Source organism: Leifsonia sp. PARNA 1/14 (assembly GCF_055720965.1).
The window spans coordinates 607,478-664,191 of the sequence record NZ_JBVQSP010000002.1; the positions used below are offsets into that span (position 1 = coordinate 607,478).

Annotated in this window: 52 protein-coding genes (2 of these 52 running past the window's edge); 36 read left to right on the top strand and 16 right to left on the bottom strand. The window is 71.0% G+C overall.

Annotated elements, in window-relative coordinates; translation table 11 throughout:
- Positions 1-1,468, top strand: the 3' portion of a protein-coding gene (gene araA, locus AC0HS0_RS08050; protein WP_472962998.1) for an L-arabinose isomerase. 50 nt of this gene lie to the left of the window's left edge; 1,468 of the gene's 1,518 nt are visible here — the last part of the coding sequence; its start codon lies beyond the left edge, outside the window; the stop codon is at positions 1,466-1,468.
- A gap of 141 nt (positions 1,469-1,609) precedes the next feature.
- Here the strand turns inward: araA and AC0HS0_RS08055 are convergent, their stop codons facing one another.
- The gene (locus AC0HS0_RS08055) at positions 1,610-2,434 is read right to left on the bottom strand and encodes a MerR family transcriptional regulator (RefSeq protein WP_472962999.1); all 825 of its coding nucleotides are present in this window, start codon (positions 2,432-2,434) and stop codon (positions 1,610-1,612) included.
- A 60-nt stretch (positions 2,435-2,494) separates the two neighbouring features.
- On the opposite strand from AC0HS0_RS08055, the gene AC0HS0_RS08060 reads away from it, so the two are divergent.
- A complete protein-coding gene (locus tag AC0HS0_RS08060; RefSeq protein WP_472963000.1) occupies positions 2,495-3,445 on the top strand; it encodes an alpha/beta hydrolase-fold protein in 951 nt (316 codons plus the stop codon).
- Between the two features lie 115 nt (positions 3,446-3,560).
- Positions 3,561-4,400, top strand: coding sequence for an SDR family oxidoreductase (locus AC0HS0_RS08065; RefSeq protein WP_472963544.1), 840 nt, complete (start codon positions 3,561-3,563; stop codon positions 4,398-4,400).
- Between the two features lie 82 nt (positions 4,401-4,482).
- On the opposite strand, the gene AC0HS0_RS08070 is transcribed toward AC0HS0_RS08065, so the two are convergent.
- The 3 genes from AC0HS0_RS08070 to AC0HS0_RS08080 are packed head-to-tail and all read right to left on the bottom strand — an operon-like array spanning position 4,483 to position 8,621.
- The gene (locus AC0HS0_RS08070; RefSeq protein ID WP_472963002.1) at positions 4,483-6,165 is read right to left on the bottom strand and encodes a phospholipase C; all 1,683 of its coding nucleotides are present in this window, start codon (positions 6,163-6,165) and stop codon (positions 4,483-4,485) included.
- Between the two features lie 48 nt (positions 6,166-6,213).
- Positions 6,214-7,449 carry an iron uptake transporter deferrochelatase/peroxidase subunit gene (gene efeB / locus AC0HS0_RS08075; RefSeq protein ID WP_472963004.1) on the bottom strand — a complete coding sequence of 412 codons (1,236 nt, stop codon included), beginning with the start codon at positions 7,447-7,449 and terminating at the stop codon, positions 6,214-6,216.
- A complete protein-coding gene (locus tag AC0HS0_RS08080; RefSeq protein ID WP_472963005.1) occupies positions 7,446-8,621 on the bottom strand; it encodes an imelysin family protein in 1,176 nt (391 codons plus the stop codon). The genes efeB and AC0HS0_RS08080 overlap by 4 nt, the downstream gene beginning before the upstream one ends.
- A 307-nt stretch (positions 8,622-8,928) precedes the next feature.
- On the opposite strand from AC0HS0_RS08080, the gene AC0HS0_RS08085 reads away from it, so the two are divergent.
- The 14 genes from AC0HS0_RS08085 (at position 8,929) to AC0HS0_RS08150 (ending at position 25,278) form a co-directional block, all read left to right on the top strand.
- A complete protein-coding gene (locus AC0HS0_RS08085; RefSeq protein ID WP_472963006.1) occupies positions 8,929-9,495 on the top strand; it encodes a hypothetical protein in 567 nt (188 codons plus the stop codon).
- Positions 9,496-9,511: 16 nt separating this feature from the next.
- Positions 9,512-10,282 (top strand): lytic transglycosylase domain-containing protein, encoded by a 771-nt coding sequence (locus AC0HS0_RS08090; RefSeq protein WP_472963546.1) that lies wholly within the window; start codon positions 9,512-9,514, stop codon positions 10,280-10,282.
- Complete coding sequence (locus tag AC0HS0_RS08095) at positions 10,279-12,006, top strand: protein kinase domain-containing protein (RefSeq protein WP_472963007.1); 1,728 nt, start codon at positions 10,279-10,281, stop codon at positions 12,004-12,006. Before AC0HS0_RS08090 ends, AC0HS0_RS08095 begins: the two co-directional genes overlap by 4 nt.
- Positions 12,007-12,182: 176 nt before the next feature.
- The gene (gene pstC / locus AC0HS0_RS08100) at positions 12,183-13,226 is read left to right on the top strand and encodes a phosphate ABC transporter permease subunit PstC (protein ID WP_472963008.1); all 1,044 of its coding nucleotides are present in this window, start codon (positions 12,183-12,185) and stop codon (positions 13,224-13,226) included.
- Positions 13,227-13,233: 7 nt separating this feature from the next.
- Positions 13,234-14,538: a phosphate ABC transporter permease PstA gene (gene pstA / locus AC0HS0_RS08105; protein ID WP_472963009.1), complete on the top strand. Its 1,305-nt coding sequence runs from the start codon at positions 13,234-13,236 to the stop codon at positions 14,536-14,538.
- The gene (gene pstS / locus AC0HS0_RS08110) at positions 14,535-16,181 is read left to right on the top strand and encodes a phosphate ABC transporter substrate-binding protein PstS (protein WP_472963010.1); all 1,647 of its coding nucleotides are present in this window, start codon (positions 14,535-14,537) and stop codon (positions 16,179-16,181) included. The genes pstA and pstS overlap by 4 nt, the downstream gene beginning before the upstream one ends.
- A gap of 211 nt (positions 16,182-16,392) precedes the next feature.
- Positions 16,393-18,903: a hypothetical protein gene (locus AC0HS0_RS08115; protein WP_472963011.1), complete on the top strand. Its 2,511-nt coding sequence runs from the start codon at positions 16,393-16,395 to the stop codon at positions 18,901-18,903.
- A gap of 56 nt (positions 18,904-18,959) precedes the next feature.
- Positions 18,960-20,051, top strand: a complete 1,092-nt coding sequence (locus AC0HS0_RS08120; protein ID WP_472963012.1) for a hypothetical protein — start codon at positions 18,960-18,962, stop codon at positions 20,049-20,051.
- Positions 20,052-20,082: 31 nt separating this feature from the next.
- Entirely contained in the window at positions 20,083-21,129 is a 1,047-nt protein-coding gene (locus AC0HS0_RS08125; protein WP_472963013.1) for a hypothetical protein, read from the top strand.
- Between the two features lie 123 nt (positions 21,130-21,252).
- Positions 21,253-22,317, top strand: a complete 1,065-nt coding sequence (locus AC0HS0_RS08130; RefSeq protein ID WP_472963014.1) for a WxL protein peptidoglycan domain-containing protein — start codon at positions 21,253-21,255, stop codon at positions 22,315-22,317.
- Positions 22,310-23,059: a hypothetical protein gene (locus tag AC0HS0_RS08135; protein WP_472963015.1), complete on the top strand. Its 750-nt coding sequence runs from the start codon at positions 22,310-22,312 to the stop codon at positions 23,057-23,059. Before AC0HS0_RS08130 ends, AC0HS0_RS08135 begins: the two co-directional genes overlap by 8 nt.
- 95 nt (positions 23,060-23,154) lie before the next feature.
- Positions 23,155-24,006 carry a sortase gene (locus AC0HS0_RS08140; RefSeq protein WP_472963016.1) on the top strand — a complete coding sequence of 284 codons (852 nt, stop codon included), beginning with the start codon at positions 23,155-23,157 and terminating at the stop codon, positions 24,004-24,006.
- Positions 24,007-24,055: 49 nt separating this feature from the next.
- The gene (locus AC0HS0_RS08145; protein WP_472963018.1) at positions 24,056-24,874 is read left to right on the top strand and encodes a phosphate ABC transporter ATP-binding protein; all 819 of its coding nucleotides are present in this window, start codon (positions 24,056-24,058) and stop codon (positions 24,872-24,874) included.
- A gap of 98 nt (positions 24,875-24,972) precedes the next feature.
- Positions 24,973-25,278 (top strand): hypothetical protein, encoded by a 306-nt coding sequence (locus AC0HS0_RS08150; protein ID WP_472963020.1) that lies wholly within the window; start codon positions 24,973-24,975, stop codon positions 25,276-25,278.
- A gap of 103 nt (positions 25,279-25,381) precedes the next feature.
- Here AC0HS0_RS08150 and AC0HS0_RS08155 read toward each other — a convergent pair whose 3' ends face one another.
- On the bottom strand, positions 25,382-26,389 hold the full coding sequence (locus AC0HS0_RS08155) for a LacI family DNA-binding transcriptional regulator (RefSeq protein ID WP_472963021.1): 1,008 nt from the start codon (positions 26,387-26,389) through the stop codon (positions 25,382-25,384).
- A 186-nt stretch (positions 26,390-26,575) separates the two neighbouring features.
- Between AC0HS0_RS08155 and AC0HS0_RS08160 the strand changes: the two genes are divergently transcribed.
- From AC0HS0_RS08160 to AC0HS0_RS08175, 4 genes are all read left to right on the top strand, one after another.
- A complete protein-coding gene (locus AC0HS0_RS08160; RefSeq protein WP_472963023.1) occupies positions 26,576-27,871 on the top strand; it encodes an ABC transporter substrate-binding protein in 1,296 nt (431 codons plus the stop codon).
- Positions 27,872-27,946: 75 nt separating this feature from the next.
- On the top strand, positions 27,947-28,870 hold the full coding sequence (locus AC0HS0_RS08165; RefSeq protein ID WP_472963024.1) for a carbohydrate ABC transporter permease: 924 nt from the start codon (positions 27,947-27,949) through the stop codon (positions 28,868-28,870).
- Positions 28,867-29,793 carry a carbohydrate ABC transporter permease gene (locus AC0HS0_RS08170; RefSeq protein WP_472963026.1) on the top strand — a complete coding sequence of 309 codons (927 nt, stop codon included), beginning with the start codon at positions 28,867-28,869 and terminating at the stop codon, positions 29,791-29,793. The genes AC0HS0_RS08165 and AC0HS0_RS08170 overlap by 4 nt, the downstream gene beginning before the upstream one ends.
- 2 nt (positions 29,794-29,795) lie before the next feature.
- The gene (locus tag AC0HS0_RS08175) at positions 29,796-31,739 is read left to right on the top strand and encodes a glycoside hydrolase family 127 protein (protein WP_472963028.1); all 1,944 of its coding nucleotides are present in this window, start codon (positions 29,796-29,798) and stop codon (positions 31,737-31,739) included.
- A gap of 72 nt (positions 31,740-31,811) precedes the next feature.
- Here AC0HS0_RS08175 and AC0HS0_RS08180 read toward each other — a convergent pair whose 3' ends face one another.
- Together AC0HS0_RS08180 and AC0HS0_RS08185 are read right to left on the bottom strand one after the other, a co-directional pair.
- On the bottom strand, positions 31,812-32,825 hold the full coding sequence (locus tag AC0HS0_RS08180; RefSeq protein WP_472963030.1) for a LacI family DNA-binding transcriptional regulator: 1,014 nt from the start codon (positions 32,823-32,825) through the stop codon (positions 31,812-31,814).
- 31 nt (positions 32,826-32,856) lie between these two features.
- Complete coding sequence (locus AC0HS0_RS08185) at positions 32,857-33,036, bottom strand: hypothetical protein (RefSeq protein ID WP_472963032.1); 180 nt, start codon at positions 33,034-33,036, stop codon at positions 32,857-32,859.
- 81 nt (positions 33,037-33,117) lie between these two features.
- On the opposite strand from AC0HS0_RS08185, the gene AC0HS0_RS08190 reads away from it, so the two are divergent.
- The 4 genes from AC0HS0_RS08190 to AC0HS0_RS08205 all read left to right on the top strand — a co-directional run bounded on the left by AC0HS0_RS08190 (position 33,118) and on the right by AC0HS0_RS08205 (position 36,482).
- Complete coding sequence (locus AC0HS0_RS08190) at positions 33,118-33,861, top strand: esterase/lipase family protein (protein WP_472963034.1); 744 nt, start codon at positions 33,118-33,120, stop codon at positions 33,859-33,861.
- A 105-nt stretch (positions 33,862-33,966) separates the two neighbouring features.
- On the top strand, positions 33,967-34,353 hold the full coding sequence (locus AC0HS0_RS08195; RefSeq protein WP_472963035.1) for an META domain-containing protein: 387 nt from the start codon (positions 33,967-33,969) through the stop codon (positions 34,351-34,353).
- Positions 34,354-34,378: 25 nt separating this feature from the next.
- Positions 34,379-35,806 carry a glutamate decarboxylase gene (locus tag AC0HS0_RS08200; RefSeq protein ID WP_472963036.1) on the top strand — a complete coding sequence of 476 codons (1,428 nt, stop codon included), beginning with the start codon at positions 34,379-34,381 and terminating at the stop codon, positions 35,804-35,806.
- Between the two features lie 25 nt (positions 35,807-35,831).
- Positions 35,832-36,482 (top strand): hypothetical protein, encoded by a 651-nt coding sequence (locus AC0HS0_RS08205; RefSeq protein ID WP_472963038.1) that lies wholly within the window; start codon positions 35,832-35,834, stop codon positions 36,480-36,482.
- On the opposite strand, the gene AC0HS0_RS08210 is transcribed toward AC0HS0_RS08205, so the two are convergent.
- Entirely contained in the window at positions 36,455-37,360 is a 906-nt protein-coding gene (locus AC0HS0_RS08210; protein WP_472963039.1) for an SDR family oxidoreductase, read from the bottom strand. The two genes, AC0HS0_RS08205 and AC0HS0_RS08210, sit on opposite strands and share 28 nt — an antisense overlap.
- A 125-nt stretch (positions 37,361-37,485) precedes the next feature.
- Between AC0HS0_RS08210 and AC0HS0_RS08215 the strand changes: the two genes are divergently transcribed.
- On the top strand, positions 37,486-38,046 hold the full coding sequence (locus tag AC0HS0_RS08215; RefSeq protein ID WP_472963041.1) for a helix-turn-helix domain-containing protein: 561 nt from the start codon (positions 37,486-37,488) through the stop codon (positions 38,044-38,046).
- Positions 38,047-38,115: 69 nt separating this feature from the next.
- On the opposite strand, the gene AC0HS0_RS08220 is transcribed toward AC0HS0_RS08215, so the two are convergent.
- Positions 38,116-39,108: an aldo/keto reductase gene (locus AC0HS0_RS08220; protein ID WP_472963042.1), complete on the bottom strand. Its 993-nt coding sequence runs from the start codon at positions 39,106-39,108 to the stop codon at positions 38,116-38,118.
- Positions 39,109-39,150: 42 nt separating this feature from the next.
- Here AC0HS0_RS08220 and AC0HS0_RS08225 point away from each other — a divergent pair, with 42 nt between their 5' ends.
- Together AC0HS0_RS08225 and AC0HS0_RS08230 are read left to right on the top strand one after the other, a co-directional pair.
- Entirely contained in the window at positions 39,151-40,290 is a 1,140-nt protein-coding gene (locus AC0HS0_RS08225) for a low temperature requirement protein A (RefSeq protein WP_472963044.1), read from the top strand.
- 14 nt (positions 40,291-40,304) lie between these two features.
- Positions 40,305-41,249, top strand: a complete 945-nt coding sequence (locus AC0HS0_RS08230) for a hypothetical protein (protein WP_472963045.1) — start codon at positions 40,305-40,307, stop codon at positions 41,247-41,249.
- Between the two features lie 15 nt (positions 41,250-41,264).
- Here the strand turns inward: AC0HS0_RS08230 and rimK are convergent, their stop codons facing one another.
- Positions 41,265-42,455, bottom strand: coding sequence for a 30S ribosomal protein S6--L-glutamate ligase (rimK, locus tag AC0HS0_RS08235; protein WP_472963046.1), 1,191 nt, complete (start codon positions 42,453-42,455; stop codon positions 41,265-41,267).
- Between the two features lie 25 nt (positions 42,456-42,480).
- Here rimK and AC0HS0_RS08240 point away from each other — a divergent pair, with 25 nt between their 5' ends.
- Together AC0HS0_RS08240 and AC0HS0_RS08245 are read left to right on the top strand one after the other, a co-directional pair.
- A complete protein-coding gene (locus AC0HS0_RS08240; protein ID WP_472963047.1) occupies positions 42,481-42,957 on the top strand; it encodes an ATP-dependent zinc protease family protein in 477 nt (158 codons plus the stop codon).
- A gap of 3 nt (positions 42,958-42,960) precedes the next feature.
- A complete protein-coding gene (locus AC0HS0_RS08245) occupies positions 42,961-44,364 on the top strand; it encodes an MFS transporter (protein ID WP_472963048.1) in 1,404 nt (467 codons plus the stop codon).
- Positions 44,365-44,700: 336 nt separating this feature from the next.
- Here the strand turns inward: AC0HS0_RS08245 and AC0HS0_RS08250 are convergent, their stop codons facing one another.
- On the bottom strand, positions 44,701-45,279 hold the full coding sequence (locus AC0HS0_RS08250; protein ID WP_472963049.1) for a TetR/AcrR family transcriptional regulator: 579 nt from the start codon (positions 45,277-45,279) through the stop codon (positions 44,701-44,703).
- A 74-nt stretch (positions 45,280-45,353) separates the two neighbouring features.
- Here AC0HS0_RS08250 and AC0HS0_RS08255 point away from each other — a divergent pair, with 74 nt between their 5' ends.
- Complete coding sequence (locus tag AC0HS0_RS08255) at positions 45,354-47,867, top strand: MMPL family transporter (protein ID WP_472963050.1); 2,514 nt, start codon at positions 45,354-45,356, stop codon at positions 47,865-47,867.
- Between the two features lie 5 nt (positions 47,868-47,872).
- Here the strand turns inward: AC0HS0_RS08255 and AC0HS0_RS08260 are convergent, their stop codons facing one another.
- The 3 genes from AC0HS0_RS08260 to AC0HS0_RS08270 all read right to left on the bottom strand — a co-directional run bounded on the left by AC0HS0_RS08260 (position 47,873) and on the right by AC0HS0_RS08270 (position 50,315).
- Positions 47,873-49,396, bottom strand: a complete 1,524-nt coding sequence (locus tag AC0HS0_RS08260) for an ATP-dependent DNA ligase (protein ID WP_472963051.1) — start codon at positions 49,394-49,396, stop codon at positions 47,873-47,875.
- A gap of 39 nt (positions 49,397-49,435) precedes the next feature.
- Entirely contained in the window at positions 49,436-50,044 is a 609-nt protein-coding gene (locus tag AC0HS0_RS08265) for an HdeD family acid-resistance protein (protein ID WP_472963052.1), read from the bottom strand.
- A gap of 97 nt (positions 50,045-50,141) precedes the next feature.
- The gene (locus AC0HS0_RS08270; protein ID WP_472963053.1) at positions 50,142-50,315 is read right to left on the bottom strand and encodes a hypothetical protein; all 174 of its coding nucleotides are present in this window, start codon (positions 50,313-50,315) and stop codon (positions 50,142-50,144) included.
- A gap of 236 nt (positions 50,316-50,551) precedes the next feature.
- On the opposite strand from AC0HS0_RS08270, the gene AC0HS0_RS08275 reads away from it, so the two are divergent.
- Complete coding sequence (locus tag AC0HS0_RS08275; RefSeq protein ID WP_472963054.1) at positions 50,552-51,424, top strand: hypothetical protein; 873 nt, start codon at positions 50,552-50,554, stop codon at positions 51,422-51,424.
- A gap of 140 nt (positions 51,425-51,564) precedes the next feature.
- Positions 51,565-52,098 carry a hypothetical protein gene (locus AC0HS0_RS08280; protein WP_472963055.1) on the top strand — a complete coding sequence of 178 codons (534 nt, stop codon included), beginning with the start codon at positions 51,565-51,567 and terminating at the stop codon, positions 52,096-52,098.
- Positions 52,099-52,209: 111 nt separating this feature from the next.
- On the opposite strand, the gene AC0HS0_RS08285 is transcribed toward AC0HS0_RS08280, so the two are convergent.
- Both AC0HS0_RS08285 and AC0HS0_RS08290 read right to left on the bottom strand, forming a co-directional pair.
- Positions 52,210-52,914, bottom strand: a complete 705-nt coding sequence (locus AC0HS0_RS08285) for a response regulator (RefSeq protein WP_472963056.1) — start codon at positions 52,912-52,914, stop codon at positions 52,210-52,212.
- A complete protein-coding gene (locus AC0HS0_RS08290; protein ID WP_472963058.1) occupies positions 52,911-54,539 on the bottom strand; it encodes a sensor histidine kinase in 1,629 nt (542 codons plus the stop codon). Before AC0HS0_RS08290 ends, AC0HS0_RS08285 begins: the two co-directional genes overlap by 4 nt.
- A gap of 197 nt (positions 54,540-54,736) precedes the next feature.
- Here AC0HS0_RS08290 and AC0HS0_RS08295 point away from each other — a divergent pair, with 197 nt between their 5' ends.
- The 3 genes from AC0HS0_RS08295 to AC0HS0_RS08305 all read left to right on the top strand — a co-directional run.
- On the top strand, positions 54,737-55,594 hold the full coding sequence (locus tag AC0HS0_RS08295; protein ID WP_472963060.1) for an ABC transporter ATP-binding protein: 858 nt from the start codon (positions 54,737-54,739) through the stop codon (positions 55,592-55,594).
- Positions 55,595-55,599: 5 nt separating this feature from the next.
- On the top strand, positions 55,600-56,472 hold the full coding sequence (locus tag AC0HS0_RS08300) for an ABC transporter permease (protein ID WP_472963547.1): 873 nt from the start codon (positions 55,600-55,602) through the stop codon (positions 56,470-56,472).
- An 82-nt stretch (positions 56,473-56,554) separates the two neighbouring features.
- On the top strand, positions 56,555-56,714 hold the beginning of the coding sequence (locus AC0HS0_RS08305; RefSeq protein WP_472963062.1) for an ABC transporter substrate-binding protein. 935 nt of this gene lie beyond the right edge of the window; the window shows 160 of its 1,095 coding nt (coding positions 1-160); its start codon is at positions 56,555-56,557; its stop codon lies beyond the right edge, outside the window.

Genomic DNA, 56,714 nt, shown 5'->3' on the forward strand with positions numbered 1-56,714 from the left:
CGGAAGCCAGCACCTGTACGGCCCCGAGACGCTAGCGCAGGTCGCCGAGCAGTCCCGCACGATCGCCGACCAGCTCGCCGCGTCCTCCGACGTGCCGGTGCGTGTCGTCTGGAAGCCCGTCCTCACCGACTCCGACGCGATCCGCCGTACGGCGCTGGAGGCCAACGCCGACGACGCCGTGATCGGCCTCGTCGCCTGGATGCACACCTTCAGCCCCGCCAAGATGTGGATCGCCGGCCTCGACGCCCTTCAGAAGCCGCTGCTGCACTTCCACACGCAGGCGAACGTCGAGCTGCCCTGGGGTGAGATCGACTTCGACTTCATGAACCTCAACCAGGCCGCGCACGGCGACCGCGAGTTCGGGTACATCCAGACGCGGCTGGGCGTCCCTCGCACGACCGTTGTCGGCCATGTCAGCGACCCGGCCGTGACCTCCCGCATCGGCACCTGGACGCGCGCAGCCGCGGGCTGGGCGGCGACGCGCTCGCTCAAGCTCGCGCGCTTCGGCGACAACATGCGCTTCGTCGCGGTCACCGAGGGCGACAAGACCGAGGCCGAGCTGCGGTTCGGGGTTCAGGTGAACACCTGGGGCGTCAACGAGCTGGCCGACGCCGTCGCCGCGGCGTCCTCCACCGACGTCGACGCTCTGGTGGCCGAGTACGAGGACCTGTACGACGTCGTACCCGAGCTCCGCCGAGGCGGTGACCGTCACCAGTCGCTGCGCGACGGCGCCGCGATCGAGCTGGGGCTGCGCTCGTTCCTCGAGGAGGGCGGCTTCGGCGCCTTCACCACCAGCTTCGAGGACCTCGGCGCGCTGAAGCAGCTCCCCGGCCTGGCCGTGCAGCGCCTCATGGCCGAGGGCTACGGCTTCGGCGCCGAGGGCGACTGGAAGACCGCGATCCTGGTACGCGCCGCGAACATCATGGGGGCGGGCCTCCCGGGCGGTGCGTCGCTCATGGAGGACTACACGTACGACCTGACGCCCGGCGACGAGCGCATCCTCGGCGCACACATGCTCGAGGTCGCGCCCTCGCTCACCTCCGCGAAGCCGACCCTCGAGGTGCACCCGCTCGGCATCGGCGGCAAGGACGACCCGGTGCGGCTGGTCTTCACGGCCGACCCCGGTCCCGCCGTCGTGGTGGCGCTCTCCGACATGCGCGACCGGTTCCGGCTGGTCGCCAACGTCGTGGAGGTCGTGGAGCCGTCGGCCCCGCTGCCCAAGCTCCCGGTCGGTCGCGCCGTGTGGAAGCCGGCTCCGGACTTCCGCACGTCGGCCACTGCGTGGCTGGAGGCCGGCGCGGCCCACCACACCGTGATGAGCACCGCGGTCGGCATCCAGGCGTTCGAGGACTTCGCGCGCATGGCCCGCACCGAGCTGCTGATCATCGACGACGACACCACCCTGCGCGCGTTCTCGCGCGAGCTCGACTGGAACGCCGCCTACTACCGCCTCGCGCGCGGCATCTAGCCGCGCCTCCACTCCCGGCCGCCGGCATGTCATCGGCGTCGGCGGCCGGGTCCCACTTCTCGTCGCGCGCAGGCCGCCGAGACGGCGCATTCTCTGCCGTCTCGGCGGTGTCGTGCCGAATTCGCGCCGTGTCGGCGACCCTCAGGAGGCGCGCTCGACGGGAGCCTGCAGCTCGGTGATCCAGTCGGGGCCGGGGGTGTGGCCGGTGGCCTGCACGTAGACCTCGCGGGTCGGGCCGACGATGCGGTAGCCGTCGTCCACGAGGCGCTCGGTGAGCGCCATCCAGGAGTCGCCGATGCCGGACATGTCGCCGTGGTGGCGCAGGGTCGCCGCGACTGGGACCGCCGGGAGTTCGACGACCTCGTAGCCATCGCCGGGCTGCGGCGGGGTCTCGGCCGGGTACGAGATGTGCACCTCCAGCCGCTCGTCGTCGCGCGCTTCGTACCAGAACACCGAGGGCTCGAGGATCGGCCGGCCCGCGGCCTCCAGCGCCGCATCGAGCGAGCCGATGAGCGGCCCGACCATCGGGCCGACCAGCTCGGGACCCATCCCGGGCGCGGTGCCGCTGACGGCGTAGACGGTGAGCGCCTCCAGGGGGCGGTATTCGACGGGTGTGGACATGGTCTCCGTTCCTTCCAGTATGCGGAGGCGCCGCTCGAGGCGGTCGAGCCGGGTGCGGTCGTCGGCGATCCCCGCCTCCAGCTCGGCGCGGCGTTGCCGCAGCGCCGCCGTGAGGGCGGGGCGCGGGTCGGCCGAGGCGAGCACGGCGGCGATGGCGTCGAGCCCGATCCCGAGCTGGCGCAGCTCGACGATCAGCAGCAGGTCTGCCAGCTGCGTGTCAGAGTAGTGGCGGTAACCGCTGCGCTCGTCGACGCGCGCCGGAAGCAGCAGGCCGATCGCGTCGTAGTGCCGCAGCATCCGGACGCTGATCCTCCCGATCGCGGCGAATTCTCCGATTGTGTACATGATGGTGACCACGCTTCAGCCTGACACGGTGTGAGGGTCAAGCCCCACTAGGGTGAGCGCATGGACGACGCGTCTGCACCGGGACCGCCGACGCCGGAGGCCGCCCCGCCGCGCGGGCGCACCGTCGCCCGCCGCACGCTGATCGGCACGGGCATCGGCGTCGCCGCTCTCGGCCTCCTCGGCGCCGGAGCAGCCGTCGCGGTGGAGGAGCGGATCCTGCCGGGCCGCTCGAAGCTCCATCAGCTGCTCGGGCTGAACGGTGAGCCGGGCCGCATCCCCTCGACGACGCCCGGGCCGGAGGTCTCCGGTTCGTTCGTCTCGGCGGCGCGTCTCGGCACGACGTGCGGGTGGACCGTGAGTTACCCGCCGGGGGCGAAGCCGGGCGACGCCCTCCCCGTGCTGGTCGCACTCCACGGCTACGGCGGCGACCACCGCTCCGCGTTCGGAAGCGGGCTCGGACTCGACCGCTTTCTCGCCCAGGCCGTCGAGCGTGGCTCGCGGCCGTTCGCCGTCGCGTCCGTCGACGGCGGCAACACCTATTGGCACAAGCGATCGACCGGGGAGGACGCGGGCGCGATGGTGACCGACGAGTTCATCCCGGTGCTCGCGCAGGCCGGGCTCGACACGTCGAAGGTCGCGCTCTTCGGGTGGTCGATGGGAGGCTACGGCGCCCTCCACCTCGGCGGCCTGCTCGGCGCCGCCCGGGTCGCGTCGGTCGTGGCCGAGAGCCCCGCGATCTGGCACACCGCAACAGAGGCCGCCCACGGCGCGTTCGACGGCGCAGCCGACTTCGCCGCGAACACGCCGTTCGGCCGCGAGGCCGCGCTGGCCGGTATTCCGCTCCGCGTCGACTGCGGAACCGGCGACGGCTTCTGCCCGAACGCGCAGGACTATGTCGCCGGCCTCCACCCGCACCCCGCCGGAGGCTTCCCTCCCGGCGGCCACAATCTCGACTTCTGGAGGCGCGAGGCTCCCGCCCAGCTCGCCTTCGCCGCGGGCCACTTCGCCTGACCGGCGCGAAGCCGTCGAGACGCCGCGGCGTCCGTAGATTGTCAGTGGACTCGGCGGTTTCTGACCGATCATGGGCGTACTCGGCGCTGGATCGAGTCGGAGGATGGAGGACGTGATGGGGATTGTCGCGGTCACGGGGGTGACGGGGACGGTCGGGCGGCTCGCGGCGGACGCGTTGTCGTACGCGGGGGTGCCGTTCCGGATGCTGGCACGCTCGCCCGAACGGGCTCCGCGGTATCCGAACAGCGAGGTCGTCGCCTGCAGCTACGGCGACGCCGCCTCGGCGCGCGCGGCCCTGGAGGGCGTCGACACCCTCCTCATGGTGTCGGCCGCCGAGAACGCCGAGCGCCTGCGCGAGCACATCACGTTCGTGGACGCCGCGGCGGCCGCGGGCGTTCAGCACATCGTCTACACGTCGTTCTTCGGCGCCGCACCCGACGCGACGTTCACCCTGGCGCGCGACCACTTCGCGACCGAGGAGCGGATCGCCGGCAGCGGCATGACGTACACGTTCCTCCGCGACAACCTGTATCTCGACTTCGTCGAGTTCATGGTGGGGGAGGACGGCGTGATCCGCGGCCCCGCCGATCACGGGCGCGCGGCGATGGTCTCCCGCGCCGATGTCGCCCGCGTCGCCGCGATCGCGGTGCAGCATCCCGAGCAGCATCGCAATGTCGCCTACGACCTCACCGGGCCGGAGGAGCTGACGATGTCGGAGGTCGCCGAGAAGCTGACCGCACACCTCGGCAGGCCGGTGTCGTTCCACGACGAGTCGGTGGAGGAGGCCTACGAGTCCCGCAAGAAATGGGACGCCCCGCAGTGGCAGTACGACGCCTGGGTCTCCACCTACACGGCCATCGCCGCGGGTGAGTTCGCCGGCGTGAGCGGCGACGTCGAGCGCGTCACCGGCCGCCGCCCGCTCTCGCTCGACGAGTACCTCGCCGGGGACCGCTGACGTCGCCAGCACATGACGAGGGGCACGTCGTTGTCACTTTCCGAGCGGAAAAGCGACGACAACGTGCCCCTCGCGAGTGGAGTTACTGCTGGTCGTCGTCGCCCTGGTCGTCGCCCCAGTGGCCGCGGGTCGGGATGACCTGTGTGACGGCTCCGGTGGTCGGGCTCAGCAGCACCTCGCGCTGCTGCGGGTGACGCCAGTCGAACAGCCCGTTCAGCGAACCGGCGCGGCTGTCGAAGGAGGCGTCGCCGATCCGGCCGGTGCTCCAGTTGTCCTCGATGAACTTCAGCGGGCTGGTCTGCTCGATCGCGGTGTGGTCCACCTTGTTCTGAGCGGCCCACGGCGAGACGACGAGGAACGGCAGGCGCTGGCTCGGGCCGCAGCGGTCGGCGTAGCCGCCGGCGACCTTCGAGACGCTGGTGCAGACCGTGGAGTCGACGGCGGCGTCGTGCGAGCCGTTGGTCACGGTCGGCGCGACGTGGTCGTACCAGCCGTCGGAGTCGTCATACGTGACGACGACCGCGGTGCTCGACCACTCCTTCGACTTCTGGAGGGCGTTGATCTCGTTGACGATGAACTTCTGCTCGTCCAGCGGGTCGGAGTAGGCGGCGTGCCCGTCCTGCGCCTCCGGAGCCTTGAGGAACGAGACGGCCGGCAGGTTGTTCGCCGACACCGCCTTGTCGAACGAGGTCAGGTCGTACTGGTGGTTGGCCTGGTCGGTGTGCCCGATGGCCTTGGTCGACGTCGGCGGCAGGTGGTGCGGGTTCGACGTGGACTTGTAGTACGAGAACGGGTTGTGGTGGGGCGAGTAGTCCTTCGGCGTCGCGCCTCCCACGTTCGCGGTGGTCGCGTCGCACTTGGCGTAGCTGCCGGCCTGGCCGTTCCACGCGGTGGTCGGCGTGAAGCCGCCCTGGAACCAGCCCCAGCTGACGCCGCGCGCGTTGAGCAGGTCACCCACGTTCTTGCCGGCCATGCCGACGAGTGCGGAGGTGGCGGTGTGGTCGCTGTCGGAGCAGTCGTCGTAGACCGGGTCGGGGTCGCCGATGACGGTGCCGACGCCGGCGGCGTTCGGCGACTGCACGGCGGTGGAGGTCGGCAGCACGGCCCCGGTCTTGGAGTCGTACGCGGTGCCGCCGTGGGTCTGGCCCGAGATCAGGTTGAGCGCGCCGGGGGTCGACGGGCCGAACCCGGTGTCCCACATGTTGTCGCTCATGGAGTAGTTCTGGGCGTAATTCCAGAGCCCGGTGACGGTGTTGCCGTCGTAGTAGTCCATGACGAGGCCCGGCTGGCCGAAAGCGCCGGTGCAGGTGTCGGTGGAGGTCTTCTGGACGAACATGTCCATCTTGCCGCCGTCGACCGCCGCCTGCTCGGCCGCGTAGCTGTGGTTCTGGTCGCAGGTGAGGGCCTGCGCCGGAGTCAGCCGCGACGGCTTGTACAGGTTGGGGTTGTTCGTGATGGTCCCGCTGGTGACGAGGGTATTCGCCTTCGGGGTGTTCGGGGCGGCGTGGAACGCCGTACCGTCGGTGTTCGCCGCGTTCGGGTAGGTGCCGAAGTAGTGGTCGAAGGAGATGTTCTCGTCGAAGATGACGACGAGGTGCTTGATCGGGGTCTGGGTCTGGTGGGAGTGGTCGGGGCCCCCGTGGCCGGGGAATGCCGACGCGGGAGCGACCGCGAGCACGCCGGCCGCCGTGAGGGTCGCCGCGCCGAGCAGCGCCAGGCCGGCCGAGGCGACCGGGTGGCTACGCAGACGAGAGAGTCTGGACATCCTGCTTCCTTCTTTTCGATGTTCGATGGGTGTTACGGGACCTCCGGCTCACGCGAGCATGCTGCGCCCGAGCCAGTCGGAGGAGTCGCGCGCTCCGGGGAGCGCGAAGTAGTAGCCGCCGCCGAACGGCTGGATGTAGTCGGTCAGCGGTTCGCCGGCCAGGCGCTTCTGCACCGCGACGAACTGGCGGTCGAGGTCCTGGTTGAAGGCGACGAAGACGAGGCCCATGTCGAGGGTCCCGTTGGAGTCGACGCCGCCGTCGTAGTTGTAGGCGCGGCGCAGCAGCCGCTGGTCGGCCGACGCCTTCGTGCGCGGGTTGGCGAGCCGGATGTGCGCGTCGAGCTGGATGACGTCGCCGGTGGGGTCGTTCTCGAAGTGCGGGTCGTCGTGTTCGGCGGAGGCCGTGAGGGGAGCGCCGGTGTCGCGGCGGCGGCCGATCATGTTCTCCTGCTCGTGCAGATTCACGCGGTCCCAGAACTCGACGAGCATCCGGATGACGCGGACGACGTGGTAGCTGCCTCCCGCGGCCCAGGCGGGTTCGCCGGAGCCGCCGCGCGTCCACACGAGCTGCTTCATCAGGGCGGCGTCGCCCGTGTCGGGGTTGCTCGTGCCGTCTTTGAAGCCCATGAGGTTGCGTGGAGTGCCGCTGGGCCGCGGCGGCGAGACGAACCCGTCCTGCCGCCAGCGCACGCCCATCCCGCCGCGGGTGGCGCGGGCGATCTCGCGGACGGCGTGGGCGACCGCGTCACGATCGTCGGCGCAGACCTGGAGGAGGAGGTCGCCGTCGCAGACCTCGCGGCGCAGGGAGTCGTCGGGGAACTCGTCCATCGTGCGCAGCTTCGCGGGCTTGGCGGAGGCCAGGCCGTAGCGTCCGTCGAACAGAGAGGCGCCGACCGAGAGCGTCACGGTCAGCCCGTCGGGGACCACGGTAGGGCCGAGCACGCCCGAGTCGCGCGGAGGTGCGGTCAGTCCGGGGTCGGGAGGCGTGCCTCCCGTGGTCAGGAACCGCGCGCGCTCGGTGATCGTGCGCAGCAGGTCGGCGAGCTCGGCCCGGGAGGCCGCGGTCACGTCGAGCGCGACGAACGCGGCCGACCGCTGCGCCGGGGTGAGGATGCCCTGCTGGTGCTCGCCGTGGAACGCGAGGGCGTCGGCGCCGGCGCGCACTGCGGCTGCGGTCGCCCCGTGCGCGGTTCCCAGCCCGGCCGTCACGCCGCCGGCCGCGGCGACACCGGCCGCCACGCCGGCGCCCGCGTGCAGGAAGTCCCGTCGTCCGATGCCCGTCACGGGTCCCTCCTCGGGTCGCAGATGGCCGCCACAGGAGCGAGCAGCTCGGCGGTCTCGCTCAGCGCGGCGTCGACGCTCTCTCGCTGGGCGGTGGTCAGGGCGGAGAGGCGCGTCCAGGTTCCGTCCGCTGCGCGGAAGCCCTCCACGAGCTTCTGGGTCGTGGCGATCGACTGCTGGGTCGCCTCCAGGTCGGGGTAGCGGGAGGCGAGGATGCCGTGCAGCGGCGCCAGCGCCTGAGTCGCGCCGGTCAGGTTGGCGTCGATCGTGGCGAGCTCGGTCCCCGATCCCGCGTCTGCCGAGCCGGCGAGCACGTCGCGGAGGGCGTCCTCCACGATCTCGTGCGCGCGGAGCCCCATGTCGCCAGGGTCGATCTGCGCGGAGGGGAACGTCGCGATCAGCTGGTCGATGTCGGCGACGAGCTGTTGCGCCGGAGCGACGGCGGCGGAGGCCGCGCCTCCGGTGAAGAGCGGAGCCTCCACGGCGTGGAAGCCCGTCAGCCCGTGGGCGGGGAGCCCGTCGATCGCGTCGCCGATGTCGCCGAAGGCGTCGTAGGCGGCGCCGAGCGTCTCATATGTGGTGTGGGCGCTGAGCCAGTCGCGGCGGGCCGCCGCTAAGTCGCCCTCCTCGGCGTCGGCCGCGACCGCGGCGGCCTGCTGGCGCAGGGCAGGGAGGCGCGAGGCGACCCAGGCGCCGTACGCCTGGGCGGCGGGGATGAGGTCCGTGCGCGTCACCGGCACGATCCCGGGGGTCAGCGCCGACCCCTTGGGCGCCGGGCCCACCGCGACCGTAGGCCCGCGGACCGGATCGGCGTCGGCCGGCAGGCAGATGAACCGGTAGCGCCCGGAGCCGAGCGTGACGCGCGCATGGGCGTGCGCACCGGCTCCGATGCTCTCCAGGTCGAGATAGACCTTCTGCGTGTCGACGGCCTGGAGGTAGACCTCGATGCCCCCGACCGTCGTGTTGCCGACATCGAAGGCGGCGGTGCCTCCCGAGGCCTTGCCTCCCGAGCCCCAGCCGTCGCCGCAGTCGTCCATCCCGGCGGTCACCGCGATCTCGTCCGACGGCGCCGCGCTCACCTGTGCAGGCCGCGTCGCCAGCGCGAGCACGATCACGACGGCGACCACAGCGGCCAGTACGCCGAAGAGCGCCGTGAGTCGGGCGCGCGTTGACATCGGCGGGAGGCCTCCTGGTCGTGGACAGGAGCGAGCCTAGGAGCCACCTGTGCGTTGCTGAACGGGGCTTCACCCGCTGTTCACCAGACCGTCACGGCGACAACCCCGAACGGGGGTGGACCGCTTGGAGAGCCCTGCGAAACGCGCGGCGGACTGATGAGAATGCCCACAGATTGGGGGTCCGACGTACACCTCTCCTTCATCTTCCGGTCGCCCCTCCGTCATCCGCGACTTCCACCTTGTTCTCGACGGTCGACCCCGAGACGCACGCCAGAGCGCCAGCGCCGTCCCCTCCCGAAGGCTGCCCATGTCCGCGACGCCGCGCATCGTGTTCTCGATGTTCCGTTCCAGCTCCGACCCCATGTTCCTGGCGTGGGCCCGGTTCCTCCAGGCGGTGGAGGCCGGCGCGCGACGCTCGGCGACCGTCGCCGCAGTGACGGTCGCACCCGGCGGTCCGTCGCGCCCGCTCGAGACGGTGCGTCGCGCGCAGCCGGTGGCACGCGCGGTGACCGAGTCCGCGCCGTGCGGGGTGTGGCGGGTGCTGGCCTCCAACAACCGTGAACTCGGCCGCAGTGCGCGTGCGTACACCTCGTTCGCGAGCGCCCGCGCGCATGTCACCGCGCTCCGGGCGTCCGTGGACGAACTGGGTGTCGTGGCGGTGAACGGCGAACACGCCGGCATGAGCGGCTGGTACGTCACGCGCAAGGGCCTCCCGGTGATCACCTGCGGGCGCTGGTACGGCGCAGCAGCGTCGGGTGCGACGGCGGCGCTCGCTGCGCTCGACGCTCTGGCACTGGCTGTCGTCGAGGATGGGCCGCGCAGACTGGAGCCGCCGCGGCGTGCGGGTGTGGCGTCGGACGACGTCGTGTGGTGATGCGGTCTCCGTCGTGATGCGGTCGGTCGGGGTCGCCGTCGGCGCCGCCGCGCTCATCGCGGTGGTGGCTGTGACGGCGCTGAGCGCTGCGCCGCCACCCGAGGGGTGGAGCATCGCGCCGACGGCATTCGATCCTGGGGCGAGCGTCGAGGGGGCGAGCGTCGGGGCGGCGCCCGGCGAGTCGCAGGTGCCGGGGCAGGCGACAGCGGTCCCGGCATCGTCGATCGCCGATCGCGTCGACCCGGGCTGGGCCGCCGATGTCGCCCGCCGCTCCGGCATCGCGGCGCGGGCGGTCCGAGCGTACTCCGGAGCGGCGATCGCCCTGGCCGGGGAGCGACCCGGCTGCCGACTCGGCTGGACAACGCTGGCCGGCCTGGCCGCGGTGGAGTCGCACCACGGCACCACGAAGGGATCGACGGTGGGCTCCGACGGTCGCGTGGTGCCCCCGATCTACGGTCCCGAGCTCGACGGCGACATCTACGACGCGGTGGCGGACACCGACGACGGGGCGCTCGACGGCGACCCGTCTGCCGACCGGGCCGTCGGGCCCTTCCAGTTCCTTCCCTCGACCTGGCGCACCTGGGGCGCGGACGGGAACGGGGACGGTGCCGCCGATCCGCAACAGCTCGACGACGCGGCGCTCGCTGCGGGGAGGATGCTGTGCTCGTACGGCGACCTGTCCCGGGTCGACCGCTGGCGCGCGGCGATCTACGGCTACAACCACGTCGACTCCTACGTGGACGCCGTGGCGGCCGCAGCCTACGCGATCGCGGCGGAGACGCGGTGACCGCGGACGGCGACGTGCCCGCGCTGGGCGGCCGCTTCGAGCTGGAGGCGCTGCTCGGCTCCGGCGCGACGGCGACCGTGTTCCGTGCGCGCGACCGGCAGGCCGACCCGGCGCGTCCCGGCAGCGGTCAGGTCGCCGTCAAGGTGCTGCACCCGCAGCTGGCCGGCACGGAGGCGCAGCGCGCGTCCTTCTACGCCGAGGCGCACGCGATGCGGAAGGTCGCGCATCCCGGAGTTCCCGCGGTCGTCGCCACGGGGGAGGACGCGGCGGAAGAGGCCGCAGGAGAGGGCGACGCGGCGGAGGAGCGCGCGTGGATCGCCTCCACCCTGGCCGCGGGCGAGACCCTCGCCGACCGCGTCGAGCGCACCGGTGCCCTGCCCGAACGCGAGGCCTTGGCGTTCGCGGCGGCTCTCCTCGACGTGCTCGTCGCCGTCCATGCGGCGGGGATCGTCCATCGGGACATCGCACCGGGCAACGTGATGATCGGGCCGGAAGGCGAGGTCGCCCTCCTCGACTTCGGGCTCGCCGACGAACCCGACCGACCGGCGACCGGCGACGACGTCCTGCGCTCCTCCCGCTCGAGCGGCGGCGTGGTCGGCAACGTCAACTATCTCTCGCCCGAGCAGGCGCTCGGCGAACCGGTGGACGAACGCGGCGACGTCTACCAGGTGGCGGGCGTGCTGCACTTCGCGCTCACCGCACGGCCGCCCTTCGCGCGCACCAGCGTCGAGCAGACGATGGCGGCGCACGTGAGCGCTCCGCCCAGCGTCCCGTCGGTGCACGACTCGCGGCTCTCGCGCGCGACCGACGATCTCGTGGTGCGCGGGCTGCTGAAGGATCCGTCTGCGCGCTACCCGTCCGCTGCCGCGATGGCGCGGGCCGTCCGGGCCGCACTCGCCGAGCCGGGAGTCGTCTCCGAGCGGACGCGCGTCCTGCCGGTCGGCGGACACACAGAGGTGCTGCCGGTGCGGCGCCGGGGCGTCGCTGTCGCGGGCGTGGCGGGCACGCAGCGACCTCCCGTGGCGCCGGCGACACCCGCTCGCATCCCCGCACCCCGCCCCAGCCGCGCGCGTCCCGGCCGCCTCGCCGCCGGCGTGCTCGCCGTGACGACAGCGGTCGTCGCGACCATCTGGCTCATCGCCTCCAGCGCGACGACCGCTCCGCCCCCGCTCGCGGCGCCGACCGCATCGGAGGCGACAGCGCCGACCGCGGCTCCCGTCGCCTCCACACGCCCCACCGCTGCGACGCACGCACCGGCGCCGCCCGAGTCCGTCACCGTTCCGGAGCTCGCGGGCGCGAGCCGCGCCGACGCCCTGGCCCGGCTCGCGGCCGCCGGCCTGAACGCAGGAGCGGTCCAGGAGCAGGACTCGACGGCGGCCGCGGGGACTGTGCTCTCGTCGAGCCCGGCGGCGGGTGCAGCGACCTCCGCGGGCACAGCGGTGGTCATCGTCGTGGCCTCGGGGTTCACGACCGTCCCGGATGTCGCCGGGCGCGCGGGTGTCGCCGCCGGCGCGGCGCTCTCCGCGGCAGGGTTCACCGTCGCCGAGCGCACGGCGGCCGACGCGACCGTGCCCGACCGCACCGTGCTCGGCACCGAGCCGGGAGCGGGCGCCCGCCTCGCGCTCGGCGCGACCGTCACCGTCGTGCTCAGCACGGCGCCCTCCACGCCGACTCCCACCCCGACTGGTCCGACGGGTACGCCGGCGCCGCCCCGGTCGCCATGAGTGCAACCGCGGTGAGCGCAGCCCGCGCACGCGCCCTCCCCCGCCGTCCCCCGCACGGGGCCCGTCCGGATGCAGCCCCTTCACATCCCCGTCGCCGGGAGTTCACCCGGTGTGTCCACGCTTTTTGCCAGGCGTGTGCGGCCCTGCCGCCGCGCCCGTGACCCGAGGTGACCCGAATGACCAGAACACTCCCCGACACGTCGGCCGCGCGCACGGCGCTGCCCGCCGACGCCGACGCCGAAGGCGGACGCCAGCGCAAGCGCTCCCTGCTCGCGCGGCCCTCCCGCTCCGACTCCGTGTTCCGCTGGGTCAGCTACTCGGCGGGCTCGGTGACGGTCGGGATCATGCTCGCCGTCGGCCTGTTCCTCGCCATCCGCGCGGGGGACGCCCTGAAGGTGACCGGCTTCTCCTTCCTCACCGAGACCCAATGGTCGCCCGAGACCCACAAGTTCGGGATTGCCGCTGTGCTCGCGGGCACGGTCACCATCGCCCTGATCGCGATGGCCGTCGCCATCCCGCTCGCGCTCGGCACCTCGCTGCTCATCTCGGAGATCGCGCCGCCGAAGCTGAAGACGCTGCTGATCAGCCTCGTCGACCTGATGGCCGCCGTCCCGAGCGTCGTCTACGGGCTCTTCGGCCTGTTCTTCCTGCAGGAGAACATCGTCCCGGTGTCCCGGTGGATCTCGTCGCACTTCGGCTGGATCCCGATCTTCGCGGTGACCGACGACAAGGGGCGCCAGCTCACAGAGGCCAGCGCCTTCACCTCCTCCGCCTTCATCGCGGGCCTGGTCGTGGCGCTGATGGTGGTGCCGACCCAGACCTCGGTCATGCGGGAGGCGTTCTCGCAGGCCCCGGCCGGAGAGCGGGAGGGCGCGTACGCACTCGGCTCGACGCGCTGGGGGATGATCCGCTCCGTCGTCCTTCCGTTCGGCCGGGGCGGCATCATCGGCGGCACGATGCTCGGGCTCGGCCGTGCGCTCGGCGAGACCATCGCGGTCTACCTGATCATCTCGCCGACCTTCGACATCAACCTCGAGATCCTCAAGACCGGCTCCAACTCGGTGTCGGCGCTGATCGCCACCCGGTACGGGGAGGCGAGCACGTTCGGCCTGTCGGCGCTGATGGCCGCCGGCCTCGTGCTCTTCCTCATGACCCTCGTCGTCAACTTCACGGCGTCCTCCATCGTGGCGCGGTCGCGCTCCGGGGCGCAGACCAGCTAGGCCCGCCATGACACTGACCGAACTCGAAGACATCACGATCGTCGCCAGGCCCGCGGAGCCGGCGTCGGCGGTCGCCGCGGACGCTCCGGCGGCCTCCGGAGGCACGGAGCTGCCGCCGGAGGATCGCGGCGAGACCGGCCCGCGCCGCGACCTGCGCCGCACCTCCGCGGAGGACCGCTTCAACCTGTGGGGAGCGCTGCTCTCGGCCGCGGCGCTGGCGCTCCTCCTGTTCGGCTGGTTCACGCCGCTGACCGGGCAGGTCGGCTGGGCGATCGTCGCCTACCTGATCTTCATCGGCCTGTACGCGCTTCTCGTTTCGCTGCGTTCGACGCGGGAGGACGTCGCCGACCGCGTGATGACCGTGCTGTTCGTGAGCGCCGGTGTGCTGCTCCTGGCCGCGCTCGTCTTCGTCGTGCTGTTCGCCCTCGCCCGCGGCTGGTCGGCCGTGCAGCACCTGAACTTCTTCACCCAGACGATGAAGTTCGCCGGCCCCCTCGACCCGCTGAGCGACGGCGGCATCCTGCACGCGATCGTCGGCACGCTCATCCAGATCGGCATCGCCCTGGCGATCACGATCCCGCTCGGCATCGCGACCGCGGTGTTCCTCAACGAGGTGGGAGGCCGTTTCGCGCGCTTCGTGCGGACGATCGCGGACGCGATGACCGCCCTCCCGTCGATCGTCGCGGGCCTGTTCGTGTACTCGGCGATCATCGTCTTCGTCACGCACCAGCGTTCGGGGTTCGCGGCGTCGCTCGCGATCAGCGTGATGATGCTGCCGATCATCATCCGGGCGTCGGACGTCGTCCTGCGGCTCGTGGCGCAGAACCTGCGCGAGGCCTCCTACGCGCTCGGCACGACGCGCTGGCGGACGGTCTGGCATGTCGTCCTGCCGACGGCCAGGTCTGGTCTGGTGACGGCCGTCATCCTCGGCACGGCGCGTGGCATCGGCGAGACCTCCCCGGTGCTGCTGACCTCGGGCATCACCGCGGAGATGAACGTCGACCCGTTCAACGGCCCGATGATCTCGCTTCCGCTGCAGGTCTTCGACTTCGTCAAGAGCCCGGAGCCGAACATGATCGCGCGCGGCTTCGGCGCCGCGGCGGTCCTCATCCTGCTCGTGCTCGCCCTGTTCTTCGTCGCGCGGCTGATCGGCGGCAGAGCGGCCGGGCAGCTCTCCGATCGCGGGCGGCGCCGTGCCGCGGCCGCCAGCAGGCGGGACGCCGAACGGATCGCGGCACTGGCGGCGCCTGTCTCTGCGACCCCTGCTTCTCCGACCCCAATCGATCCCCCGACCCCCGAGGACCACTCGTGAGCACCCGCACCTCCCGCACCCGCACCCGCCTCCTCCGCGTGGCGCTCGCCGCGGCCGCCGCCGTGCTGGCGCTCGCCGCCCCGCTCGCGCCGCAGGCGGCTGAGACCGCGCAGGCCGCGGGCTGGACGCCGATCAGCGGTACCGGCTCGACCTGGTCGCAGAACGCGCTCGACCAGTGGCGGCGCAACGTGGCCTCCAACTACGGCATGACCGTCAACTACTCCGGGACCGGCTCCTCCGCCGGCCGCCGCGACTTCATCGCGCGCACCGTCGACTTCGCCGTCAGCGAGATCCCGTTCCAGTCGAAACCCGAGGACGGCTCGGCGCCGGAGGCCCCCACCACCGGCTTCGCGTACATGCCGATCGTGGCGGGCGGCACCTCGTTCATGTACAACCTCAAGATCGGCGGCAAGCGCGTCACCAACCTGCGGCTGAGCGGCGACACGATCAGCAAGATCTTCACCGGTGTGATCACCAACTGGAAGGACCCGCAGATCCAGAAGGACAACCCGGGCCTCGCGATGCCCGACAAGCCGATCGTCCCGGTCGTGCGCTCCGACGGCTCCGGATCGACGGCGCAGTTCACGCTGTGGATGTCGAAGCAGTACTCGAGCCTGTGGAACGCCTTCTGCGGCAAGGTCGGCCGGCCGGTGCCCTGCGGGCTGACCTCGCAGTTCCCGTCGTACGGCAACTTCAAGCTGCAGAGCGGCTCGCTCGGCGTCGCAGGCTATGTGAGCCAGTCCTACGGTGAGGGCGCGATCACCTACGTGGAGTACTCGTACGCGCTCAAGTCGGGCTTCCCGGTCGCCAAGGTGCTCAACTCGGCCGGCTACTACATCGAGCCGACGGCCTCCTCCGTCGCGGTCGCCCTGCTGAAGGCGGCCATCAACAACAACGCCTCCTCGCCCGACTACCTCACTCAGATCCTCGACGGGGTCTACAACAACGCCGACCCGCGCACCTATCCGCTGTCGAGCTACTCGTACATGATCGTGCCGACCCAGGCCGGCGGAATCTTCACGACGGCGAAGGGCAAGACGCTCGGCGCGTTCAGCCATTACATGCTCTGCGAAGGCCAGCAGCAGGCCGCGACCCTCGGCTACTCGCCGTTGCCGATGAACCTCGTGCTCGCCGGGTTCGAGCAGATCAAGCGCATCCCCGGCGCCGACGCCTCGAACGTCGACGTCAACACGTGCCGCAATCCCACCTTCAAACCGGGCGACTCCCCGTCGAACAACCAGCTCGCGCTGACAGCGCCGCAGCCGGCCGCGTGCGACAAGCAGGGGCCGAACCAGTGCACCACCGGCACAGCGGGCGCCAAGGGCACCGAGACGGCGGTGACGGGCTCCGGCTCCGGCGGCAAGGCGTCGGGTGCGGCCGGTGGCAGCGGCGCCGCGACGCAGACCGGTACCGGGGCGACCGACACCGGCACCGGAACCGGATCGGGGACCGACACCTCACTCGGCGACGCCCAGCTGACGAGCGCGAACGCCGCCCGGGCGACGCCGTTCGCGCTCGCCGACGACGGCTGGGGAGGCCAGCAGACCGTCATGTTGATCGCCGGCGCCCTGCTCGTGCTCGCGATCGTCCTGCCGCCTCTGCTCTTCGGCCGCCTGCGCCGCTCCCACGGCTCCGGAGACTGAGTCTCAAGCCCTCGAGGGGCACGTCGTTGTCGCTTTTCGCACTCGAAAGCGACGACGACGTGCCCTTCGTCGTTCGAGGTGCGGGAGGGGGAATCCGGTGGAGAAGGTGCTGGCGGTGGCCCGTTCCCGGTTCGTTCATCCCGACGTCACACTCCGCCCATAGCTTGACGCCCGGCCACCAACGAGGCGGCAGTAAAACCCCTGGAGAGACATGGAATCGAGCGGTCGGCGGGTGGGGCGCGGAACGATCGCGCGCGCCCTCGCGTTCGGCGCCCTGGTGAGCATCGCGGCCACTGCCGCATTCGCCGCAGCCGGGTCGCAGGGAGGCCCCGCGAGCGCCGCCGAGTCGACCGCCGTCACGGTGACCGCGGCACAGCAGGACCCGGACGCGGCGAACGCGCCCTTCCCGGATCTCGCGGTGACCGTCTCCCAGACCTCAGACCTCATCTCGCAGGGCATCACGGTCAGCTGGACCGGCGGCAAGAAGTCGACGCCGCCCAGCGGCAACACGGGAGGCGAGAACTTCCTCCAGATCGCCCAATGCTGGGGAGAGGACCCGCAGAACCCCGGGCACCCCGACCGGACGACCTGCACGTACGGCGCCTTCAACACGCCGGGCGCGCGACGCGACGGCTCCGCGATCGACGGCTCCATCGCACCCCAGGACGAGGACTACACGGCCCCCCGCACCGGAATCTTCTCCCCTCCGTACACGTCCGTCCCGTTCCGAGGGGTCGACGGCACGATCATCGCGTCCGTCGTGGACCACAAGCAGACCGACGACAACGTCAACGTCAACCAATTCTTCAACCCCAACTCCTCCAACGAGGTGCCATGGGCCGGGTCCGGGACCAACGGCCAGGGCTCGGTGAAGTTCGAGGTGCAGACGGCGCTGCAGGCGGACGGACTCGGCTGCGGCATACCCGTCACCTCGGGATCCACCACAGCGCCCCGCTCGTGCTGGCTCGTCATCATCCCGCGCGGCACCGGAGACTCCGGCGAGCAGCACATCACCCAGTCGGGGCTGCGCTGGGACGCCTGGAAGCACAACCTCGCGGTCAAGCTGACGTTCAAGCCTCTCGGAGTGACCTGCTCCATCGGCGCGGCAGAACGTCAGCTGCGCGGCAGCGAGCTGGTCGCCGGCGCCGTCGCCTCCTGGCAACCGGTGCTCTGCACCTCGCAAGGCGGCGCGATCTACACGATGAGCAACAGCGCGGAGTCGGATGCGCTGCAGGCCGCCAACGGCACCGACGCGGCACCGCTCGCCCTCACCTCCCGAGCCTTGTCGACCGGAGACGACGACCAGCTCGAATACGCGCCCGTCGCCATCGGGGGCCTCGCCGTCGCCTTCGCGGTCGATCGATCACCGGTCGCGGACGGCTCCACCCCGCCCGAACAGTTCGACCGCACCGGTCTCTCGTTCGACTCCATGAAGCTGACCCCGCGCCTCATCGCCAAGCTGCTCACCGCCTCCTACCAAGACGCGATCCCGACCTACGTCGATCACGCCGAGCTCGGCGCCAACCCGCGCAATCTGCTCTTCGACCCCGACTTCCTCGCGGTCAACGCCGACAACCCCGACTGGAAGTACCAGGCGGTCGTCGCGCCCTCCATCGCCGACCTCCTCGTGCCGCAGGGCCGCTCCGACGCGGCCTGGCAGCTGTGGAAGTACGTCCTCGCCGACCCCGACGCGCGTGCCTTCCTCGCCGGCTCCACCGACCCGTGGGGCATGAAGGTCAACCCGAACAGCTCGACCACCGCGAAGCTGAACCCGTCCGGCTCGGCGCTCGACCTGCCGCGCGACGACTTCCCGAAGGCCGACCCGATCACCCAGCCGGCCGGCAACTCCGGCGGCGAGGTGAACCTCGTCACGTGGAGGCCGTATACGAACGACCTCGACCAAGCGGCCTACTACACACTGCGCGGCGACGGGCAGACGCTCGGGCTCTGGGACCCGACCTCCGCGCCGCCGAAGTACGGCAAGAGTGTGCGCAACCTGCCCGGCTATCAGAAGGTGCTGGCGCTCACCGACACGAGCTCGGCCGCCAGGTACCAGGTGATCACGGCCAGCCTGCAGAACGCGGCAGGGAAGTTCGTCACACCGACGCAGGCCTCCCTCACAGCCGCAGCCGCCGCCATGACGCCGGTCGCCGGGCAGCCGCAGGTGGTCGAGTACGATCCGGCGGGCGCGGGCGCGAAGTCCGCGGCCGACGCTTACCCGCTCGCGATGCCGGTCTACGCGGCCGGCAACCCCGCGCAGGGCGACGCCGCCACCCGCGCCGACTACGCGGCCTTCATCCGCTACGCGTCCACCACCGGACAGGCGCCTGGCGTGGAGGCCGGCCAGCTGCCTCCCGGCTACGCGCCGATCCCGGCGGCGTGGAAGGCGCAGGCGCTCTCGGCGGCCGCCGCGATCCAGACCGGCGCGACGGCGGAGGTCCCCGGCGGCTCGACCGACGGCGACGCGGGAGGCTCGGGCGGCGACGTCGCCTACGCTTCGGACTCGTCCGCGGGAACCGACGCCGGCATCGTGCCCGCTGACGCCTCCTCCCCGACGGCGCCGACGGCGACGGGAGACCCTGCCGGCAGCCTCAGCGCGGGCAAGACCGCCAAGGACCCCGACACCGGCGGCATCCCCGCGGTGCTGCCCGGCGGACTCGTCGGCGGTATCGCCGCGGCGACCGCCATCCCCCTCTTCGGCCGTCTGCGGAGATTCCCGTGACGGCCGGACCAGCGCGGTCCGCCCGGCTCGCGCCCGACCCGAAAGGAATCACCAGAGTGAAGATCAAGAAGGCAGCGGCCGTCTGTGCCGTCGTGGCCACCGCCGTCACCGGTCTGGTGCTCGCGACCCCCGCGAACGCCGACCCGGTGTCCAACAGCTACGCGCTCGTCGGCTCGGACACCCTCCAGGACGTCAGCAACGCGCTGGCCAACGGAACCAACATCACCGGACCCAGCGTCCGAGTCGTCTCCGACTCCGGCAACATCGGATCGTTCGACGCGTTCGGCTCGCCCGCCATCCAGACCAAGTCGGGCCGCGCCTACTTCGCGCGTCCTGCCGGCTCGGGCGACGGCGTCAAGGCACTCAGCCGCTCGATCGACGGCGGCAACTTCAGCGTCGCCGGCAACACGACCCCGCCGACTTCGATCACCGGCCAGGTCGACATCGCCCGCTCCTCCTCGGGTCCCGGCACCGCGCAGAACGCGTCCGGACCGCTCGCCTACCTCCCGTTCGGCCGCGACGCGGTCTCCTACGCCATCGCACCGAGCACCGGAGCGGGCCTGGAGCAGTTGACCACCTCGCAGCTCACCCAGATCTACAACTGCACCCTCACCACCCTCAACGGCGTGGCGATCAAGCCGGTGCTGCCTCAGAACGGCTCGGGAACCCGCAAGTTCTTCCTCGCCGCTCTGGGCCTCACCCAGGGCGCCGGCTGCGTGACCGACAGCACGTTCGCCGAGAACGACGGCACCGTGCTCACCCAGCCCGGCCAGATCATCCCGTTCTCGGTCGCCAGCTGGGTCGCGCAGAAGAACGGCGCCGCCCAGAACCGCACCGGCACGGCGACCCTCGGCAGCGCCCTCGGCTCCACCGCGCCCTACACCGGCACGACCACCCTGGTTCCGAACGCCACCTACTACAACGACTCGACGTGGGGACGCGACACCTACGTGGTCGTCGAGTTCGCGCGCATCGACTCGTCGAGCGCCAACTACGACGCGGGCCTCGCGGCCATCGTCGACCCGACCAAGGCGAAGAGCCTCACCAACTTCGGCACCAGCGCCGGCTCGTCCGGTGCCGTCAAGTCGAAGTACGGCTTCCTCGCTCCGTCGTCCAACACCCCCATCCGCGCCAACCTCTCGTCCTGATCCACCGACCCGAAACGGAAGTCAGAAGACCATGAAGAAGTCCACCATCGCCGTGCTCGCCTCGGCGGCCGCCATCGCGGCCATCGCGGCCGGTGCGGTCCCGGCGCTCGCCGCGGCCCAGTCCAACGGATCCGACGGGCCGGTGTCGCTCGTCGACAACGACGCTGCGGCGTTCGTCGCCGACGGCACCACCCTGTCCTGGAGCAACGACATCTCCCTGGCGCCGGACACGACCGACCAGTTCGGCGCGTTCCAGTGCTCGCCGGACGCGACCGGCTACCGCACGTTCTGGACCGACCCGGGAACGGAGCACACACCCACCTCGTGGAAGGGCTTCGCCTCCACCGACCTGCCGCTCAACGGCGGCAACACGGTCGTCGGACCGAACACCCGGCCTGCCGCCCAGGGCGGCGCGATGGCCCAGATCAAGTCGTCGGGCGGTACCTACTCCGTCGGCTTCGCCTGCACCAAGAACGTCGGCGCGACTGTGGCCGCCAGCGGCGTCTGGTACTTCACGGCGCACGTCACGGCCGGCACCGGTGCGTACACCTTCGACCCGATGACCTCCGACCCGGGCGGCCCCACCAACCCGCCGGTGGGCACCGGTTCGATCGGCATCGAGGCGACCACGGTCGCCGCTCAGGACGGCACGCTCAGCCTGGTCGTCCCCTCCGGTGCGAAGGCCACCCTCGGCACGGCGGCGCTGGTGAACCAGCTGTCGACGTCCACGGGCGCCCTGCCGCAGTTCCAGGTCTCGGACCTGCGCGTCGTCAGCAAGCCGGGCTGGGACCTCACGGCCTCCACCGCCGACTTCGTCAACGCGGCGGACTCGAGCAAGACCATCGACTCGAAGCAGCTCGGCGTCAAGCCGAAGCTGGTGAACAACCCCGGAGGCGTGGTCGCAGGGACCGAGCACGTCGCCGGTGACGCGGCCGCGTTCAGCGGCTTCGCGTCGGCCGCAGCGGGTGCCGGAACCGGTACGACGAACCTCAGCGCAGACCTGACGCTCGTCGCCCCGGCCAACACCCCCGCCGGCACCTACGACTCGACGATGACGCTGACGCTCGTCTCGAAGTAGCCGTAGGCACCACCAGGGGAGGGGCTGCGGGAAACCGCAGCCCCTCCTCTTTTCGCGTGGCCGGTTAGCAGCTAGTTCATGTCGTCGCAATCGACCGGCCATCCCGATTCGGATCAATGGAGCGTGCTTATCCGACACCCCCTCCGCGCCAGGAGCTCCCGACTCCTCGCCGCGCTCACCGCGGCGGTCCTCGCCACCTTGCTCGGGTCGGCTCCCGCCTTCGCGGACGACACCGACGCCATCTCCGCCGGGCCCGGCGACGACCGCACCCGGCTCAGCTACCAGCTGCAGCCCGGCCAGCACCTCGAGGACGAGTACGTCGTCCGCAACACCGGGACGACCGAGCAGACGATCACCCTGTTCGCCACCGACGCGTTCAACACCGACGACGGCCAGTACGCCCTCCTCGACACGGCGAAGAAGCCGACCGGGGTCGGCACGTGGGTTCTGTTCGACAGCTCGCAGGCCTCCGAGAAGCTGACGCTGCCGCCCGGGCAGCAGAAGACCGTCCCGTTCACGCTCGTCGTACCAGCGGACGCGCGACCGGGCGACCACGCCGGCGGCATCGTCGTCTCCAGCCAGAAGGGCGACGGCCAGATCCTCGTCGACCGCCGGGTCGCGACGCGGCTCTATGTGCGCGTCCCCGGTGACCTCCAGCCCGCGCTGACGATCGCAGATGTCTCGGCCGGCTACCGTCCGACCCTGAACCCGTTCGACGGCAGCACTGCGGTGACCTTCACCGTGCGCAACAGCGGCAACGTCGCCCTCGGCGGCCATCTGGTGGTCGGAGCGAAGGCGCTCTTCGGCATTCCGGCGGGGTCGGTACGGCAGGATCTCCCGGAACTGCTGCCCGGCAACACGCGATCGCTGACCGTGGTCGTTCCGCACGTCGGTCAGGTCGGTTACCTCAATCCGTACGTCGAGCTGCAGCCGACGGTCTCGCCCGACGCGCTCAACCCCGGACCGCTCCGCCTGGTTTCCCGCGACACGCTCGCCTTCGCCATGCCGTGGTGGCTCCTTGCCGCGCTGGTCGTCGCGGGAGGCGTGCTGCTCTATCTCCGCCTCCGTCGCCGCAGTGACGGCAAGCGCGCGGCGGCGTGGATCGCGTACACCGAGGAGGAGGCCCGCCGGAAGGCGAACGACGAGCGCGAGGCCGTGCCGTCGGGCACGGAGGGCGGCAGTGCGTAAGCGCGCTCCGGGCTTCTGGCTGGTCGCCGGCCTCGGCCTCCTGCTCGCCGTCGGCGGGTTCGGCGCCGTCGCGACGCCCGCGTCCGCGGATCAGGGCGACGGCGGCGGGATCGGCATCTCGGTCGACATACCCGGGTCGTCCTCGACTCCCGGCGCCGACGACGGCGCCATCGGAGGCGGCGGCTCGAGCGGCGACGGCCAGAGCGTCCCCTCCGACGCCCCCTCCGATGTTGCGGGAGCCGGTTCGTCTCCGACACCGACCGGCCCGGCGACGACGGGAGGCTCGAACGGCCCGCTGAACGTGGGCGGCCTGAGCGCGCGCTTCGTGCCCGACCTGAACCCGGCTCACGGATCGATCATCGCCACGATCGCCGTGCACAACGGATCGTCGGAGGCCTTCGCGCCGAAGGTCCGGTTCACGCTGACGAACTCGTTCGGCACGACCATCGCCGATTCCGGGACGGTCGCGGGGCCGACGATCCAGCCGGGTCGGACCACACAGGTGACCCAACGCCTCGACGGGGTCGGACAGTGGACCTTCGTCACCGCGCACGCGACGATCACCCCGCCGTCGCAGCTCGACGGGCACGCGATGAAGCCCGTGCTGCGGGACACGCTCGTGTTCGCCTTCCCCTGGGTGGGCGCGGTGTCGGTCGTGCTGATGGCCGGCGCGGCGGCGATCGTCCTGGTCGTGCGCGGTTCGCTCGGTCTCGGTCTGGCGGCCGCGGGAGCCGGCGCGTGAGCGAGGACGTCCAGACCCGGCCGCCCCGGCCCCCGAAGCCCCCGCGGCCGCCGAAGCCTCCACGCCGCCCTCCGGCACCGCCGCGGGAGCCCATCGTGCTCACGTCGGCCCAGAAGACCGCGCGCGGCGTCGCCCTCCTCGCCGCGATCGTGCTGATCGCGTTCGCGGCGAACATCCTGCTGCTCAGCCACGTGCACCACCTGGTCGGCCAGCAGGTCGCCGGCAACAGCTTCCGGGAACAGCTCGCCGCCGCGACGGCGCCGGTCAGCGAGGGCGACGTCGACGGCGTGCTCCTGGCGGACGGTGTGCCCGTAGCGGTTCTCGCGATCCCGTCCATCGGCCTGAACGAGGTGGTCCTCGAGGGCTCGTCGTCGGGCGTCACGGCGAACGGCCCGGGCCACCGCCGCGACACGGTGCTGCCGGGCCAGGCGGGCACGAGCGTGATCCTCGGCCGCGCGGCGGCGTACGGGGGCCCCTTCTCCGGCATCCAGGGCCTGGCCCCCGGTGCCCGGATCGTCGCGATCACCGGGCAGGGCAAGAGCGTCTACCGGGTGATCGGCGTGCGCTACGCCGGCGACCCCGATCTCCCCGCCGTGCGCTCGACCGAGGGGAGGCTGACGCTGGAGACCGCACGTGGGCTCCCCTACGTGCCGACGGGTGTGGTGCGCGTCGACGCCGAGCTGATCTCCAAGGCGAAGGACGCCGGCGCCCGCCAGACCACCGCGAAGACCCTCCCGCTCGCCGACCGCGAGCTCGCGAGCGACCCGAGCACCGCCTGGCTGCTCGTGTTCGCGCTGCAGGCCCTGGTGGCCGCGCTGCTGCTCGGCGCCCGAGCACTGCACCGCTTCGGCGCGCAGCGCACCTGGATCGTGTTCGCGCCCGTGCTGCTCGCCACCGGCATCATCGCCGCCGATCAGGTGTCGCGGCTGCTGCCCAACCTCCTCTGACCGTCCCGCCCCGCCGGCCCCCGGCCCCGTCGTCCCGAAAGAAGTCCCGATGTCCGTCACCGCCCCGCTCGCCCCGCCATCGCCGACTCCCGCGCTCGCCGGGCTGGACGCCCGCAGCATCTCGGCCTGGTTCGGCGACCACCTCGTGCTCGACCGGGTGTCTCTGTCGATGAACGCCGGCGAGATCACCGCCCTCATCGGCCCGTCCGGCTGCGGCAAGTCGACCTTCCTGCGCATCCTCAACCGGATGCACGAACTCATCCCGTCGGCGTCGCTCGCCGGTGAGGTGCTGCTCGACGGCGAGGACATCTACGACCGCGGTCGCCGCCTGGTCGATGCGCGCAAGAGCATCGGGATGGTGTTCCAGAAGCCGAACCCGTTCCCGGCGATGTCCATCTACAACAACGTCGTCGCCGGCTTGAAGCTGACCGGGATGCGCGCCACACGCGACGAGAAGGACGCCCTGGTCGAGAGCTGCCTGACCCGCGCCGGCCTCTGGAACGAGGTCAAGGACCGCCTGCGCTCGCCCGGTGGAGGTCTGTCTGGAGGGCAGCAGCAGCGCCTCTGCATCGCCCGCTCGCTGGCGGTGCGCCCGCGTGTGCTGCTCATGGACGAGCCCTGCTCCGCCCTGGATCCGACCTCGACCCGGGTGATCGAGGAGACCATGCTCGAGCTGGTCTCGGAGGTCACCATCGTCATCGTCACGCACAACATGCAGCAAGCCCAGCGGGTCTCCGACCGGTGCGCCTTCTTCCTCGCCGGCGCGGGCCGGCCCGGCGCCATCGTGGAGTACGGCGATACGGACGCGATGTTCGGCGACCCCCTGGATCCGCGCACGTTCGACTATGTCAACGGCCGCTTCGGCTGACCCGAAACCCCTTGTCTACTCGACAAGTGCGGATTCCGGAGTACGGTGCGTTTTTTGGGTCCTTCTAAAGAGAGCGCGTCCATGAGACGATGCCCATTATGAAGGATTCTCACGGTATTGATGTCGCTGAGCCCGCCTCTGCTCACGGCCCCGGTCGTGCGCCTGCGGGAATCCCCCTGACCATCCGTCTGGGCGAGCGCGAGTTCGCCGCGCTGGTGCGAATCGCCCGCCACCGCGAGACCACGGCGGCCGAACTCGTCGAGCAGCTCGTCCTGCACGCTCTCAGCCGGGCAGACGTGCCGCCTCCCGCCGAGTCGCACCCCGCCCGCAAGCACACCACCTATGAGGAGGCCACCGCAGGCTTCCGCGCCGACGGCGGCGTGCACACCCCGCCAGACATGTAGCAGTCCTTCGCCGCGGCCACAGCATCTCCGCGAAGGGCACGTCGTTGTCGCTTTCGTGCCCCGAAAGCGACAGCAACGTGCCCCTCGGTGGTCGAGGGGTGCGCTAGAGGTGCGGGATCGTCGACCCGCGGATGACGAGCCGCACGGGGAGGCGCTCGGTGCCGCCCTCGAGAGGGCGACCGTCGATCGCGTCGAAGAGGCGGCGGGCTGCCAGCCGGCCGAGTTCCTCGAGGTTGTTGTCGACGCTGGTCAGCTCGGGCCGAGAGTTCGTCGCGAGCACCTGCCAGTTGTCGTAGCCGATCACGGCGACATCCTCGGGCACGCGCCGGCCGAGGTCGCGTAGCGCGTCGATCACGCCGCGGGCGATCTGGTCGGAGCCCGCGACGATGCCGTCGATGTCGGGATGGCGGCGCAGCAGCATCGTTGCTGCGTCGCGCCCCCAGCCCTCGGTCCAGCTCGAGAACAACGTCTCGCCCACCTGCTCCAGCCCGGCGTCAGCGATCGCCGCGGCGAAGCCCACGGCGCGGTCCTGCGCCGCCGCGTACGCGGGGTCGCCGGTGATGTGCGCGATGCGCGTCCGCCCGCAGGCGACCAGGTGCTCCACCGCCATCCGTCCCCCGCTCAGGTTGTCCGGAGTGAGCGAATGATCCGCGGGGTCGTCGGAGGGGGAGTACGCGTAGACGACCGGAACCGGCACATCGTGGCCGAGCGACGGCCGCGGGTCGGTCTGGCGTCCCACGACGATGATGCCGTCGACGCGGCGGTTGATCAGCGCGTTCAGGTGGTACTGCTCGCGGATGGTGTCGCCGCGCGCGTCGCACAGGAAGACATTGACCTGGCCGGCGCCGAACGCGTCCTCCGCTCCCATCAGGATCGGGATGACGAACCGGCCCTCCAGGTCGCTGGTGAGCAGGCCGACCGTCCCCGTCCTCCCGGCGGTGAGGCTCTGCGCGAGCGCGTTCGGAGTGAATCCGACCTGCTCGGCCGCCGCGATCACCCGGGCGCGCGTGCCGGCCGCGACATCGGCGCGGCCGTTGATCGCCTTGGAGGCTGTGGCGATGGACACGCCGGCCGCGCGGGCGACGTCGCTGAGCGTCGGGGGGTTCGCCATCCTCGCCTCCAGGTTTTCGGACTTTTCGGAAACATACACCATCAAAAGGCTTGACAGACAAGAGGGGCACCGGATTTACTTGCCAAAACAATCCGAAACCCATTTCGGTGAGTTTCACAGAAGATCACCTCACCAGCCGATGACGCACCACTCCCCGCACCCTCGAAGATGAGCACAGGAGATGCAATGACGAAATTCCACCCCCGCACGCGACGCATCGTCGCTGCGGCCGTCGCGGGAGCGCTGGCGATCGCGCTCGCCGCCTGTTCCGGAGGCACCGGCAACGGCTCATCCGGAACCCAGACGATCAGCAAGAACGGCACCGACGACGGCTCCAAGCTGACGCTCTGGACCCGCGCCCCTCTCGAGAAGCAGGCCAAGCTCCTCGTCGCGGCCTACAACAAGAGCCACAAGAACCAGGTCGAGCTGACGGTCGTGCCGAACGACGACTACGTGGCCAAGGTGGGCGCAGCAGCAGGCTCGGGAGGCCTCCCCGACCTGTTCGCGGCCGACATCGTCTACGTGCCGAACTGGGTCAAGCAGGGGCTGTTCCAAGACATCAGCTCCCAGATCAACGGGCTTTCGTACAAGGACACCATCAACAAGGGCCACCTGAAGGCGGGCACCGCCGACGGAAAGGAGCACGTCCTCCCGTTCGTGCTCGACCTGTCGATGCTGTTCTGGAACAAGGAGCTCTTCACAGAGGCCGGCCTCGACCCGGACAAGGCGCCGGCCAACCTCGAGGAGTACGCCGCCGACGCCAAGAAGATCCAGGCGCTCAACAAGCCGGGCGTCTACGGCACGGCCACCGGCCTCAACTGCGGCGGCTGCCTGGTCTTCACCTGGTTCCCGACGGTCTGGGCAGACGGCAAGCAGGTGATGAACGCGGACGGCACCAAGTCCCTCCTCGACAGCAGCACCGCCAAGGACGTCTACAGCACCTGGCAGGACCTCTGGAAGTCGGGCGCCGTCCTGCCGTCGTCGAAGGACGAGGCCGGCCCCACCTGGACCGCCGGGTTCACCGAGGGCAAGGTCGGGCTCATGTTCTACCCGGCGACGCTGCTCTCGTCGACGCCGTTCGATGCCGGTGTCGCCGGCATCCCCGGCCCGAAGGGCGGAGCCTCCACCTTCGTCGGCGGTGACGGCATCGGCATCTCGAAGGACTCCAAGAAGTCCGCGCAGGCGTGGAACTTCCTCAGCTGGATGATGTCGGAGGATGCGCAGGTCGGCGTGCTGGCCAAGGACGGCGACGTCGTCTCGCGCTCCGATCTCGCGAACAACGAGTACGCGCAGAAGGATCCGCGTGTCGTGACGATCAACAAGGTCGCCGGTGAGGGCGAGACCCCGTTCTCGCTCAACTTCCAGGAGGCGTTCAACGCCACCAACAGCCCCTGGCTGTCGATGGTGCGCAACGCCGTGCTCGGCGACGGCTCGTCGGTCGACTCCGACAACAAGCAGATCACCTCCGTCCTCTCGCAGTGACGGACCGGGGCGGGCGCTCGTGCTGCGCGCCCGCCCCTTCTCCTTCCGCAGCCACGCCCGACGAAAGGCTCTCCCATGACCGCGAGCGCACCGGCCGCCACGAGGCGCAGTGCGGCGCCCCGAGCGCGCAGGAGGCGATCCTCCGGCCGCTGGCTCGGCTGGCTCTACGCCTCCCCGACGGCTCTGTTCGTCCTGTTCCTGTTCCTGATCCCTCTGCTGCTCGTGCTGCAGATGTCGGCGTCGAATTGGCCGCTGCTCGGTGGCAACCAGGGCTGGAACTTCCCCCAGAACTACGTGAAGGCCGTGAGCAACCGGTTCTTCACCGACTCGGTGATCTTCACCATCACCTACACCGTCGTCACGACGGTGATCCTCCTCGCGCTGGCCCTCGGTCTCGCCCTGCTGGTTCAGGAGTCGACGCGCTTGAAGGGCTTCCTGCGCACCGCGATCCTGGTGCCGAGCGCCCTGGGACTGGCTTCGGCCTCCCTGCTGTTCTACGTGCTCTACTCGCCGATCGCCGGGCCTTTCGCCGACCTGATGCAGCAGTGGGGGTTCACGTTCCTCGGCACCCCGGCGGGCGCGCTCTGGTCGACGGTCTTCCTCATCGTCTGGAGGTACGCCGGCTTCTACATGCTGCTCATGCTGGTGGGCCTGCAGGGCATCCCGGACGAGGTCTACGAGGCCGCGCGCATCGACGGCGCGAGCCGGTGGCAGACCTTCCGCGGCGTCACCCTGCCGCTGCTGCGGCCGACGCTCGCGCTGACCACCGTGCTCTGCGTCACCGGGTCGCTGCTCGCCTTCGAGCAGTTCTACATCCTGACCAAGGGCGGCCCGGACAACAGCACGATCACGGTCGTGCAGCTCATCTACAGCGTCGCCTTCCAGGGGCCGAACAACCTCGGCGTCGCCGGAGCCCTCTCGGTCATCGTGCTGATCGCCCTGATCATCGTGAACATCGCCCAGATCCGGGCCTTCGGCGAGAAGGAGGGTGCCGTATGACCGCGCACGCCGAGGTGACAGGCACCGACGTGACCGATCGCGCCGTCGAGCGCGTCGCCCCGACCTCCCCGAGCCGTCCGGCCGGGCGGAGGCCCGGTTCGCGCATCGCCGGAGTCGCCACGCGCACGCCCTACTGGGTGCTGACCGGCGGCCTCGCGCTGATCTTCCTGTACCCGCTGATCTGGACGGCCGTGTCCTCCATCGCCCCGCGGCCCGGCACCAGCCAGGTGCACGGCTGGGGCCTCGGCAACTACGCCTCGCTGGCGAACTACCAGGCCGGCATCTGGGTCTACATCGGCAACTCGCTGTTCGTGTCGCTGCTGACCGTGGCACTGACGCTGGTCGTCTCGCTGTTCGGCGGCTACGCGTTCGCGCGGTTCCGCTTCCCGGGCCGCAACCTGCTGTTCATGGCGACGCTGGCGATCCTGATGGTGCCGTACGCGACCCTCCTGATCCCGCTGTACGTGCTGCTCAACCTGGTGGGGCTGTCCAACTCGCTGGTCGGGGTGGCGCTGGTCCTGACCATGTTCCAGCTGCCGTTCGCGACCTTCATGATGCGCATCTCGTTCGAAGCGGTGCCACGCGAGATGGATGAGGCGGCGATGGTCGACGGCTGCTCGACGTTCGGCTCGCTGTGGCGCGTGCTGCTGCCCGCGGTGAAGCCCGGCCTGATCACCGTCGGGCTGTTCGCCTTCCTGGCCGCGTGGAACGACTTCATCGCCCCGCTCATCCTCATCAACGACTCCAACAAGATGACCCTGCCGCTGGCGATCTCCAACCTCCGCGGGCAGGTGCAGGGCGTCGTCGACTACGGGGCCACCGAGGCCGGCGTCGTCGTGCTCGCCGTGCCCTGCATCCTGCTCTTCCTGATCCTGCAACGACACTACGTGCGCGGCTTCCTGTCCGGCGCCTTCAAGGGATGATGATGTCAACTCCTCAGACAAGCACTGTGACCGACACCACCCGCGCCCTCGGCCTCCCGCTCGCGCCCGCCGTGCCCTCCACGGGACGGCTGCGTCCGCTGGGTCTCTGTGAGTCGCGCATCACCGGCGGATACTGGGCCGAGCGCCAGCGTGTCAACGCCACCGCGACGCTCGACCACATCGAGCACTGGCTCGAACGCGAGGGCTGGCTGCCCAACTTCGATCTCGCCGCCGCCGGCGCACTGCCGGAGGGCCGACGCGGGCGGGAGTTCTCCGACTCGGAGGTCTACAAGTTCTTGGAGGCTGTCGCCTGGCAGCTGGGACGCGAGGACGACGCCGAGCTCGAGGCGCGCTTCCGCCGGGTGGTCTCCCGGGTCGCCGGCGCGCAGGAGGCCGATGGCTACCTGAACACGAACTTCGGCCGTGCGGGTCAGGGTGCGCGCTGGTCGGACCTCGAATGGGGCCACGAGCTCTACTGCGGCGGGCACCTGTTCCAGGCGGCTGTGGCGCGGGCACGCACGCGTCCCGGCGCCGACGACGGCCTCCTCGCCGTGGCGACGCGCTTCGCCGACCTGATCTGCGAGGTCTTCGGGGCCGACGGGATTCCTTCCGTGTGCGGTCACGCCGAGGTCGAGACGGCCCTGGTCGAGCTCGGGCGCGTGACCGGGGAGGCCCGCTACATCGAGCAGGGGCGCCTGTTCGTCGAGCGCAGGGGCACCGGCGTGCTCCGGGACATCGAGTGGGGTCGCTCGTACTACCAGGACGATATGCCGGTGCGGGAGGCCGAGGTGCTGCGCGGGCACGCCGTGCGCGCCAACTACCTCTCGTCGGGCGCCGTGGACGTCGCGATCGAGACGGGCGACGACGAGCTGCTCGACGCGCTGGCGCGGCAGTGGGCCGAGACCGTCGCCCGGCGTACCTACATCACGGGAGGCCAGGGCTCGCACCACCAGGACGAGGCCTTCGGCGACGACTTCGAACTGCCGCCGGACCGCGCCTATTCGGAGACCTGCGCGAGCATCGCCTCGGTGCAGTTCAGCTGGCGGCTGCTGCTGGCACGCGGCGGGAGCGCCTACGCCGACCTCGTGGAACGGACCCTGTTCAACGTGGTCGCGACGTCGCCGTCGGCCGACGGCACCACGTTCTACTACGCGAACACGCTGCACCGGCGCACGCCGGGGGAGCCTGCCGACCCCGACACCGTGTCGCCGCGCGCCGAGGCGTCGTTGCGGGCGCCCTGGTTCGAGGTGTCGTGCTGCCCACCCAACGTGGCGCGCACACTCGCGAGCCTCGACGCCTACCTGGCGACGGCCTCCGACGACGGCGTGCAGGTGCAGCAGTTCGCGCCCTCGCGCATCGCGACCACGCTGGCGAACGGCGAGGAGGTCGAACTGGTCGTCTCCACCGCCTACCCCGCCGACGGGCGTGTGGAGGTCGTCGTCGGCCGGGATGCGCGCGAGCCGTGGACGCTCGCCTTGCGCGTTCCGGACTGGGCCTCCGGAGCCCGCCTCACGGTGGCGGGCGAGACCACGGAGGTGACGCCCGGCTACGCGGAGGTCCGCCGGGCCTTCCGCGCAGGCGAGACCGTCGTGCTCGATCTGCCGGTGGCGCCGCGCTTCGTGCGGGCCGACCCGCGCATCGACGCGGTGCGTGGCACCGTCGCGGTGCAGCGCGGCCCGGTGGTGCACGCGCTCGAGTCCGTCGACCTCCCGGACGGCTGGGGCGACGTCGCCGACGTGGTCGTCGACACCGCGGTGCCGCCGCGGAACGACGACGGCACGGTGCTCGTGAGGTTGCGCAGGCGTCCCGTCGCTGAGTCCGCCTGGCCCTACGGCGCACCCGGCGCCGACGGCGCCGCCGAGACCGCCGACGTTCCCCTCGTCGCCTACCACGACTGGGCCGAGCGCGGCCCATCCACCATGCGCATCTGGATCCCCGAGACCTGAAGAGGTCGAGATTTGCGGCAAATGTTGCGCTAGAAGCACTTTTTCGCGACATTTGCCGCAAATCTCGTGCCTTCAGGCGGTGGGGATGGTGGACGCGCGGGGGACCAGCCGGCCGCGCACCTCGTGGTTGCCCGTCGGCGAGCCGCCCTCGATCGCCTCGACGAGGAGGCGCGCGGACAGGCGTCCGACCTCCTGGAGGTTCATGTCGATCGTGGTGAGCGGAGGCCGCGCGTGCGCGGCCAGCTGCTCCCAGTTGTCGTGGCCCATGACCGCGATGTCGTCGGGAACCGCTCGACCGAGCTCATGGAGCACATCGAGCACTCCGCGGGCGATCTGGTCGGATCCGCACAGCACTGCGTCGAGGTCGGGGAATCGTCTGAGCACCGCGTGGGCCGCTCCGCGCCCCCACACCTCGCTCCACGCGCCGTAGAGGGCCTCCCCGCCGAGCAGCTCGAGCCCCGCACGCCGCAGAGCCTCCGTCGCGCCCCGCACGCGGTCGCGCGCGGCGTGATAGCCGACGTCTCCCGAAATGTAGGCGATCCGCGACCTGCCGCACGCGACGAGATGCTCGGCGGCCAGCGCCCCGGCCTGGATGTTGTCGGGCACCACCGACACGTCCTCCGGATGCGTGGAGGGCGAGTAGGCGTAGACGACCGGAACGGGCAGCTCCCGCCCGATGGTCGCACGGGGGTTCGCGGTGTCGCCCAGCACGATGATGCCGTCGACCCTGCGCGAGAGCAGCGCACGCAGGTGGTGCTGCTCGCGGATCGCATCACCGCGGGCGTCGCAGAGGAAGACCGACATGCTGCCGGCGCCGAATGCGTCCTCCGCACCCATCAGTACCGGGATGGAGAAGCGGCCGTCGAGGTCGCTCGTGATGAGCCCGACTGTGCCCGTCCGCCCGGCGAACAGCCCCTGGGCCAGCGTGTTGGGCGAGAAGTGCAGCTCCTCGGCCGCGCGCTGCACCCGCTCCCGGGTCTCGGCGCGCACGTGCTGGCGGCCGTTCAGCGCCTTGGAGGCCGTCGCGAGCGAGACGCCCGCACGGGCGGCGATGTCCTTGAGCGTCGCCGGCCGCCGATCCGTCATCCGCCCATCGTAACGGCGTCCGCCCGACGCGCTACTGGCGCTCGGAGTGCCCCAGTACGTGCACCGGGATGCCGAACGAGAGCGCGACGCAGAGGATCCCGGCGAAGAAGACCAGCCCCTCCCATGCGGGCAGAGTGTCGGCCAGGCCGAGCAGGAAGAGACCCACCAGGAAGAGCAGGAAACAGAGGATGAATGCGATCACGTCGCCCATGCGGCAACTATCCACCTCGCTCCCTGGCTTGGCAAGAGCGCACGGCTTGGCAAGAGCGCCCGCACGCGCGATGCTGTGCTGGTGGAGCAGCGAACGGTGGAGAGGCGTCCCGCCCGGATGCGCGGCCTCCACCTGCTGCGTCGTTTCGGTGTACTGCTCGCCGACTGGGAGTACGTCCTCCGGCACCAGCTGCGCGCGGCGTTCGACCGCGGCGAGCCCGCCGCGCTCGTCGACGACAGCGGAACCGGCGAACCCGTCGTGCTGCTGCCGGGCATCTACGAGACCTGGCGGTTCCTTCACCCGCTGGCCCGCCGCCTCCACGCCGCCGGGCACCCCGTGCACGTCGTGTCCGCCCTCGGCGACAACCGGATGTCGCTCGAGCAGGCCGCCGATCGGGTGCAGCGCCACCTGCTCGAGAACCACCTGGGCGACGTGACGATCGTCGCGCACAGCAAGGGCGGGCTCGTGGCGAGCACGCTGCTCGGCCGGCCGGAGGTCGCCGCCCGAATCCGCCGCGTGGTCGCGATCTCGACTCCGTTCTCCGGGTCGGTGCTCGCGCACTGGATCCCGATCCCCGCCGTCTACGCGCTGCGGCCCTCCGGCCCCGAGTTCGCCCGACTGGCCGTCGCCGACGTCGACGTCTCGCGCATCGTGTCGATCTGGGGCTGGTTCGACCCGCACATCCCGGGAGGCTGCGCCTTGCCGGGCGCGCGCAACATCCGGGTTCCGGTCGGCGGCCACTTCCGCATCCTGGGCAGTCCTCGCGTGCTCGCGCTGGTGGACGACCTCACCGACGACGCCGCCGCGGACGTCTCCGGCGGCTGAGCGGCCTTCGGCGGACCCTGTTGCGCATTCGCCGCGCACCGCTATCCTCGGCCTCGTGAAGGCCGGTCCGCCCCGCGCGGCGGACAGCGGACGGGGAGGGCGACCATGACGCGAACGATCCGGAGGGCGCCCGCTGGCCTGCTCGCCGCGTGCGCGGCCAGCGCGGCCGTCGTCGGCCTCCTCGCCGGCTGCGCCGGGACCCCGAGCGGTGCTGCGCTGGTCGGCACCTGGGGCTCGACCGCCGCGAAGCAACCGAATCTCACGATCGAGAACGATGGTGCGTTCTCCGGCACCGACGGCTGCAACCGGCTCACCGGCCGGGGCTCGATCGACGGCGACAGCATCACGTTCGGTCCCATCGCGAGCACGATGATGGCGTGCACCGGGGTCGACGAGTGGCTGGGCAAGGCCGCGACCGGAACGGCCAAGGGAAACACCATGGTCGTCTACGACATCAGTGGAAACCAGATCGGAACGCTTCCCAAGAAGTGATCCGCGGCACCGGAAGGGGGCGCGCATGGCGCCGCTCGAGTCAGACATCCCATCGGCGAGCGTGGACACCCGCCTCGCTCCCGCCTACACCGGGCGGCTCTCGCGCAAGAGCCCGCCGAGCGTGCTGCCCGACGAGGCGACCGACCCGGCGTCCACCTACCGTCTGATCCACGACGAGTTGCTGCTCGACGGCAGTTCGCGACTCAACCTCGCGACGTTCGTCACGACGTGGATGGATCCGGAGGCCGAGATCCTGATGGCCGAGGCGTTCGACAAGAACATGATCGACAAAGACGAGTACCCGGCGACCGCCGCGATGGAGCGCCGCTGCGTCTCGATCGTCGCCGACCTCTTCCACGCCGAACCGGGGGAGCCGACGGGAGCCGCGACGATCGGCTCCAGCGAGGCCGTGATGCTGGGGGGTCTCGCGCTCAAGTGGCGCTGGCGTGCGCGCCGCGCCGGGCCGACCGGGGGCACCGAGCCCGCAGGCGTTCCCAACCTGGTGCTCGGCGCGAACGTCCAGGTGGTGTGGGAGAAGTTCTGCCGCTACTTCGAGGTCGAACCGCGTTACCTCCCGGTTGCGAAAGGCCGCTACGTCATCACGCCGGAACAGGTGGTCGATGCGGTGGACGAGAACACCATCGGCGTCGTGGGCATCCTCGGCACGACCTACACGGGTGAGCTGGAGCCGATCACCGAGATCTGCGCGGCCCTCGACGCGCTGGCGGCCTCGGGAGGCCCCGACGTCCCGGTGCACGTCGACGCTGCGAGCGGTGGCTTCGTGGTGCCGTTCCTGCACCCCGAGCTGGAGTGGGACTTCCGCCTGCCGCGAGTGGTCTCGATCAACGTCAGCGGCCACAAGTACGGGCTCACCTATCCGGGCATCGGGTTCGTGGTGTGGAGGTCACCGGAGCAGCTTCCGGAGGACCTCGTCTTCCGCGTGAACTACCTCGGCGGAGACATGCCGACGTTCACGCTGAACTTCTCGCGGCCGGGCAATCAGATCGTCGGCCAGTACTACAACTTCGTGCGGCTGGGCCGGTCGGGGTTCACCGCGATCATGGAGGCGCTGCGCGATACCGCACTGCTGATATCGACGGGTCTCGCCGAAGACCCCGCCATCGACATCATCACCGACGGCTCAGCCATCCCGGTGCTCGCGTTCGCGCTGAAGGACGGCACGCCTTACACCGTCTTCCAGGTGTCGCATGAGCTGCGCGCCCGGGGCTGGCAGGTGCCGGCGTACACGATGCCGGCCGACGCGACGGACGTCGCGGTGTTGCGGGTCGTCGTGCGTGACGGCTTCAACGCCGATCTCGCGGCCGACCTCGTGCGCGACGTGCGGGCGGTCTGCGCCGAGCTCGGTGAGCAGGCGCAGAAGGCCGGAACCCAGACCGAGGCGGGGGCGAAGGCGACGGAGTCCGCACGCACCAAGGCGCACTTCGCGCACTGAGCGCTCGGCGCGTGAGCGGGACGCAGTGAGCGGAGCCGGCGTGAACGGCGAAGGAGGCGCCTGGGAGCGGAACAGGGTTCTGCTCTCGGACGCCTCCTTCGCCATCGGCTCCGCGTGCTTCGCGTTCGCCGCCCTGCCGTCGATCGCCGCCGCGATCGGGGCGATCGCGACGAACGTCGTGTTCGTGGTCGGGTCGATCTTCTTCACCCTCGGCGCCGGGCTGGCGCTCGGCCTCCCGAACCGCAGCTCGTCCGTCATCCAGTTCGTCGGCACGCTGTTCTTCAACGCGAGCACGTCGCTCGCGCTCGCGCTGGCCGTGCCGGCCGGAGCCGCCGGCAACAGCGGCTGGCGCCCAGACGTCTACGGCTCGATCTGCTTCCTGGTGTCGAGCGTGCTCGCGGTGATGGCGCTCGCGCGCCAGCGCGCCGACCGACGAGACAGCGCGGGAGGCTGGCTCAATCTGGCCGGGTCGGTGCTGTTCGGCTTCGCGGCCGTCGGGGCGTTCGAGCTGCCCGGCACCGATGCCCTCCTCAGCCCGTTCTGGACCGGCGTCGGGACGGTGGGCGGGGCCGTGTGCTTCCTGGCGGCCGCGCTCCTCGGCCTCCTGCCGACCACGACCGAGATTCGAGCCCGCGACCGAGGTCGGAGTCAGCGCGCGGGAACCGCGTCGAAATAGGCGCCCGACGCGACGTCCTCGAGCAGTGTCGGGCCACTGGGCGTCCATCCGTAGCGCTCGCGTGTGATGGCGCTGGAGGCCGGGACGTCCATGCTGAAGAACCGGCCGATCCAGCCGAAGTGCTCGTCCACATCCTCCGGCGCGATCGATGCGACGGGGAGGCCGAGACCGGCTCCGATCGCCTCGGCGATCTCGCGCGTCGGGATGCCCTCCTCGCCCACGGCGTGCACGCGCGCCGCGGGGGTCGCCTGCTCGAGCGCGAGGCGCACGAGGCGCGCCGCGTCGAGCCGATGCACGGCCGGCCAGCGGTTGCTGCCGTCATCGGCGTAGCCGGCGACGCCCTTCTCACGGGCGACCCGCACCAGCTCGGCGCTGAAGCCGTGGTCACCGTGGCCGTGAACCGTCGGCGAGAACCGCAGTGCTACGGGTCGGACGCCGCGATCGGCGTACTCGAACGCGAACGCCTCGCCGCCTCCGCGTGGCGCATCGGCGCCGACGAAGGGCGACGGGACGTCCTCGGTCAGCAACTCGCCCGGTCGCGCCACGATGCCCGACGCGAAGAGGAAGGGCCGGTCGGAGCCGGCGAGCTCGTCGCCGATCGTGGCGACGACCGCGCGCTCGGTGCGGCCGGCCCCGGCGTAGTCGGAGAAGTCGTGCTTGAAGCCGAGGTGGATGACGGCGTCGACTGCCGCGGCGCCCGACCGGATGCTCTCCAGGTCGTCGAGCGAGCCGGGCACCGGGGTGGCGCCGGCTGCGCGGATGCGCTCGGCGGAGGCGTCGGAGCGGGCGAGGCCGGTCACCTCGTGGCCGGCGGAGAGCAGTTCGGGAAGGACGGCGGATGCGATCCAGCCGGATGCTCCGGTGACGAAGACGCGCATGGGAATGACCTCCAGAGTCGGTGGTGTTCGCGTTGATGTCAGTGACTGTCGTCAGTGACTGGCATCACGATAGCACCGATGTCAGCAACTGTCATCAGGAGTCGCGCAACCGCTACACTGGCGGCGTGGGACGCTGGACACCGGACGCGCGCGGCCGCCTCGAAAAGGCGGCCATCGAGCTGTACGCCGAGCGCGGCTACGAGGGCACGACCGTCGCCGATATCGCCGAGCGCGCCGGGGTCACCGAGCGCACCTTCTTCCGGCACTACGCCGACAAGCGCGAGGTGCTTTTCGCGGGATCATCCGCGATGCAGGAGGCCGTGCTCGCGGCGATCGCGGCCGCACCGGCCGACGCGCCGCCGTTCGCGGTGGCGGCCGATGGGATGCGCGCCGCCGCCGCGCTCATCGACAGCCGGGGTGCGGACTTTCCGCGCCGGCGCTCGGCGGTCATCGCAGCGAACCCGAGCCTCCAGGAGCGTGAGCTGCTCAAGCTGGCATCGCTCGCCACGGCGAGCGGCGAGGCGCTGCGTGCGCGCGGCGTCGCCGAGCCGGCAGCGAGCCTGGCGGGTCAGGCCGCGGTCGGCGCGTTCCACGTGGGCTTCGCCCAGTGGATCGCCGGGCCCCCCGACGCGACCCTCACCTCCCACGTCGAGCAGGCGCTGCGCACCCTCCCGACCCTCGCCTGAGAACGATCCGTCCCGACACGCCGCAAGGACGGAGGTCGTGACGGCGTGTCGGGACCGATCGTTCGAGGCCTACGCGAGCGCGGCGTCGATCGCGGCGAGTTCGCCGTCGGTGAGGGCGGGAGCGCGGAGGGCGCCGAGGTTCTGCTCGAGCTGCCCGACGCTGCTCGCGCCGATGATGGCGGACACGACGACCGGTTCGCGCAGCACCCACTGCAGCGCCAGCTGTGCGAGGCTCTGCCCGCGCGCGGCGGCGATCTCGTTGAGCACGCGCACCTTCGTCAGCACGTCGTCCGTCAGGTCCGACCCGTGCAGGAACACGCTCGTGACCGCGCGCGAGCCCTCCGGCACACCGTTCAGGTAGCGGTCGGTGAGCATGCCCTGGGCGAGCGGCGAGTACACGATCGCGGCTGCGCCGGCGGCCTCCACCGCGTCGAGCACACCCTCCTCCGGAGTGCGGTCGAACATCGAGTAGCGCGGCTGGTGCAGCAGCAGCGGCGTTCCCGCATCCCTGAGCAGCGCAGCGGCCGCCTCCGTCTGCTCCGCGTCGTAGTTGGACACACCGGTGTAGAGCGCTTTGCCCTGGGCGACGGCCGTCGTCAGCGCCCCCATCGACTCCTCGAGCGGCGTCTCGGAGTCGGGACGGTGGTGGTAGAAGACGTCGACGTAGTCGAGCCCGAGCCTCGTGAGGCTCTGGTCGAGCGACGACAGCAGCGACTTGCGCGAGCCCCATTCGCCGTACGGGCCGGGCCACATCAGATAACCGGCTTTGGTGGATACGACGATTTCATCGCGATACGGCTTGAGGTCGGTCGCCAGGATGCGGCCGAAGAACTCCTCGGCGGCGCCGGGAGGCGGCCCGTAGTTGTTGGCGAGGTCGAAGTGCGTCACGCCGAGGTCGAACGCGCGCAGCACGATCGCGCGCTGGGTGTCGAAGGCGCGAGCGGTGCCGAAGTTCTGCCAGAGGCCGAGCGAGAGCGGAGGCAGCCGGAGGCCGCTGCGTCCGGCGCGACGGTAGGGCATGGAGTCGTAGCGGGCGGGATCGGCGACGAAATCAGAGGGCATGGCGACCAGCCTAGGGCGTGCCCCCGGCACTACCGTTGGCGTGTGAGCGAGGCGTCGGGAGGCCGGATCGCGCGAGTGGCGTCGCGCGTGTCCACGATCGAGCTGCTGTTCGACCTGGTCTTCGTCTTCACGATCGGACAGCTGACCGCCGTGATCGTGCAGCACCCGGGAGCGGAGTCCGTACTGCGTGCCGCGGCGATCCTCGCCGTGGTCTGGTGGATGTACGACGCGTTCGCGTGGCTCACCAACCAGACCGTGCCCGACACCGTGCCCGTGCGGTTGCTGCTGATCGCCGCGATGGCGGCGTTCCTCGTGCTGTCGCTCGCGATCCCCGACGTCTTCACGGGATCGGGCGTGGTCTTCGGCGTCGCCTATCTGGCGGTGGTCGTCATCCATGCCGGTCTCTTCATCGCGCGGGGAGGAAGCGGATCGGCTCGTGTAATGCTGCACGTCGGCCCGCTCAACGCCGTCGCGGCGTTGCTGCTGATCGCCTCGGGGTTCGCGACCGGCTGGCTGGAATGGCTGCTCTTCCTCGCACCGCTGGCGCTCTTCGTCGTCTCGGGCCTGCTGGCCAGAGCCGATCCCTTCACACTCGGAGCATCGCACTTCGTCGAACGTCACGGCCTGCTGATGATCATCGCCTTCGGCGAGTCCATCGTTTCGGTCGGCGCAGGCCTGACGGCGTCGGGTCTCGGCCCGCAGGTGATTCTCGGCGCCGTGGCGACCGTCGCCATGGTGGCGGCGCTCTGGTGGTGCTACTTCTCGGGCGACGACGAGCGCGCGGAGCGGTCGTTCGGATCGCTTTCGACCCGCGGCGGCACGACGCTCGCTCTCACGGCGTACTATCTCGCCCATCTCGTGATGCTGTTCGGGCTCGTCGGGGTCGCGGCCGGCCTCCACCTCGGCCTGGAGGACGCGTTCGCACCGGCGTCCACCGCGGCATCGTGGCTGCTCGCCGGCGGAGTCGCCGTCTATCTCCTGGGAGACGCCGAGTACCGCCGCGAGCTGCGGCTCGGGCCGTGGACGTTCCGGTTCGCCGGCGCGGCCGCGAGCCTGGGCGTCGGTCTGCTCGCCGCGTGGCTGCTGCCGATGACGGCTGGAGGCCTCCCGGCCCTCGCGGTCATCGGCGCGCTTCTCGCCGTCGTCGTCGTGATGCTGATCGCCGAGCGTCGGCGCCGCTGAGTACCATGCCTGCCATGGACACCATCGAGTGGCTCCTCGACTCCGATCCGAGCATCCGCTGGCAGGTGCTGCGCGACCTCGCCGGGGCGTCCGACGAGACCGTCGCCGCCGAGCGCGACCGCGTCGCCACCGAAGGCTGGGGCGCGCACCTGCTCGGCTTGCAGGGCCCCGACGGCAACTGGGACGGCGGGGTCTACCGGCCCGGCTGGGCGCAGGAGGACCGGCCGTTCTTCGACGCCTGGACCGCGACGCATTTCGTCCTCCAGCAGCTGATCGCCTTCGGGATCGACCCGCAGCATCCCCGTGCCCTGGAGGCCGTCTCCCACGTGCGCGATCACGTCCGCTGGGATCACGCGGGTGAACCGTACTTCGACGGTGAGACCGAGCCGTGCATCAACGGGATGGTGCTCGCGGCCGCCGCCTACTTCGGGCAGGACGGTTCCGCGGTCGCCTCCACACTCGCCGGCGGCCGGCTCGACGACGGCGCCTGGAACTGCTGGGCCGAGTACGGCGCACGCGTCTCGTCCTTCCACTCGACGATCTGCGCCGTCGAAGGGCTGGCCGCGTGGGTCGCGACCGGCCGCGCGGACGCGGACTCTGCGGAGGCGCTCCGGACCGGCGAGGAGTACCTCCTGGCCCGCGGCCTGTTCCGCCGGCTGAGCACCGGCGCGGTCGCCGACCCGCGGCTGACTCTGCTGAGCAGTCCCGTGCGCTGGTTCCACGACATCCTGCGCGGGCTGGAGCACTTCCGCAGCGTCGACCGCCGCGACCCGCGACTCCGGGAGGCCGTGGAGCTCCTGCGGTCGAAGGCCGACGCCGACGGCCGCTGGAACCTCGAGAACCGGCACGAGGGCCCCACCTGGAACGACTTCGGCGACAACGAGGGCATGCCCAGCCGCTGGGTCACGCTGCGTGCCCTGCGGGTGCTGCGCTGGTGGGACGCCGCGCCCCCGGAGTGACGGCGCCCGCGAAGGTCACGCCTCGACCAGCGGCTCCTTCGGCAGCCGGCGCACCTTCGAGCGGCGCCTGCGGCGGTCCGGGATCATCGACCGCATCTCCTCCAGCTTGCCGAAGCAGAGCAGGCGGTCACCGGCCTGCAGCTCGACGCCGCTGCGCGGGTTCGGTATGACGGTCGCGCCGCGGTGCAGGGTCAGCACCGTGATGTCGCGGTCCCACAGGCCCGACTCCTTGATCGTCTTGCCCACCAGGTCGGCGTTGCCGTGCACGAGCAGCTCGGCGACGCCGTACCCGCGGGAGACGCTCAACCGCTGGCGCACGTCGATCTCGGGGAAGGCGACCTGGTTGTCGATGAAGTCGATGATCGCGCCGGCGACGTCGAGCCCGGTCGCGCGCTCGATGCCCTCCAGCCCGGGGGAGGAGTTGACCTCCATCACCAGCGGCCCGTCGCGGCCTTCGAGCATGTCGACGCCGGCGACGCGGAGGCCCATGATCTGCGCCGATCGCACCGCGGCCTCCTCGTACTCGGGCGTCAGCTCCACCTTCTCGACGGTGCCGCCGCGGTGGACGTTGGAGCGGAACTCGTCGCCGCTCGCGACCCGGCGCATCGCCGCGACGACGCGGTCGCCGACGACGAGGGCACGGATGTCGCGACCACGGCTCTCGGAGATGAAGCTCTGGATGAGGACGTTCTGCTTGGTGGAGTGCAGGGTCTCGACGATCGACTCGGCGATCTTGGCCTCCGGGGCGAGGATCACGCCGATGCCCTGGGTGCCCTCCAGCAGCTTGATGACGACCGGCGCGCCGCCCACCTGCTCGATCGCCATGCGCACGTCGGCGCGGCTGTTCACGAACGTGGTCGCGGGCATGCCGATGTTGTGGCGGGAGAGGATCTGGTTGGCGCGCAGTTTGTCGCGCGAGTTGGTGATCCCGTTGGCCGTGTTGGGGGTGTAGACGTCCATCTGCTCGAACTGCCGCACGACCGCGGTGCCGTAGTACGTGATCGAGTTGCCGATGCGCGGCAGCACCGCGTCGTAGTCCGACAGCAGGCGACCCCGGTACTGCAGGTCGGGCTCGTCCCCGGAGAGGTCGATCGCGAACCGCAGGGTGTTGAGGACCTTGACGGTGTGACCGCGGTCGCGGGCCGCCGCGCGCAGGCGCTGGGTCGAGTACGCGTGCGGAGCGCGAGAGAGGATGGCGAGCTTCATCGATGGATCCTGCAAAGATAGGGGGATGGCCGGTGACCTCCATTCAAACACCCTGGTGGTGGGGTGGCGTGAATGGGCGAGCCTGCCCAGCATCGGCATTCCGTGGATCAAAGTCAAGGTCGACACCGGAGCGCGCAGCTCGGCCCTGCACGCGTTCGATCTGGAGGAGCTTTCCGGCGACCGCGTGCGCTTCACGGTGCACCCCTGGCAGGACGCCGACACCGATGCCACGGTCGTCGAGCGGCCCATCCACGATCGCCGTGTCGTGCGCAGCTCCTCCGGCCACACGGAGGAGCGGATCGTGGTGCTGCTCGAGCTCTCGCTGGGCAAGCACACCGTGCTCGCCGAGACCACGCTGAGCAATCGCGACCAGATGGGGTTCCGGATGCTCGTCGGCCGGGAGGCGCTCCGCCAGGGCTTCGTCGTCGACCCCGGTCGCTCGTTCCTCGCGGGGCGGGCCCCGCGGGAGGTGCGCCGCCGCAACCGCGGGCGCTCGGTGTAGCGGGTGAGCCGCACCGCCGTCTCGTTCAGCCGCGGGCTCGCGCTGCTGGTCGCCGCGACTTTCTTCATGGAGAACCTCGACGGCACCATCATCCAGACCGCCGCGCCGACGATGGCGCGCGAGTTCGGCGTGGCGCCCGCGGACGTGAGCGTCGCCATGGTCGCCTACCTGCTGGCCGTCGCCGCAGGCATCCCGGCCACCGGCTGGCTGTCGCGGCGATTGGGCATCCGTCCCGTGCTGATCACGGCTATCGTCGTCTTCACCGTGGCGTCCCTGCTGTGCGCGTTCGCGCCCTCCCTGACGCTGCTGACCGTCGCGCGGGTGCTGCAGGGCATCGGCGGCGCGCTCATGGTCCCGGTCGGCAGGCTCGCGGTGCTGCGCGACATCGACCCGGTCGACCTGCTCGACGCGATCGCGTACCTCACCTGGCCCGCGCTGATCGCACCGGTGATCGCGCCGGCGCTCGGCGGCATCCTCTCCGACACGGTCGGCTGGCGCTGGATCTTCCTGATCAACCTCCCGCTCGGCATCGCGGCGTTCGTCGCCGGGCTCGTGCTGGTGCCGAAGACGGAGCGCGAACCGAGCCTCCGCTTCGACGGCCGCGGCTACGCGGCGATCGCGCTCGCCCTGGTGCTGCTGACGGCGGGCGCCGAGGGGCTGAGCGCCGAGGACGGCCGGCTGCAGCTCGCCGGCGGGGCGGCGATCCTCGTCGCGATCGCGATCGGGTGGGTCGCCATCACCTCGTCGCGCGGCAGGGAGCACGCGCTCTTCGACTGGAGCGTGCTGCGCCTCCACTCTTTCCGCGCGGGCAACATCAGCGGCGGCGTCTACCGCATGATCATCACCGGCGCGCCGTTCCTGTTCACGCTGCTGTTCCAGCTCGCCTACGGCTGGAGCGCGACGGTCGCGGGTCTCACCGTCATCGCGATCTTCGTCGGCAACCTGGCGATCAAGCCGTTCACCACCCCGCTGATCCGGAGGTTCGGCTTCCGCACCGTGCTGATCTGGTCGAACCTGCTCGGGATGCTGGTGCTGGCCGCCTTCGTCGGTATCGGCCCGGCCGCGCCGCTTCCGGTGCTGCTCGTGCTGCTGGTGGCGAGCGGTGTGTTCCGGTCGATCGGCTTCAGCGCCTACAACACGCTGCAGTTCGCCGACGTGGAGGCCACCGACACGAACAACGCGAACACCCTGGCCTCCGCGGTGCAGCAGGTCGCGACAGCGCTGGGACTGGCGGTCGTGGCGGTATTCGTGCGCGCCTCCACCACGGTGTCGGAGGGGGTCACCGGCTCACCGCTGCCCGGCTACCACTGGGCGTTCGCGCTCGCCGCGGCGCTGCTGCTGATCCCGCTGGCCGGCGCGTTCCTGCTCCCGCACGACGCGGGCGCCCGCGCGACCGCCCGCCGCTGACGCCCTCCCGACCGTCGAGGGGCGCGTAAACGCCCCTAAAACGGCCGGATAAGGGCGTTTACGTGCCCCTCGAGATGCTCAGGGGTCGACTCAGCGGAGGCGGTCCTCTTCTTCGCGTTCGAGGCGCTCCTTCTCTGCGTCCTTCGCCTCCTGCTCCTTCTGGATCTCCTCTTCGCGAGGCGTCTTGTTCGTCACGTCGCTCCTCCGTCCCGTCGGCCCGTACCCGCACCCTACGCCGCCGCATCCACGCCGGACAGACCGCCGAAGGGCACGTCGTTGTCACTTTTCACGCTCGAAAGTGACAACAACGTGCCCCTCGGCAAGCGGAAGCGCAGCTCAGGCCGGGCGCGGGCCGAGCGTCAGGTCGACGAGGCGCTCGGGGAGGTCCGGGTCGGCCGGGGTACGCGCCAGCGCGCGCAGCATGATCGCGCCGATGAGCGCTTCGCTGACCTCGTCGACGGGGAGGTCGGCCCGCACCTCGCCGGAGTCGCGGGCGGCGCGCAGCCGCGGCGCGAACAGCCGGGGGTCGGCGAGCGACTCGCGCAGCCGCTGCGCGACCTCCGCGTTCTCGGAGGCCGCCGCGATCAGCGAACGGAACAGGCCCTCTCCGGCCGGGCTGTCGAGCACGCCCTCCACTGCCGCGAGCCACGCGATCAGGTCGGCACGCAGGTCGCCGGTGTCGGGCACGGCGAAGCGCTCGGGCAGCAGCATCCCCTCGAGGAGGCAGTCGGCGATGAGGGCGCTCTTGCCCGGCCACCACCGGTAGACGGTCTGCTTGCCGACGCCGGCGCGTGCGGCGATGCCCTCGATGCTGAGGTGGTCGTAGCCGCGCTCGGCGAAGAGCGCGGCCGTCGCCTCGAGGATCGCGACGCGCGCGGCTTCACTGCGCACTGCTCCCCGTCGACCTTCCGGCATGCTCACAGCCTACATACATTCAACGAGACGGACCGTTGCGTATTCTTTTCGGCGGGACGTCGAAAGGACCGCACATGGCCGAACTGCTCTACCGCCTCGGGAAGTTCTCGGCGCGCCGCGCCTGGACGGTCATCGTCGCCTGGCTGGTCGTTCTCGGCATCGCGGTGGGAGGCTTCGTCGTCGGCTTCAAGGGCCTGACGTCCTCCTTCGACATCCCCGGCACCGCCGCCGGCGCCGTGGTCGACGAGCTCACGCACAAGCTGCCCGACTACGCAGGCGCTTCGGGCACGGTCGTGTTCCGCACCGACGACGGGTCGGCGCTCGACGACACGCAGAAGAAGGCCATCAGCTCCCTCATCGCCGACGCCGACGGCCTCCCTGATGTCTCCGGAGTGATCGATCCGTTCGCGACCGAGGCCGAGCGCGCCGCGCAGCAGACCAAGGTCACTGAGGGGCAGTCCCAGCTCACGGCCGGCCAGGGGCAGCTCGACGCGGCGAAGGCGCAGCTGACTTCGGGTCAGCAGCAGCTCGACGCCGCGAAGGCGCAGTTGCAGGCCGCCCCCGCGGGGAGCATGCCGGCCCAGCAGGTGGCCGCCGCGCAGGCCCAGCTCGCAGCGCAGCAGAAGACGATCGACGACGGCGTCGCTCAGCTCACCGCCCAGCAGACGCAGCTCACCGCGCAGCAGAAGCAGCTCGACCAGGGCGCCGAACTGCTGACACTCTCGAAGGACATCCGCATGGTGTCCTCCGACGGCTCGACGGCGCTGGTGAACGTCGCCTTCACGAAGCCGCGGCTCGAGCTGTCCGAGACGTCCAAGCAGGCCGTCATCGACCACTTCGAGTCGACGAAGGTGCAGGGCGTCACCGTCGCGTTCTCGACCGACATCGCGCAGGGCGTGCCGCAGATCGTCGGAGTGGGCGAAGCGGTCGGCGTCGTCTTCGCGGCGATCGTGCTCATCGTGGTGCTCGGCTCGGTCATCGCCGCCGCCCTGCCGATCGTCACCGCGCTCTTCGGCGTCGCGGTCGCCGCCCTCGGCTCGCTGGCGTTCTCCGGCGTTGTCGACATGGCCTCCGTGACCCCGGTGCTCGCGATCATGCTCGGCCTCGCGGTCGGGATCGACTATTCGCTGTTCATCGTCAACCGACACCGCAAGCAGCTGCTGGAGGGCGCGGAGCCGCGGGAGTCCATCGGTCTCGCCAACGGCACCTCCGGCAACGCCGTCGTCTTCGCGGGCACCACCGTGGTCGTGGCCCTGCTGGCGCTCAACGTCACCGGCGTGCCGTTCCTCGGTCTCATGGGCACGGTCGGCGCCATCGCGGTCGTGCTGGCGGTGCTGATCGCCGTCACGCTCACTCCCGCGATCCTCGGCCTCCTGAAGCTGCGTGTGCTGGGCCGCCGTGCTCGCGCACGCGTCGGTCGGGTGCACCACGACGACACCACGGCCAAGCCGATGAAGACCTGGCGCGCGGTGGTCACGGCGGTGGGCGCCGCGGTCGCACTGCTGATCGTCGCGATGCCTGCGCTCTCGATGCGCGTCGGCCTGCCCGACGGCTCCTCCGAGCCGGTCGGCTCGACCACCTACGAGGCGTTCACGGTCACCGAGAAGGCCTTCGGCGCCGGCACGACCGGCCCGCTGCTCGTCACCGCGACCGCGAAGGACGCCGTCGCGAAGGACGACGTGACCTCCGTGCAGCTCGACGTCGCACGCACCCTCGCCGACCAGAAGGACGTCGTCGCCGTCGCGCCGATCGCCGTCTCCGACGACCGCACGCTGTTCGCATTCCAGGTCGTGCCGGAGGAGGGACCGAACAGCGTCTCGACCGAGAACCTCGTGAACGCGCTGCGCGGCCTCGACGCCGTCGACGGGAAGTACCAGCTGGGCGTCTCCGGCCAGACGGCGATCAACCTCGACATCTCGGCGAATCTGGCCTCGGTGCTGCCGCTCTACCTGACGGTGGTGGTCGGCCTGTCGCTGCTCATCATGATCCTGGTGTTCCGCTCGATCCTGGTGCCGCTGATCGCGACGGGAGGCTTCATCCTCTCGCTGTTCGCGACCTACGGCGCGATCACCGCGCTGTTCCAGTGGGGCTGGGGCGCCGACGCGCTCGGCATCCACACCGGCCCGATCCTGAGCTTCCTGCCGGTCATCCTGGTCGGCATCCTGTTCGGCCTCGCGATGGATTACCAGCTGTTCCTGGCCTCCGGGATGCGGGAGGCCTATGTGCACGGCGCCTCCGCCCGCCTCGCCGTGGTGAAGGGGCTGCGGGCCGGGCGTTCGGTCGTCATCGCCGCGGGGCTCATCATGATCTCCGTCTTCGGCGGCTTCATCTTCAGCGAGTCGACCATGATCCGCTCGATCGGCTTCGGTCTCGCCTTCGGCGTGCTCGTCGACGCGTTCGTGGTGCGAATGCTGCTCATGCCCGCGCTGATGCACCTCCTGGGTCGTTCGGCCTGGTGGCTGCCGAGGTGGCTCGACCGCATCATGCCGAACGTCGACGTGGAGGGCGCGGCCCTGGAGCGCCGGCACCACGTGGAGGCGGCGGCCGAGGAGGCGACCGACCCTGCGGGCGAGCCGGCGCGGGTGTAGCGCCCCTACTCGCGCAGCAGGGAGCGGAGGGTCGTGATCGTGTCGGCCTCCGCGGCCTCCTTGTCGTCGCGGTAGCGCTTGACGCGCGCGAACCTCAGGGCGATGCCGCCGGGGTAGCGGGATGACCGCTGCACGCCGTCGATCGCGATCTCGACCACGGTGGTCGGGGCGACCCAGACGGTTCCCGCCGTGCGGCGCACCTCGATCCGCTGGAACTCCTCCGTCTGCCACCGCAGCAGCTCGTCGGTGAGCCCTTTGAACGTCTTGCCGACCATCACGAAGCCTCCGGGCTCGCCGAAGGCTCCCTCGGAGTCGCGCGCGCCGAGGTGGAGGTTGGACAGCAGCCCGCGCCGGCGTCCCGATCCCCATTCGCAGGCGAGCACGACCAGGTCGTAGGTGAGCACCGGTTTGACCTTGATCCAGCTCGACCCGCGCCGCCCTGCGGCGTAGGGCGAGTCGATCGCTTTGACGACGACGCCCTCCTGGCCGGCCGCGAGCGCCTCGCGCGAGACCCGCTCGGCGGTCTCGGGGTCGTCGGTGACCTCGCCGGGGATCCGGTATTCGCCGGCCACCCGCTCCAGTTCGTGGCGCCGCACCGAGAGCGGCTCGTCGAGCAGGTCGCGGCCGTCGACGTGGAGGATGTCGAAGAACCAGGGGTGGAGGGTGGCCTCGCGAGCCGCCTCTGCGCCGAAGCGACTCATGGTCTCCTGGAAGGGCCGTGGCCCGCCGTCCTCGTCGAGGGACAGGGTCTCGCCGTCGAGGATGATGTCGCGCGCGGGCAGCCGGCGCACGATCTCGACCACCTCGGGCACGCGGTGCGTGATGTCGGCGAGGTTGCGGGTGAAGACGCGCACGCTGTCGCCGGAGCGGTGCACCTGGATGCGCGCACCGTCGAGCTTGTACTCGACCGAGGCCGGTCCGGTGGTCTCGAGCGCCGCGGAGGCCGAGGGGGCGGTGGCCGCGAGCATCGGCAGAACCGGCCGGCCGACCTCCAGCCCGACGGCGTCGAGCTCTTCTGCTGTGCCGGTCAGCGCGATGACCGCGGTCTCGCCGAGGTCGCCCGTGAGCATGGCAGCGCGCCGGACGCTCGCACCGGGCCGATCGGCGGCCCGCGCCACCGCATCGATCAGCACCCCCTCCAGCGCGCCCGTTCGCATCTCGCCGAGGAGCACGCGGGCCAGGAGATCCTGCTCGCCGGCTGTCGCGCGCGCAGCGAAGTCGCGCAGCGCCGCACTGCGGTCACTCGCCGAGCCGGCGCCGCCGAGCGCCGCCAGCTCTTCGAGCAGGGCGTCGAGATCGAGGACGGTGAGCGTCGGCTCGTCGGCCGGCTCTCCCATCACCGCCGAGACCCCGCGCCAGCCCACGCCGACGCGACCCTGCCTCGGCTTGCCGACCAGGAATCCGACCGCCGGGGCGATCTCGTGCGGCGCCAGCTCGCCGAGGAGGCCCGCGAGCGCGTCGACCTTGGCCAGCCGCGAGCGCGTGGCCGCGACCGTATCGAGAGTGGTGACTACCGTGTCGAGGAGCACATCCTCAGTGTTCCACCGACGTCCGACTCGCGCCGAGGCTCACGCCGCCGAGGCCTTCGCCCCGCGCCCGAACGTGATCGCGCGCACGATCTGCACGATCCCGAGCACGATCAGGCTGATGCCGACCAGGATGAACAGCACCACGATCCCCCACCCCGGGCTGAACAGCAGCACGATGCCGGCGATGATGCTCAGGATGCCGAAGAAGATCGACCAGCCGCGCGAGGGCGAGTCGCCGAGCTGGGCCAGCGCGACGGCGCCCTCCACGATCCACGCGATGCCGACCAGGATGCCGATGAACACGGCGAGGAAGGCGGTCGTGCCCTGGAGGTTCGCGAACGCCACGACCGCGGCGATCACGAGCAGCACCCCGAAGACGATGTCGAGTGCGCGGGCGCCTCCGCCGATGCCTTTGGCGAATATCCCGATGCCGAGGTAGGCGATGCCGGAGACGAGCAGCGAGATCGCGATCAGCACCGTCAGCCCGACCGCAGCGGTCTTGGGCCAGAAGACGATGATGATGCCGATGATGAGCGCGACGGCCCCGCTGATCCCGAGCGCGACGCGGACACTGTTGATGACCGCGGGCGTCAGGTCTCTGCCGTTGAGCGAGAACGACGCGAAAGCGGATGGCTGAGAAGTGGACATCGCAGGACCCTTCTGGTGGAGCGGACGGACGTGTTCGGACGCTATCGCCAGCCGGAGCGGCGTGTCTAGGGCCCTCGTACCCTGCGCTTGACGGGAGTCAGTAGTCCTCGCGGCCTTCGTTGAGGACCGAGAGCGTGTCCTGGTCGGCCGCCCACTCGTGCAGTGCGCGTTCGAGTTGTCTGCGGGTCCATTCGTGCGAGACGCCGTCGGCCTCGCCGAGCTGGGCGAGGCGGTCGAGGCGTGCGGCCGCGGGTCCTTCGAGATCGTCCATGATTCGTGCCTCCTGGCGACGATCCTGACCCTGCGGAGGCGGGTGGCGCAAGAGCGCAAACCGACCGTTCCGATCGGCCGGTACCGCGATGCGCGCGACACCGCAAGTGCTCTTCGCGACCTCGAAGAGGGTACGGACGGGAGGTCCAGAACAGTCCCGTACCGTCGCCGGATGCCCGCGGTCGGAACAGGCCGGCACCCCCGCCGGCCCTGTCGCGGGCGACGGAAAGGATCCACGTGAAGAACACCATCCAGAACACCTCCGCATCCAGCACCTCCACGCGCACCGCCTTCGGCGCCCGGCGCTTCGTGATCGGCGCCGCCTCGGTCGTGGCGGCGGGAGCCCTCATCGGCGTGGGGGCGCAGGGAGCCTTCGCGGCGACCGGCGACACCGGTGCGGCCGGCTCCGGCTCGACGTCGGCCTCCGCCTCGACCCCGTTCGGAGGCGCGACGGCGGGAGGCTCCGCCTCGTTCGGCGGCTGGACGCACGGCTTCTCGCCGGCCGGTCAGGCCCACGCGCTCTTCAACGGCCACATTGACGGCGGGAAGGCGCAGCAACTCGCCAAGCGGATCGTCGCCGACGGCGCGGTCTTCTCGCTGCTCCCGGACAGCCTCCAGGGCGACCTGAAGTCCCTCGCCGGCGCGTCCGCCCACGACCGCACCGCCGACGCGAAGAAGATCGTGTCGACGGCGCTCTCGGGAGGCTACGGCAGCGCCATCCAGAAGCTCGCGACCCAGCTCAAGGGCAGCGAGGCGCGCGACGGCCAGGACGGCGACGCTCACGGGGGCCTCGACCTCGAGGGCCTCGATGTGAAGGGCCTCCTCCAGGGGCTCCGCAGCGGCGACCTTCTGAGCTCCGGCTCGGGCGCGGCGTCGCAACTCGGTGCCGACGCGGCGGGCATCGCCTCCACCGTGACGGGTGACAGCCAGCTCGCGTCGAAGCTCCCGGACTCGCTGCGCAACGACCTGTCGCAGCTCGCCTCGGCGCCCGCGGCAGCTCGCACGGCGGACGTGCAGAAGATCGCGACCACGGCGCTCTCGGGCGGCTACGGTGCGCAGATCCAGCAGGTCGCCGATCAGGTCGAGCAGACGGTCACCGCGGCGCACTGACGTACGCGCGGCCGGCGCGCCCTCACGTCCCTCCCGCGGCACACCCGCGTGCAGGGAGGACGTGGGGGCGCGTCCGCGTGCGGCGGGAATCCGTCGAGAGAGGGATGCCCGCGAGCCCCGCGCGGGCGCATGATTCCTGCATGTGGCTCCGGAGGATCATCGTCGCGGTGGCGGCCTACGCGCTCTTCGCGGGCGGGCTCGCGACGCTCTACGTCGTCGTGCAGCAGGACGGGCGCAGCGCGGTGGAGGATGCTCCGCGCTCGCTCCTGTCCGAGGGAGCGGCGGCCGTGACCGCGTCGCCCTCCCGCCGGTTCGATCTCGAGCAGTACCGCGGCACCTTCTGGGTGCGATACGACGCCGCGGGCACGCCGGTGGCGGGCGACGCCGTTCTGCACGGGTCGCTGGCGCAGGTGCCGTTCGGTGTGCTGCAGAACGCCCGGGCGGCCGGCGAGGACGCCGTCAGCTGGGAGCCGCAGCCGGGCCTCCGGTTCGCGATCGTGGCGCAGCCGTTCGGCACGGGCTCGATCGTTGCGGGGCAGTCGCTGCACCGCACCGAGCAGCGCATCCAACGCACCGGCCTCTACATCGGGCTCGCGCTGGCGGCGGGGTTCGTCGTCGTCGCGATCGCGGTCGCCGCCGATGCCCTCGTCGTTCAGCGGCGCTTGACGCCGTAGCGGTGCTCCGGCCACCCCGACCGGACACTCGTGACGAATCGTGAGATTCGTGTCACGAATGTCGGGATTCGTGACGAATGTGCAGCGTTCTTGAACGCACGCCCTCGTCGCTCAGCGGCGCTTGACGCCGTAGCGGTGCTCCGGACGGCCGGTCGCGCCGTAGCGGAGCTCCAGCTTGAGCACGTCGCTCTGCTCCAGCTGGGTGAGGGCGCGCTGCGCCGTGGTGCGGCTGATCCCGATCGCGGTCGCCACATCGTTGGCCGATAGGCTGCCGTCGCTGGCCGCGACCGCGTCGTAGACCGACTGGAGGGTCGGCGCGAGCCGCCGCAGGGCGTCCGCCTGGGCCGGCGTGCCGGGGCGCAGGAGGTCGAAGATCCGGTCGATGTCGTGCTGCGTCGCCTCTGCGGGGAACCCGTTCAGATCGTCGTACGCCCGACGGAACGCGGTGAGCCGCTCCGCCAGCTGCGCGAAGCCGAACGGCTTCACCAGGTAGTGCAGGGCGCCGAGCTGCACGGCCTGCTTGACGGTCGCGACGTCGTTGGCGGCCGAGATGACGATGACCGCTGGCGCCGACGGCTCCGCGAGCAGCTGCCGCACGACCTGGAGGCCGTCGCCGTCGGGCAGATAGATGTCCATGAGCACGAGGTCGGGATGCAGCTCGCCCGCGAGGCGCAGCGCTTCGGCGGCGCTGTGCGCCTGCCCGGCCACCCGGAATCCGGGCACGGCCCCCACGAACCCGACGTGCACCGAGGCGACCCGGTAGTCGTCGTCGACCACGAGCACGCTGAGCGACGGGGAGGATGCGCTGTCGCTCATCGAGCACCTCCTGCCGACCCCGAGGCGGCAGGGGCGACGACCGCACCAGCCCGCGGCAGCACCACCGTGAAGACCGCGCCCGGGCCTCCCGACACGGTCACGCTGCCGCCCAGCTTGGTCGCCGTGGAGTGCACGAGCGACAGCCCGAGGCCGCTGTGCCGCACGAGCGAGCCGCGCTTGGTCGAGTAGCCGCTCTCGAAGATCCGCGGCAGCTCCGCGCTCGGCACGCCCGGCCCGTTGTCGGCGACGCGCACGGTGACCGACTCCGGCGTCTCCACGACGCTCACGACGGCGCGTCGCGGCGCCGGAGCGCCCGCGAGCGCGTCGAACGCGTTGTCGATCAGGTTGCCGAGCACGGTCGTGAGCGCCTGCACCCGCTCCGGCGCCTCCCCGAGGTCGGTGTCGGGCGCGATCACGAGGTCGATGCCGCGTTCGTTCGCCTCGGCCGCCTTGCCGAGCAGCAGCCCGACGATCATCGGCGAGCCGATGTGCGACCGCAGCGTGGCATCGAGATCGGCCGTGGTGCCGCGGATCTCGTTGAGGTACTCGAGCGCCTCCTGCGTCCTCCCGAGCTCCAGGAGTCCGGAGACCGCATGCATGCGGTTGGAGAACTCGTGCTGCTGCGCGCGAATCGATTCGCTGAAGCTGCGCTCGCCGTCGAGCTCCCGGGTGAGGCCGGTGAGCTCCGTGCGGTCCTGGAGGGTGAACACGGCGCCGTGCTGCCGCCCGCCGATCGTGACGGGCATCCGGTTGATGACCAGGATGTGGTCGTCGGTGATCGCGATGGCGTCCTTGACCTCCGTCGTGCCGGTGAGCGTGTCGCGGATCGGGCCTGCGACGAGCACGTCCTCCAGCAGGCGGCCGCGCGCGCCCTCCGGGAGGCGCAGCAGCCGCTGGGCCTCGTCGTTGACGACGGTGATGCGGCCGGCCGGGTCGATCGCGATGACGCCCTCCCGGATGCCGTGGAGGGTGGCCTCCCGCTCCTGCAGCAGCCGCGCGATCTCGTCGAGCTCCAGACCGAAAGTGCGTCGCTTCAGGAGGCTTGCGAGCGCGAACGAGGCGAGCGCGCCGATGGCGAGCGCGAGCACGAACCAGGCGCCGTACGCGGGCAGCTCGGAGAGCAGCTCGCTCGCTACCGAGCTCTCGCGGATGCCGACCGACACCTCCCCGACGATGCGGTCGGAGTCCGGCGCGAACAGCGGGACGCGCGCATTGGCGTTGAGGCCGGTCGCGCCCTGATCGGTGCCCAGGTGCACCTTCCCGTCGGCGGCGACCAGCGGCTCCTCCACCTTCTTGCCGATCAGTGCCGCGTCGGGATGCGAGTGCCGCACGCGGTCCCTGTCGATCACGACGACGTAGGCCGCGCCCGTTCTGTTGGCGGTCTGCGAGGCGAGGTTCTGCACGGTGGTGTCGCAGCCGCTCCCGCCGGTCGTCATGCAGCTCTGGATATCGGGGATGCCGGCGAAGGTCTGGGCGATGGCGGCGGCCCGCGCCTGGTAATCGGCATCGAGGTTGGCGCGCGCGGTCTGGGCCAGGAGCAGGAAGCCGATCAGCATCGAGGCGGCCAGGATCGCCAGCTGAGCCAGCAGTATCTGGCTCGAGAGTCGTCTGATCCGTCGTCGCATCACCCGAGATTGTGTCACCTGCGGCTGGTGGTCGCATGCGCGCAGAACGCCCAAAAGCTGCGACAACGCACACAACCGGACGAATCGCCCTCAAGCGAGACAGAACCCCGACGCCCGACGAGCATCGATCTCCACAGGCACCGCGCCCCGAACCACCGGCCGGGCCTGCAACGACAGAGACAGAGAGGTCTTGGCTCATGGGTGAACACCGACCCCGCAGCGCCCCCGGCGCCGCCCCCGCGGCGGATGAGGCGGCGCGCATCGACATCGTCGGACTGACGAAACGCTTCCTGACGCCGAAAGGCGACACCTTCACCGCGATCCGCGACGTGACGCTCACGGTCGAGCCCGGCCAGTTCTGCGCCATCGTCGGCCCGACCGGCTGCGGCAAGTCGACCACGCTCGCACAGGTCTCGGGCCTCGAACGGCCCAGCGCCGGCTCCGTGAGCGTCGGCGGGCGCATCGTCGACGGGATCACGAGCGGGGTGAGCTACATGTTCCAGGCCGACTCGCTCTTCCCGTGGAAGACCGTCCTCGCCAACGTGATGGTCGGCCCGATCCTCCTCGGCACGCCGAAGAAGGAGGCCACCGCCCTCGCGCTGGACTGGCTGCGCCGCGTCGGCCTCGCCGGGTTCGAGGACCGCTACCCGCACCAGCTCTCCGGCGGCATGCGCAAGCGCGTCGCGATGGCGGCGGCGCTCATCAACAATCCGCGCATCCTGCTCATGGACGAGCCGTTCGGTGCGCTCGACGTGCAGACCAAGGCGATCATGCAGACCGAGTTGCTCACTCTGTGGGAGGAGTTGCGGCCCTCCGTGCTCTTCATCACGCACGACCTCGACGAGGCCGTGGCGCTCTCCGATCGCGTGGTGATCATGACCAGCAGCCCGGGGACGGTCAAGGACGTCTTCGACATCGACCTCCCGCGGCCGCGCGGTGACGTGCAGGAGATCCGGCACGAGCAGCGGTTCATCGAACTGCAGGGGCGCATCTGGGAGTCCCTCCGCGACGAAGTGACCCGGGCGTACCAGCAGACGGCAGGAGCGGCGGCGTGACCACCATGACCATTGCAGAGAACCTCACCCCCACCACCGCCGAGCGGGAGATCGAGCTCAAGGCCTCCGCCCGACGCACGCACCGCCGCCGCACCGCCTGGGTGTGGGCCGGGCGTGCCGCCGTCGCCGTCGTCGTGCTCGGCGGCTGGCAGTGGTTCACCTCCGCCGGCTGGATCGACAAGTTCTTCTACGGCCAGCCGTCCGGCATCTGGGACAGCCTCGTGCATCTGTTCACGCAGGGCACCGCGTTCGGCACCATCTGGGAGAACCTCTGGATCACCGTCCAGGAGGCCTTCCTCGGCTTCCTGCTCGGCACCGTGCTGGGCGTCGTCTTCGGCATCCTGCTCGGCTCCAACCGGTACCTCGCGTCGGTGTTCGGCCCCTACATCAAGGTCGTCAACTCCATCCCGCGCATCGTGCTCGGCTCGATCTTCATCGTCGCCTTCGGGCTGGGGGTCTTCCCCAAGGTGCTGCTCGCTGCCGTGCTCGTCTTCTTCGTCGTCTTCTTCAACGCCTTCCAGGGCGTGCGGGAGGTCGACCAGAACCTGATCGCGAACGTGCGCGTGCTCGGCGCCTCGCCGTTCCAGGTCGCGCGGCATGTGACCATCCCGTCGGCCATGACGTGGATCATCGCGAGCCTCCACACGGCGTTCGGCTTCGCCATCATCGGCGCGCTGGTCGCCGAGGTGCTCGGCGCCCAGCACGGTGTCGGCCTGATCATCAGCCAGGCGCAGGGCAACTTCGATCCGAACACGGTGTTCGCCTGCATGGTGATCGTCGCCGTCGTCACGCTCGTGGCCGAGTACCTCATCACCCTGCTCGAGAAGTCCCTTCTCAAGTGGCGCCCGCCGAGCCGCTCCGAGGCCCAGGCGATCTAGGCAGCGGCCCCGCCGTTCCACCCCTGTCCTGCAACGAAGCAGAACGCCGGCCCGTCCGGCACGACGAAAGGAAACACATCCCATGAAGAAGCGCAGCATCGCAGTCATCGCGGCGGCGGGCGTCGTGGCCCTCGGCCTCGCGGCCTGCAGCGGTGGAGGCGGCGGCACCGCGGCTGCCGGCGGCAGCAGCTCCGGCCCGATGCCGACCGTCAAGATGATGGTCGGCGGCATCGACAAGCAGA

Coding starts and splice junctions, on each gene's coding strand:
- AC0HS0_RS08055 (WP_472962999.1), bottom strand. CDS start 2,434: ATGTACACAATCGGAGAATTCGCCGCGATCGGGAGGATCAGCGTCCGG.
- AC0HS0_RS08060 (WP_472963000.1), top strand. CDS start 2,495: ATGGACGACGCGTCTGCACCGGGACCGCCGACGCCGGAGGCCGCCCCG.
- AC0HS0_RS08065 (WP_472963544.1), top strand. CDS start 3,561: ATGGGGATTGTCGCGGTCACGGGGGTGACGGGGACGGTCGGGCGGCTC.
- AC0HS0_RS08070 (WP_472963002.1), bottom strand. CDS start 6,165: ATGTCCAGACTCTCTCGTCTGCGTAGCCACCCGGTCGCCTCGGCCGGC.
- AC0HS0_RS08080 (WP_472963005.1), bottom strand. CDS start 8,621: ATGTCAACGCGCGCCCGACTCACGGCGCTCTTCGGCGTACTGGCCGCT.
- AC0HS0_RS08085 (WP_472963006.1), top strand. CDS start 8,929: ATGTCCGCGACGCCGCGCATCGTGTTCTCGATGTTCCGTTCCAGCTCC.
- AC0HS0_RS08090 (WP_472963546.1), top strand. CDS start 9,512: ATGCGGTCGGTCGGGGTCGCCGTCGGCGCCGCCGCGCTCATCGCGGTG.
- pstC (WP_472963008.1), top strand. CDS start 12,183: ATGACCAGAACACTCCCCGACACGTCGGCCGCGCGCACGGCGCTGCCC.
- pstA (WP_472963009.1), top strand. CDS start 13,234: ATGACACTGACCGAACTCGAAGACATCACGATCGTCGCCAGGCCCGCG.
- AC0HS0_RS08115 (WP_472963011.1), top strand. CDS start 16,393: ATGGAATCGAGCGGTCGGCGGGTGGGGCGCGGAACGATCGCGCGCGCC.
- AC0HS0_RS08125 (WP_472963013.1), top strand. CDS start 20,083: ATGAAGAAGTCCACCATCGCCGTGCTCGCCTCGGCGGCCGCCATCGCG.
- AC0HS0_RS08145 (WP_472963018.1), top strand. CDS start 24,056: ATGTCCGTCACCGCCCCGCTCGCCCCGCCATCGCCGACTCCCGCGCTC.
- AC0HS0_RS08150 (WP_472963020.1), top strand. CDS start 24,973: ATGAAGGATTCTCACGGTATTGATGTCGCTGAGCCCGCCTCTGCTCAC.
- AC0HS0_RS08155 (WP_472963021.1), bottom strand. CDS start 26,389: ATGGCGAACCCCCCGACGCTCAGCGACGTCGCCCGCGCGGCCGGCGTG.
- AC0HS0_RS08160 (WP_472963023.1), top strand. CDS start 26,576: ATGACGAAATTCCACCCCCGCACGCGACGCATCGTCGCTGCGGCCGTC.
- AC0HS0_RS08165 (WP_472963024.1), top strand. CDS start 27,947: ATGACCGCGAGCGCACCGGCCGCCACGAGGCGCAGTGCGGCGCCCCGA.
- AC0HS0_RS08170 (WP_472963026.1), top strand. CDS start 28,867: ATGACCGCGCACGCCGAGGTGACAGGCACCGACGTGACCGATCGCGCC.
- AC0HS0_RS08175 (WP_472963028.1), top strand. CDS start 29,796: ATGTCAACTCCTCAGACAAGCACTGTGACCGACACCACCCGCGCCCTC.
- AC0HS0_RS08180 (WP_472963030.1), bottom strand. CDS start 32,825: ATGACGGATCGGCGGCCGGCGACGCTCAAGGACATCGCCGCCCGTGCG.
- AC0HS0_RS08185 (WP_472963032.1), bottom strand. CDS start 33,036: ATGGGCGACGTGATCGCATTCATCCTCTGTTTCCTGCTCTTCCTGGTG.
- AC0HS0_RS08195 (WP_472963035.1), top strand. CDS start 33,967: ATGACGCGAACGATCCGGAGGGCGCCCGCTGGCCTGCTCGCCGCGTGC.
- AC0HS0_RS08200 (WP_472963036.1), top strand. CDS start 34,379: ATGGCGCCGCTCGAGTCAGACATCCCATCGGCGAGCGTGGACACCCGC.
- AC0HS0_RS08210 (WP_472963039.1), bottom strand. CDS start 37,360: ATGCGCGTCTTCGTCACCGGAGCATCCGGCTGGATCGCATCCGCCGTC.
- AC0HS0_RS08220 (WP_472963042.1), bottom strand. CDS start 39,108: ATGCCCTCTGATTTCGTCGCCGATCCCGCCCGCTACGACTCCATGCCC.
- AC0HS0_RS08230 (WP_472963045.1), top strand. CDS start 40,305: ATGGACACCATCGAGTGGCTCCTCGACTCCGATCCGAGCATCCGCTGG.
- rimK (WP_472963046.1), bottom strand. CDS start 42,455: ATGAAGCTCGCCATCCTCTCTCGCGCTCCGCACGCGTACTCGACCCAG.
- AC0HS0_RS08240 (WP_472963047.1), top strand. CDS start 42,481: ATGGCCGGTGACCTCCATTCAAACACCCTGGTGGTGGGGTGGCGTGAA.
- AC0HS0_RS08250 (WP_472963049.1), bottom strand. CDS start 45,279: ATGCCGGAAGGTCGACGGGGAGCAGTGCGCAGTGAAGCCGCGCGCGTC.
- AC0HS0_RS08255 (WP_472963050.1), top strand. CDS start 45,354: ATGGCCGAACTGCTCTACCGCCTCGGGAAGTTCTCGGCGCGCCGCGCC.
- AC0HS0_RS08265 (WP_472963052.1), bottom strand. CDS start 50,044: ATGTCCACTTCTCAGCCATCCGCTTTCGCGTCGTTCTCGCTCAACGGC.
- AC0HS0_RS08270 (WP_472963053.1), bottom strand. CDS start 50,315: ATGGACGATCTCGAAGGACCCGCGGCCGCACGCCTCGACCGCCTCGCC.
- AC0HS0_RS08280 (WP_472963055.1), top strand. CDS start 51,565: ATGTGGCTCCGGAGGATCATCGTCGCGGTGGCGGCCTACGCGCTCTTC.
- AC0HS0_RS08285 (WP_472963056.1), bottom strand. CDS start 52,914: ATGAGCGACAGCGCATCCTCCCCGTCGCTCAGCGTGCTCGTGGTCGAC.
- AC0HS0_RS08290 (WP_472963058.1), bottom strand. CDS start 54,539: ATGCGACGACGGATCAGACGACTCTCGAGCCAGATACTGCTGGCTCAG.
- AC0HS0_RS08295 (WP_472963060.1), top strand. CDS start 54,737: ATGGGTGAACACCGACCCCGCAGCGCCCCCGGCGCCGCCCCCGCGGCG.
- AC0HS0_RS08300 (WP_472963547.1), top strand. CDS start 55,600: ATGACCATTGCAGAGAACCTCACCCCCACCACCGCCGAGCGGGAGATC.